The organism is Bradyrhizobium sp. WSM471, assembly GCF_000244915.1.
Classification (GTDB): Bacteria; Pseudomonadota; Alphaproteobacteria; order Rhizobiales; family Xanthobacteraceae; genus Bradyrhizobium.
The window spans coordinates 6,350,061-6,407,731 of sequence record NZ_CM001442.1 but is presented as its reverse complement, the minus strand read 5'-3'; the positions used below and the strand labels follow the sequence as shown (position 1 = coordinate 6,407,731).

Annotated in this window: 43 protein-coding genes (2 of these 43 cut by a window edge); 22 read left to right on the top strand and 21 right to left on the bottom strand. The window is 64.6% G+C overall.

Going from position 1 to position 57,671, the window contains the following annotated elements:
- Positions 1-143, top strand: the 3' portion of a protein-coding gene (locus BRA471DRAFT_RS29140; protein WP_007613873.1) for an SDR family NAD(P)-dependent oxidoreductase. It extends 640 nt beyond the left edge of the window; 143 of the gene's 783 nt are visible here — the last part of the coding sequence; the start codon falls outside the window, past its left edge; it ends in the stop codon at positions 141-143.
- Between the two features lie 156 nt (positions 144-299).
- On the opposite strand, the gene BRA471DRAFT_RS29135 is transcribed toward BRA471DRAFT_RS29140, so the two are convergent.
- From BRA471DRAFT_RS29135 to BRA471DRAFT_RS29125, 3 genes are read right to left on the bottom strand one after another with little or no spacing between them, the layout of a single operon-like run.
- The gene (locus BRA471DRAFT_RS29135) at positions 300-1,094 is read right to left on the bottom strand and encodes an IclR family transcriptional regulator (protein ID WP_007613868.1); all 795 of its coding nucleotides are present in this window, start codon (positions 1,092-1,094) and stop codon (positions 300-302) included.
- A 17-nt stretch (positions 1,095-1,111) separates the two neighbouring features.
- Positions 1,112-2,845 carry an FAD-dependent oxidoreductase gene (locus BRA471DRAFT_RS29130; protein WP_007613866.1) on the bottom strand — a complete coding sequence of 578 codons (1,734 nt, stop codon included), beginning with the start codon at positions 2,843-2,845 and terminating at the stop codon, positions 1,112-1,114.
- 7 nt (positions 2,846-2,852) lie between these two features.
- A complete protein-coding gene (locus BRA471DRAFT_RS29125) occupies positions 2,853-4,067 on the bottom strand; it encodes an ABC transporter substrate-binding protein (RefSeq protein WP_007613864.1) in 1,215 nt (404 codons plus the stop codon).
- A 347-nt stretch (positions 4,068-4,414) separates the two neighbouring features.
- Between BRA471DRAFT_RS29125 and BRA471DRAFT_RS29120 the strand changes: the two genes are divergently transcribed.
- The 9 genes from BRA471DRAFT_RS29120 to BRA471DRAFT_RS29080 all read left to right on the top strand — a co-directional run bounded on the left by BRA471DRAFT_RS29120 (position 4,415) and on the right by BRA471DRAFT_RS29080 (position 15,536).
- Positions 4,415-5,716: an MFS transporter gene (locus tag BRA471DRAFT_RS29120; protein WP_007613862.1), complete on the top strand. Its 1,302-nt coding sequence runs from the start codon at positions 4,415-4,417 to the stop codon at positions 5,714-5,716.
- Between the two features lie 263 nt (positions 5,717-5,979).
- Positions 5,980-7,329, top strand: a complete 1,350-nt coding sequence (locus BRA471DRAFT_RS29115) for a PotD/PotF family extracellular solute-binding protein (RefSeq protein ID WP_007613860.1) — start codon at positions 5,980-5,982, stop codon at positions 7,327-7,329.
- Between the two features lie 55 nt (positions 7,330-7,384).
- Positions 7,385-8,302 (top strand): ABC transporter permease, encoded by a 918-nt coding sequence (locus BRA471DRAFT_RS29110; protein WP_035974369.1) that lies wholly within the window; start codon positions 7,385-7,387, stop codon positions 8,300-8,302.
- Positions 8,299-9,204, top strand: coding sequence for an ABC transporter permease (locus tag BRA471DRAFT_RS29105; protein WP_007613856.1), 906 nt, complete (start codon positions 8,299-8,301; stop codon positions 9,202-9,204). Before BRA471DRAFT_RS29110 ends, BRA471DRAFT_RS29105 begins: the two co-directional genes overlap by 4 nt.
- Positions 9,205-9,212: 8 nt before the next feature.
- Entirely contained in the window at positions 9,213-10,319 is a 1,107-nt protein-coding gene (locus BRA471DRAFT_RS29100; RefSeq protein ID WP_007613854.1) for an ABC transporter ATP-binding protein, read from the top strand.
- Positions 10,320-10,340: 21 nt separating this feature from the next.
- Positions 10,341-10,832 carry a (2Fe-2S)-binding protein gene (locus BRA471DRAFT_RS29095; protein WP_179950098.1) on the top strand — a complete coding sequence of 164 codons (492 nt, stop codon included), beginning with the start codon at positions 10,341-10,343 and terminating at the stop codon, positions 10,830-10,832.
- Positions 10,833-10,834: 2 nt separating this feature from the next.
- On the top strand, positions 10,835-13,222 hold the full coding sequence (locus BRA471DRAFT_RS29090; protein WP_007613852.1) for a xanthine dehydrogenase family protein molybdopterin-binding subunit: 2,388 nt from the start codon (positions 10,835-10,837) through the stop codon (positions 13,220-13,222).
- An 11-nt stretch (positions 13,223-13,233) separates the two neighbouring features.
- The gene (locus tag BRA471DRAFT_RS29085; protein WP_007613851.1) at positions 13,234-14,031 is read left to right on the top strand and encodes a xanthine dehydrogenase family protein subunit M; all 798 of its coding nucleotides are present in this window, start codon (positions 13,234-13,236) and stop codon (positions 14,029-14,031) included.
- A gap of 17 nt (positions 14,032-14,048) precedes the next feature.
- A complete protein-coding gene (locus tag BRA471DRAFT_RS29080; protein WP_007613850.1) occupies positions 14,049-15,536 on the top strand; it encodes an amidase in 1,488 nt (495 codons plus the stop codon).
- Positions 15,537-15,539: 3 nt separating this feature from the next.
- Here the strand turns inward: BRA471DRAFT_RS29080 and BRA471DRAFT_RS29075 are convergent, their stop codons facing one another.
- Positions 15,540-16,439: a LysR substrate-binding domain-containing protein gene (locus BRA471DRAFT_RS29075; protein ID WP_007613849.1), complete on the bottom strand. Its 900-nt coding sequence runs from the start codon at positions 16,437-16,439 to the stop codon at positions 15,540-15,542.
- Between the two features lie 198 nt (positions 16,440-16,637).
- On the opposite strand from BRA471DRAFT_RS29075, the gene BRA471DRAFT_RS29070 reads away from it, so the two are divergent.
- Positions 16,638-17,435 carry a fumarylacetoacetate hydrolase family protein gene (locus tag BRA471DRAFT_RS29070; protein WP_007613848.1) on the top strand — a complete coding sequence of 266 codons (798 nt, stop codon included), beginning with the start codon at positions 16,638-16,640 and terminating at the stop codon, positions 17,433-17,435.
- A 103-nt stretch (positions 17,436-17,538) separates the two neighbouring features.
- Here BRA471DRAFT_RS29070 and BRA471DRAFT_RS29065 read toward each other — a convergent pair whose 3' ends face one another.
- Together BRA471DRAFT_RS29065 and BRA471DRAFT_RS29060 are read right to left on the bottom strand one after the other, a co-directional pair.
- Entirely contained in the window at positions 17,539-18,390 is an 852-nt protein-coding gene (locus tag BRA471DRAFT_RS29065) for a CoA ester lyase (protein ID WP_007613847.1), read from the bottom strand.
- Entirely contained in the window at positions 18,390-18,893 is a 504-nt protein-coding gene (locus BRA471DRAFT_RS29060; RefSeq protein ID WP_371258294.1) for a MaoC family dehydratase, read from the bottom strand. Before BRA471DRAFT_RS29060 ends, BRA471DRAFT_RS29065 begins: the two co-directional genes overlap by 1 nt.
- A gap of 179 nt (positions 18,894-19,072) precedes the next feature.
- Here BRA471DRAFT_RS29060 and BRA471DRAFT_RS29055 point away from each other — a divergent pair, with 179 nt between their 5' ends.
- Complete coding sequence (locus tag BRA471DRAFT_RS29055; protein WP_007613843.1) at positions 19,073-20,239, top strand: acyl-CoA dehydrogenase family protein; 1,167 nt, start codon at positions 19,073-19,075, stop codon at positions 20,237-20,239.
- 55 nt (positions 20,240-20,294) lie between these two features.
- Here BRA471DRAFT_RS29055 and BRA471DRAFT_RS29050 read toward each other — a convergent pair whose 3' ends face one another.
- From BRA471DRAFT_RS29050 to BRA471DRAFT_RS29040, 3 genes are all read right to left on the bottom strand, one after another.
- Positions 20,295-21,878, bottom strand: coding sequence for an AMP-binding protein (locus BRA471DRAFT_RS29050; RefSeq protein WP_007613842.1), 1,584 nt, complete (start codon positions 21,876-21,878; stop codon positions 20,295-20,297).
- A 33-nt stretch (positions 21,879-21,911) separates the two neighbouring features.
- Positions 21,912-22,547: a uracil phosphoribosyltransferase gene (gene upp / locus BRA471DRAFT_RS29045; RefSeq protein WP_007613841.1), complete on the bottom strand. Its 636-nt coding sequence runs from the start codon at positions 22,545-22,547 to the stop codon at positions 21,912-21,914.
- A 227-nt stretch (positions 22,548-22,774) separates the two neighbouring features.
- A complete protein-coding gene (locus tag BRA471DRAFT_RS29040; protein WP_007613840.1) occupies positions 22,775-23,242 on the bottom strand; it encodes a hypothetical protein in 468 nt (155 codons plus the stop codon).
- A 417-nt stretch (positions 23,243-23,659) separates the two neighbouring features.
- Between BRA471DRAFT_RS29040 and BRA471DRAFT_RS29035 the strand changes: the two genes are divergently transcribed.
- The 6 genes from BRA471DRAFT_RS29035 (at position 23,660) to BRA471DRAFT_RS29010 (ending at position 31,934) form a co-directional block, all read left to right on the top strand.
- The gene (locus tag BRA471DRAFT_RS29035) at positions 23,660-23,749 is read left to right on the top strand and encodes a K(+)-transporting ATPase subunit F (protein WP_007595755.1); all 90 of its coding nucleotides are present in this window, start codon (positions 23,660-23,662) and stop codon (positions 23,747-23,749) included.
- Between the two features lie 111 nt (positions 23,750-23,860).
- Positions 23,861-25,564: a potassium-transporting ATPase subunit KdpA gene (kdpA, locus tag BRA471DRAFT_RS29030; protein WP_007613839.1), complete on the top strand. Its 1,704-nt coding sequence runs from the start codon at positions 23,861-23,863 to the stop codon at positions 25,562-25,564.
- A gap of 97 nt (positions 25,565-25,661) precedes the next feature.
- Entirely contained in the window at positions 25,662-27,776 is a 2,115-nt protein-coding gene (gene kdpB, locus BRA471DRAFT_RS29025; protein ID WP_007613837.1) for a potassium-transporting ATPase subunit KdpB, read from the top strand.
- 108 nt (positions 27,777-27,884) lie between these two features.
- Positions 27,885-28,487, top strand: coding sequence for a K(+)-transporting ATPase subunit C (locus BRA471DRAFT_RS29020; protein WP_007613834.1), 603 nt, complete (start codon positions 27,885-27,887; stop codon positions 28,485-28,487).
- Positions 28,488-28,524: 37 nt separating this feature from the next.
- Positions 28,525-31,248 (top strand): sensor histidine kinase KdpD, encoded by a 2,724-nt coding sequence (locus BRA471DRAFT_RS29015; protein ID WP_007613827.1) that lies wholly within the window; start codon positions 28,525-28,527, stop codon positions 31,246-31,248.
- Entirely contained in the window at positions 31,245-31,934 is a 690-nt protein-coding gene (locus tag BRA471DRAFT_RS29010) for a response regulator (RefSeq protein ID WP_007613826.1), read from the top strand. The genes BRA471DRAFT_RS29015 and BRA471DRAFT_RS29010 overlap by 4 nt, the downstream gene beginning before the upstream one ends.
- A 141-nt stretch (positions 31,935-32,075) precedes the next feature.
- Here BRA471DRAFT_RS29010 and BRA471DRAFT_RS29005 read toward each other — a convergent pair whose 3' ends face one another.
- Positions 32,076-32,960: a Ku protein gene (locus tag BRA471DRAFT_RS29005; protein WP_007613825.1), complete on the bottom strand. Its 885-nt coding sequence runs from the start codon at positions 32,958-32,960 to the stop codon at positions 32,076-32,078.
- Between the two features lie 118 nt (positions 32,961-33,078).
- Here BRA471DRAFT_RS29005 and ligD point away from each other — a divergent pair, with 118 nt between their 5' ends.
- Positions 33,079-35,754 (top strand): DNA ligase D, encoded by a 2,676-nt coding sequence (gene ligD / locus BRA471DRAFT_RS29000; RefSeq protein ID WP_007613823.1) that lies wholly within the window; start codon positions 33,079-33,081, stop codon positions 35,752-35,754.
- A gap of 93 nt (positions 35,755-35,847) precedes the next feature.
- On the opposite strand, the gene BRA471DRAFT_RS37195 is transcribed toward ligD, so the two are convergent.
- Positions 35,848-36,012: a DUF3309 family protein gene (locus tag BRA471DRAFT_RS37195; protein ID WP_007595743.1), complete on the bottom strand. Its 165-nt coding sequence runs from the start codon at positions 36,010-36,012 to the stop codon at positions 35,848-35,850.
- Between the two features lie 185 nt (positions 36,013-36,197).
- On the opposite strand from BRA471DRAFT_RS37195, the gene BRA471DRAFT_RS28995 reads away from it, so the two are divergent.
- Positions 36,198-36,515 carry a polyhydroxyalkanoic acid system family protein gene (locus BRA471DRAFT_RS28995; protein ID WP_007613819.1) on the top strand — a complete coding sequence of 106 codons (318 nt, stop codon included), beginning with the start codon at positions 36,198-36,200 and terminating at the stop codon, positions 36,513-36,515.
- 3 nt (positions 36,516-36,518) lie between these two features.
- Here BRA471DRAFT_RS28995 and treY read toward each other — a convergent pair whose 3' ends face one another.
- The 6 genes from treY to BRA471DRAFT_RS28965 are packed head-to-tail and all read right to left on the bottom strand — an operon-like array spanning position 36,519 to position 50,522.
- Positions 36,519-39,305: a malto-oligosyltrehalose synthase gene (treY, locus tag BRA471DRAFT_RS28990; RefSeq protein WP_007613818.1), complete on the bottom strand. Its 2,787-nt coding sequence runs from the start codon at positions 39,303-39,305 to the stop codon at positions 36,519-36,521.
- Between the two features lies 1 nt (position 39,306).
- Positions 39,307-41,061, bottom strand: a complete 1,755-nt coding sequence (gene treZ, locus BRA471DRAFT_RS28985; protein WP_007613817.1) for a malto-oligosyltrehalose trehalohydrolase — start codon at positions 41,059-41,061, stop codon at positions 39,307-39,309.
- Positions 41,058-43,136, bottom strand: a complete 2,079-nt coding sequence (gene glgX / locus BRA471DRAFT_RS28980; RefSeq protein ID WP_007613816.1) for a glycogen debranching protein GlgX — start codon at positions 43,134-43,136, stop codon at positions 41,058-41,060. The genes treZ and glgX overlap by 4 nt, the downstream gene beginning before the upstream one ends.
- A 3-nt stretch (positions 43,137-43,139) precedes the next feature.
- Positions 43,140-45,278 (bottom strand): 1,4-alpha-glucan branching protein GlgB, encoded by a 2,139-nt coding sequence (gene glgB / locus BRA471DRAFT_RS28975; RefSeq protein ID WP_007613814.1) that lies wholly within the window; start codon positions 45,276-45,278, stop codon positions 43,140-43,142.
- On the bottom strand, positions 45,271-48,564 hold the full coding sequence (treS, locus tag BRA471DRAFT_RS28970; RefSeq protein ID WP_007613813.1) for a maltose alpha-D-glucosyltransferase: 3,294 nt from the start codon (positions 48,562-48,564) through the stop codon (positions 45,271-45,273). The genes glgB and treS overlap by 8 nt, the downstream gene beginning before the upstream one ends.
- An 11-nt stretch (positions 48,565-48,575) precedes the next feature.
- On the bottom strand, positions 48,576-50,522 hold the full coding sequence (locus BRA471DRAFT_RS28965) for a maltotransferase domain-containing protein (RefSeq protein WP_007613809.1): 1,947 nt from the start codon (positions 50,520-50,522) through the stop codon (positions 48,576-48,578).
- A gap of 204 nt (positions 50,523-50,726) precedes the next feature.
- Here BRA471DRAFT_RS28965 and malQ point away from each other — a divergent pair, with 204 nt between their 5' ends.
- Both malQ and BRA471DRAFT_RS28955 read left to right on the top strand, forming a co-directional pair.
- On the top strand, positions 50,727-52,688 hold the full coding sequence (malQ, locus tag BRA471DRAFT_RS28960; RefSeq protein WP_007613808.1) for a 4-alpha-glucanotransferase: 1,962 nt from the start codon (positions 50,727-50,729) through the stop codon (positions 52,686-52,688).
- 42 nt (positions 52,689-52,730) lie between these two features.
- A complete protein-coding gene (locus BRA471DRAFT_RS28955; RefSeq protein WP_007613806.1) occupies positions 52,731-54,533 on the top strand; it encodes a glycoside hydrolase family 15 protein in 1,803 nt (600 codons plus the stop codon).
- A 213-nt stretch (positions 54,534-54,746) separates the two neighbouring features.
- On the opposite strand, the gene BRA471DRAFT_RS28950 is transcribed toward BRA471DRAFT_RS28955, so the two are convergent.
- The 4 genes in view from BRA471DRAFT_RS28950 to zwf are tightly spaced (at most 34 nt apart) and all read right to left on the bottom strand, a layout consistent with a single transcriptional unit that may run on beyond the window.
- On the bottom strand, positions 54,747-55,559 hold the full coding sequence (locus BRA471DRAFT_RS28950; protein ID WP_007613804.1) for a Cof-type HAD-IIB family hydrolase: 813 nt from the start codon (positions 55,557-55,559) through the stop codon (positions 54,747-54,749).
- A 34-nt stretch (positions 55,560-55,593) separates the two neighbouring features.
- Positions 55,594-56,124 carry a gluconokinase gene (locus tag BRA471DRAFT_RS28945; RefSeq protein WP_007613802.1) on the bottom strand — a complete coding sequence of 177 codons (531 nt, stop codon included), beginning with the start codon at positions 56,122-56,124 and terminating at the stop codon, positions 55,594-55,596.
- Positions 56,111-56,863: a 6-phosphogluconolactonase gene (gene pgl / locus BRA471DRAFT_RS28940; RefSeq protein WP_007613801.1), complete on the bottom strand. Its 753-nt coding sequence runs from the start codon at positions 56,861-56,863 to the stop codon at positions 56,111-56,113. The genes BRA471DRAFT_RS28945 and pgl overlap by 14 nt, the downstream gene beginning before the upstream one ends.
- A protein-coding gene (gene zwf / locus BRA471DRAFT_RS28935) for a glucose-6-phosphate dehydrogenase (RefSeq protein WP_007613799.1) crosses the window boundary here: on the bottom strand, positions 56,860-57,671 show its 3' portion. Its footprint extends 700 nt past the window's final position; 812 of the gene's 1,512 nt are visible here — the last part of the coding sequence; its start codon lies off the right edge, out of view; it ends in the stop codon at positions 56,860-56,862. The genes pgl and zwf overlap by 4 nt, the downstream gene beginning before the upstream one ends.

The window sequence follows — 57,671 nt, the reverse complement described above, 5'->3', positions numbered from 1 at the left end:
GCCGCGGCGGCGAACCGAGCGAGGTTGCCTCCGTCGTGGCGTTTCTTGCGAGCGACGATGCGTCCTACATCACGGGGCAGACAATCTATCCCGACGGCGGCCGGCTGATTCTGAATTACACGGTGCCGGTGAAGGAGAAGTAGCGGACGAAAGGGCACTGCACTCTCCAGTGTCATCGCCCGCGAAGGCGGGCGATCCAGTACTCCGCGATGCCTGCGATAGAACCGAAGGGCCGCGGCGCACTGGATGCCCCGCTTTCGCGGGCATGACAGCGGAGGTCGGATGAGGCAGCCAGCCCCTCACTCCGCCGCGGCCGTCATCCCGTAACCCAGCCGTTTCGAAATGCCGCCCGCGCAGTCGCGCAGGGCATGAGCGATCGGGCCGTCCCAGCGGGCATCGAACGTGCCTTCCGGTCCCATCGCGGTGATCACCAGCGCGACATGGCCGGAATGGTCGAACACCGGTGCAGCGAATGCGTTGACGCCGGGCAGGGGGTCACCAAGCGCGCGGGCGAGGCCGTGCTTGCGGACCTCGGTGAGCATGTCCGCGACCTTCGCGCCTTTCACTGTGCGCTTCGGATTATAGCCGACGCCGTGACGATCGAGGCCGCTTTCGAGCGCGGCGTCGATGGTCTTCTCCGGCAGGAAGGCGGCAAAGGCGCGGCCGGTCGCGGTCTCCAGCAGTGCCATCACCGAGCCGGCCCGCATCACGATGTGCACGGGCTGGCCGGGTTCTTCGAGCTGCACCACGGTCGGGCCATGCGTGCCCCAGACGGCCAGCGAGACCGCGTGCCCGATCTGGCTCGCGAGCGCCGCGATCTTCGGTCCGGCGATACGCACGCCGGAGAGGCGGCGCAGGCTGATGAGGCCAAGCTCCAGCGCGAGTGCGCCGATCTCGTAGCGGCCGGTGGTCTCGTCCTGCTCGATCAGGCCGATGCGCGAGAAGCTGGCGAGATAGGGATGCGCCTTGGCCGGCGTCATGCCGGCCTCGCGTGCGAGATCGCGCAGCATCATCGGCTCGCCGCTGCGGGCGAGGGCGCGGAGCAATTCTCCACCGACCTCGATCGACTGAATGCCGCGGCTTTCTCTCTTCATGCGCCTCCTGGCGTGGCTTACGCCGCGTTGCGCTTGGCGGCGCTGTCGGCGAGATGACGGCCGGCAATGTAGCCGAAGGTCAGCGCCGGCCCAAGCGTGATGCCGGCGCCGGGATAATTGCCGCCCATGATGCTCGCCATGTCGTTGCCGGCCGCATAGAGCCCGGGAATCACCCGTCCCTCCGCATCGAGCGCCCGCGCGTTCTCGTCGGTGATGATGCCGGCATAGGTGCCGAGATCGCCGACCACCATCTTGATGGCGTAGAACGGGCCGTTCTCGATCGGCGCGACGCAGGGGTTCGGGCCGTGCAGGGCATCGCCCTGGTAGCGGTTATAGGCTTTTGATCCCTTGCCGAAGGCGGCGTCGTGTCCCTGTGGTGCGGTCGCATTGAACTGCTTGACGGTCTCGACGAACGCCATGCTGTCGATGCCCGCCTTTGCCGCGAGTGCCTCCAGCGTCTCGCCGCGCATGAGATAGCCAGTATTGAGGTGATGACCCAGCGGCATCGGAAATGGCGGTACGCAGCCGAGACCATATTTGCGCAAGGTCTGGTGATCGCAGACCAGGTAGGCCGCGATTTCCTCGCCGGGTTTCGCCGCCTTGACCATGGCCTGGACGAAGTCGTGATAGGAATTGCCCTCGTTGGCAAAGCGCTTGCCGTCGCGCATCACCGCGATTACGCCGGGTTTGGCGCGGTCGATGAAATGCGGCATCACGCCGTGTGAGCCGTCCTTGCGCTTGGTGACCGAGACCGGGACCCAGGCCGCCGCGTTCGGCAGCCGGTCCTCGACATGTCCGCCGGCGTTCTCGGCAAGCCGCAGGCCGTCGCCGGTGTTGCCGGTCGGTCCCGGCGAAAAATGCTCGTTGCCGGTCGGCGCGTGTGGGAACATCTTCTTGCGCCGTTCGACATCATGCGGGAAACCGCCGCAGGCGAGCACGACGCCTTGTTTTGCACGAATGCGGACGTCGCGTCCCTCGCGGGCGACAATGGCGCCGGTGACAGTGCCGTTCTCGACCGTCAGCTCGCGCACCGGCGCGGACAGCCACATCGGAATCTTCAGATCCTGCGCGGATTTTGCCAGGCGCCCTGCGAGCGCATTGCCGTTGGTCAGCGTCATGCCGCGGCCATAGCGCAGCACGTCCATCAGATGCCGCGACAGGCGCTTCGCGACATAGGCCGCCGAGGTCAGCGACTTCGTCGCGCGCATGAAATGGACGATGTCCTTGCCGGATCCGAGCATCATGCCGAATACGGTCAGCTCCGGCAGGGGCATGCCGAGGGCCTTGATCTGGTCGCCGAGCTCGCGGCCGTCGAACGGGCGCGCCACCATCGAACGACCACCCTGGCTGCCGCCGGGCGCCTCGGCGTGGTAATCCGGGAACACCAGCGGCATGTCGAAGCGGAGCGCGGTCTTGCTGGTGAAAAAATCGACCGCCTCGGGGCCGGCGCTCAGGAATGCATCGACCCGCGCGGCGTCAAAGTTGTTGCCGGCTTCGTGCCGCAGGTAAGTGCGCGCCTGCTCTGGAGTCTCCTCGATGCCGTATGCCTTCGCCAGCGACGTGCCGGGTATCCACAACCAGCCGCCGGAGCGGGCGGTGGTGCCGCCGAAGCGCGGCTCCTTCTCGACGATCAGGACGTCGAGGCCGCGATAGCGTGCGGTGATCGCGGCCGACATGCCGGAGCAGCCCGATCCAGCCACGAGCACATCGCACTCGTAGGTTTCGCCTGCGTTGCGCTCGTTGCCGGTCATGCAGGCCTCACTTCTTGAGCAACGGACATTTCGACTCGGAGACCGGGCGGAAGGCGTCCTCGCCCTTCACCGTCTTGATGATCTCCAAATAATCCCACGGTTCCTTGGACTGCTCGGGCGATTTCACCTTGGCGAGATACATGTCGCGAATGACGCGGCCGTCCTCGCGCAACTTGCCGCCATGGACGAATGAATCCTCGATTGGCAGCTCGCGCATCTTGGCCATCGCCTTGGCGGGATCATCGGTGCCGGCGGCCTTGATGGCCTTGAGATAATGCAGCACCGAGCCGTAGACGCCGGTCTGGATCATGGTCGGCATCACCTTGGTGCGCTCGTAGAATTTCCGCGACCATGCGCGGGTCGCTTCGTCCATATTCCAGTACGACGCCGTGGTCATGTAGGTGCCCTGCGCGGATTTGAGCCCGATCGCGTGCACGTCGGTGTCGAACATCAGGAGGCCGACCAGCTTCTGGCCGCCCTGGACCAGGCCGAACTCGCCCGACTGCTTGATCGCATTGTCGGTGTCCTGGCCGGCATTGGCGAAGGCGACGACGTCCGATTTCGAGCTTTGCGCCTGGAGTGCAAAGGACGAGAAATCGGCCGTGTTGGTCGGGTGCTTCACGCCACCCAAAACCTTCCCGCCCATCTCGTTGATGAAGCGCGTGGCGTCCTTCTCGAGCTGCTGGCCGAAGGCGTAGTCGGCGGTGATGAAGTACCAGGATTTTCCGCCTTCCTTGATCACGGCGGAAGCAGTGACTTTGGACAGCGCGTAGGTGTCGTAGGTGAAGTGCACGGTGTTCGGGCTGCAAAGCTCGTCGGTCAGCGAACTCGCGCCGGGGCCGGAGAGCAGCGCGATCTTGTTGCGCTCGCGCACCATGTTGTGGACGGCGATCGCGATGCCGGAATTGGGGATGTCGACGACGGCATCGACCTTGCCGTTGTCGAACCAGCCGCGCACGATCTGTACGCCGACGTCGGTCTTCATCTGGTGATCGGCGCTGATGATCTCGATCGGCTTGCCGAGCACGGTGGGCCCGAATTCCTCCACCGCCATTTTCGCGGCCTCCACGGAGCCCGGCCCGCTGTTGTCGCGGCCCCAGCTCGACAGATCCGTCAGCACGCCGATCCGCACGGCGTCGTCGGAGACTTGCGCGTTCGCAACATTGGTCATGGCAGCCGAAGTCATGGCCGCGAGCATGGCGCAGGCCAAAAACCCTCTCATCGTCGTTCCCTCTCGTTTATGGGCCGCTTGGCGCGGTTGGTTATGGCGGTAAGTTAGATAATGGCGAATAAGTTTGTCAATGGCGAATAGCGGTTCCACGTCGTCCCGGCGAAGGCCTGGACCCATACTGCGTGATCTTTCGATGCCGGGCGGTCGCAGTACCGGAGCACGGGTCTTCGCCAAACTCCTCCCTGTCGTTATGGGTCGCGGCCTCCGCCGGGACGACGGTGCGGAGGCAGTGGCGTGAAAATCTCGCATCGTGATCTGGGGAGAACCAACACTCCCCCAAGTTGCAACCGCCACAACGTTTGGCCATGATGCCCCCAGGAATCTTGGGGCGGATGGCAATGACGGCAGCAGCGAGGGTCGCGACGGCGGCGGAGAAATCGACGACGGCGCATGTGGTTTGGGCGAGCGCGCTCGGCACCGCGATCGAGTGGTACGACTTCCTGATCTACGGCACGGCGGCGGCGCTGGTGCTGAACAAGCTGTTCTTCCCGAGCTTCGATCCCTACGTCGGCACGCTGGCGGCGTTCTCGACCTATGCGGTCGGCTTCGTCGCGCGCCCGATCGGCGGCGCGATCATCGGGCATTATGGTGACCGGCTCGGCCGCAAGAAGATGCTGGTCGCGACCATGATCGCGATGGGACTGGGCACGTTCCTGATCGGTTGCCTGCCGACCTACAGTCAGATCGGCGTCTGGGCGCCGATCTTCCTCGTCATTTTGCGCTTCGTCCAGGGCATCGGGCTCGGTGGCGAGTGGAGCGGGGCGGTGGTCATGGTGGCCGAGCACGCCGGCAACCGCCGCGGCTTTTACGGCAGCCTGGTGCAGATCGGTTTCCCCGTCGGCGTCGCCGCGTCCACCGGCATTTTCGGTCTGATGACGCAGCTGCCCGAAGCGGACTTCCTGAGCTGGGGCTGGCGCGTGCCGTTTCTGATCAGCATCCTGCTCGTCGGCGTCGGCTTCATCGTAAGGCTGAAACTTGCGGAGACGCCGCACTTCAAGGAGGTGCTCGAGCGCAAGGAGGTGCTGGCGCAGCCGGCGCTGGAAGTCCTGCGCCGCGACTGGCGCAGCTTCCTGCTCGCGATCGGCATCACGGTGTCCGAAGTCGGGCTCGCTTATCTCCTCACTGTTTTCACCGTGGTCTATGCCACGACGCAGCTCGGCCTTCCCCGGCAGGTGATCCTGAACGCGGTGGTCTATGCCGCGCTCGTTGAGCTCGCGACGCTGCCCCTTGCAGGCTGGCTGTCCGACATCTTCGGCCGCAAAGCGCTGTATCTCGCCGGTGGCGTGTTCTCGGTGGCGCTGGCGTTTCCGTTGTTCTGGTTCCTCGACACCAGGGAGCCGGCGCTGATCACGCTCGCGCTCGTCGTGACGATGACACTGACGCATGCGCTGCTGTTCGGGCCGAAGGCGGCCTTCATGCCGGAGCTGTTCCGCACCCAGGTGCGCTACAGTGGCGCATCGCTGGGAGCCAACGTTGCCGCCGCGCTGAGCGGCGGCTTCTCGCCGCTGATTGCGACGGCACTGCTGGCATGGGCCGGTTCTTATTGGGCCGTGTCGGTTTACATCATCGCGCTGTCGGTCATCACCATCATCGCAACGCTGATGGCGCCGGAGACGGCGCGGGACCAGCTCAGGTCCTGAGGACCGCCTTCATCACGTCTGCCGCGCGAATGGGCCCGCACGTTCGAAGCCATCGTTTTGTACGCAGGCCCTGACGCCTTCTTATGCGCGCTGCCAAAAGCCGATGCAGCGGGGCGAACCATTAGCCGCGTTTATGCGGCGAATTTTTACTTCCAATTTTACTTCACAACATCCCGCCCATAGCCTCCCTCGCAATTGATCACATCCGCAGCCGGTCAATGGCGACCGGTGCGCAGCGTTCATCGTAGCCAACGAGGGTTGCCATGCTTGACAGGGACAAGGGGACATCCACTGCCAATCCGGCGGGGACGAGCGACAAGTCTGCGAAAAAGCTGAGCAGGCGCACGCTGTTGAAGGGCGCCGCGGCCGTGGCCGGCGCGGCTGCAGGATCGGACGCGATCCGCGGATTCCCGACCATCTGGGCGCAGGAGATCAAGGATATCGAGCTGCGCCATGTCGGCGTGTCCTATTCGGTGGTGAAGGCGATCGGCGACCAGGCGGCCAAGGATCTCGGCTTCAAGGTGACGATGCAGAACCTCGACACCTCTGCCGCCATCAACCGCTTCATAAGCCAGCCTAATACGGTCGACATCGCCGATCTCGAGGGCTGGCAGGCCAAGCTCGCTGCCAAGCGCGGCGTCATCCAGGGCATCGAGGTCAAGAAGGTCAAGGAGTTCGACAACATCCTGCCGATCTTTACCAAGGGCGAGATCGACGGTCACAAGATCCCGCGCCAGGGCATCTCGCCCTATGAGGCCATGTACATTTCCAAGCCTGACTCCACCGATCTGCATGACGGCGTTACCGAATGGGCGACCTTCCTGCCGCAGGTCTACAATGCCGATTCCATCGGTTACCGCCCCGACCTCGTCGGCCATGAAGTCACGGAATGGAAGGATCTGATCGATCCGAAATTCAAAGGCAAGGCCGCGATCCTCGACGTGCCCGCGATCGGCATCATGGACGCCGCGCTCTGCTTCGAAAGCGCCGGGCTGATCAAGTACGGCAACAAGGGCAACATGACCAAGGAGGAGATCGACTTCACCTGCAACAAGCTGATCGAGCTCAAGAAGCAGGGCCAGTTCCGCGCGACCTGGACCACCTTCGACCAGTCGGTGCAGCTGATGGCGGCGGGTGAAGTGGTGATCCAGTCGATGTGGTCGCCGGCGGTTGCCGCGGTGCGCGTGAAAGAAATCCCCTGTGTCTATGCGCCGGTCAATATCAAGAACGGCAAGGAAGGCTATCGCGGCTGGTGCAACGGGATGGGCCTGATGAAGCATCTCTCCGGCAAGAAGCTGGACGCAGCCTACGAATATCTCAACTGGTATCTGTCGGGCTGGCAGGGCGGCTTCGTCGCGCGCTACGGCTATTACAGCCCGGTCCCTTCGACCGCGAAGAAATTCCTCACGCCGGCCGAATGGGCGTTCTGGTACGAGGGCCAGCCCGCGCCCGAGGTCGTCAACGACCCCTATGGCGTGCCGATGGAGAAGACCGGCACCAAGCGCGACGGCGGCTCGTTCCTCGACCGCGTCAAGAACATCTCCTGCTGGAACACGCTGATGGACGAAGCCGCCTACATGAACAAGCGCTGGAACGACTTCAAGGTGGCCTGAAACCTGCTTTCCCTGACGTGAACGAAGCGCCGGCGCGGCGATGCGCCGGTGCCAAATGACCGACGTCGAGGCGTTTGCCGACATGCAGCCAAGTCTTAGTCCAGCTCAAACCTCACCACGCGCAAATCTCGCCGGCTGGCTCTACGTGTCGCCGCTCGTGCTGGTGCTCGTGCCGTTCTTCGTGGCGCCGATCCTGGTCGTGCTGGCCGCGAGCTTCTTCGCCACCGACGGCTTTGGCGGGCTGACGCCGGGCTTCACGCTCGCAAGCTATGTCGAGGTGTTGCATTCGGCCCTGACGCTGAAGCTGTATCTGGCGACGATCAAGTTCACGGTGCTGACCTGGATCTTCACGTTGATCATCGGCTTCTTCGTCGCATACTTCCTGGTTTTCCACGTCCGCAACCAACTGCTGGCGATTGGTCTGTTCCTGCTCTGCACGGTGCCGTTCTGGACCTCGAACATCATCCGGATGATTTCCTGGATTCCGCTGCTCGGCAAGGAAGGCCTGATCAACCAGGCGCTGCTGGGACTGGGCGTGATCCGCCAGCCGCTGGAAGTGCTGCTGTTCTCGGACCTGGCGGTGGTCATCGCCTATGTCCACCAGCTCACCATCTTCATGATCGTGCCGATCTTCAATTCCATGGCACGGATCGACAAGAAGCTGATCGAGGCCGCGATCGATGCAGGCGCCAGCCGTTTCGACATCATGCGCCTGATCGTGGTGCCGATGTCCAAGAGCGGCATCGCCCTCGGAACCATCTTCGTCGTCTCGATCGTGATGGGCGATTTCTTCGTGGTCAAGGTGATGTCCGGCGGCGGCTCGGCCTCGGTGGTCAGCGCGTTCTACGAGGACGTCGGCGTGCTCCAATATCCGACCGCGGCAGCGAGCGCAGTATTGCTGACGCTGGTGCTGGTCGCGATCGTCTCGCTGATCCTGCGCACCGTCGACATCAGGCAGGAGATCACGCGATGAGCGCGGTTCTCGCCGACATGCCCAAAACCGAAATGTCAAAGACGGTCGCGCCGGCGACGAGCAAAGCGATAGCGCCGAGCCGCGGGCAGCGGCCTTGGACGTTCTACGTGCTCGCAACGCTGTTTGCGTTCTACGTGATCGTGCTCTACGGCCCGATGTTCTGTATCTACGTCCTGTCCTTCCAGGACATCCGTGGTGGCCTCGTGTTCCCGATGAAGGGCACTTCGCTGCACTGGTTCGTCGATCTCTTCACCCAGGTGCGGACCGGTGACGTCAAGGGCTCGTTCGATCGTTCGATCAAGCTCGCGATCATCGTCACTGTCATCACGGTGGTGGTCTCGTTCCTCGCGGGGCTCGGCTTTCGCAAGCGCTTCCGCGGCGACACCGTCGTGTTCTACATGATGATCGGCAGCCTGGTCGCTCCGGGTCTCGTGCTCGGTCTCGGCACCGGTCTGTTGTTCCAGGCGCTCGGGCTCAATGCGAGCTGGTACACCTCGGCGCTCGGCGCGCAATTGTCCTGGACGCTGCCGTTCGGTGTGCTCGTGATGTTTGCCGTGATGTCGCGCTTCAACCACGTCTGGGAGGAGGCGGCCTACGACCTCGGCGCCAGCCGCTGGCAATCCATCCGGCTGGTGATGATCCCGGTGCTGGCGCCCGGCCTGGTCGCGGTCGCGCTGTTCGGCTTCACGCTCTCTTACGACGAGTTTGCGCGCAGCCTCCAGACCGCGGGCTCGCTCAATACGCTGCCGCTGGAGATCTGGAGCATGACGCTGAACGTCACCTCGCCTTCGCTCTATGCGCTCGGCACCGTGACCACCATCGTCTCCTTCATCGTCATCGGCGCGAGCCTGGGCAGCATCGTGCTGATCCAGAAGAAGCGCGGCAGCAGCACAAAGGGTTGAGCTCGGAAATGAAGAGCGATCGCGGCGATATCGAACTGGCGGGCGTCTGCAAGAGCTTTGACGGCGTCAGCAATGTGGTCGACGGCGTCAACCTCAAGATCGCCGACGGCGCCTATTGCTGCTTCATCGGCCCGTCCGGCTGCGGTAAGACCACGATTTTGCGCATGATCGCCGGCCACGAGGACCCGACCGCGGGTGAGATCGTCATCGGCGGCCAGAACGTCGTCGGGCTCGCGCCGGTGCAGCGGCGCACCGCGATGATGTTTCAGTCCTACGCGCTGTTCCCGCATCTCACCGTGCGTGACAACATCGCGTTCGCCTTGCGCGTACGCGGCATGTCGAAGGCCGATCGCCTGCGCGCAGCCGATGCCATGATCGAGAAGGTGCGGCTGACGCAGTTCGCCGATCGCCTGCCGGCGCAGCTCTCCGGCGGCCAGCAGCAGCGCGTGGCGCTGGCGCGCGCGGCGATCACCGAGCCGAGGGTGCTGCTGCTCGATGAGCCGCTGTCCGCCCTCGACGAGCAGCTCCGCGTGCAGATGCGCCAGGAACTCAGGCGGATGCAGCAGGAGCTCGGCATCACCTTCATCCACGTCACCCACACCCAGCTCGAGGCGATCGCGCTCGCCGATCTGGTCGTGGTGATGGAGCAGGGCAGAATCAAACAGGCGGGCGCGGCGCGCGACGTCTATGCCCATCCGCACGATCGTTACGTCGCCGAGTTCATGGGCGGGCAGAACGTGCTGTCGGGGCGGGTCGAGAAGGTCAACGGTTCGACGTTTACGCTCGCTCAGGCTGCGCCTGATGGCATCGAGGTCCCGCTTCAGGCGCGGTCCACGGTCAGCGTCGGTGACAAGATCGATATCGCCGTGCGCCGCGACGATGTCGCGCTGGTCCGGCCGGGCAGGGAACTGCCGCCGGGCTGCACCACGTCGCTGCCGAGTCGTGTGCTGGCGATCGAATACCAAGGCTATTTCGTCAAGGTCATGCTGGACACCGTGCCGGACGACGCGTTCGTTGCCTATGTGCCGGAAAAGACCTTCTTCGCGGATCCGTTCACCGTCGGCGACGTCGTGATGGCCACATGGGCCACCGGCAGCGCGCTTCCACTTGCCTAAAGACCCGTCGCCCACAGGAGTATGATCGTGCAGATATCCTTCACACTCAACGGACGGCCGACCACTGTCGATGTCGAGCCGGCGACGCTCGTCGCCGAGCTGCTGCGCGAGCGGCTCAACCTCACCGGCACCCATATCGGCTGCGACACCAGCCAGTGCGGCGCCTGCGTGGTGCATCTCGACGGCCTGCCGGTGAAGAGCTGCACGCTGCTGGCGCCTGCGCTCGACGGTGCGACGCTGCTCACTATCGAGGGGCTTCACGGAGCTCCCGGTTCGAACCAAATGCATCCGATGCAGGAAGCGTTTCGCGAGCATCACGGTCTGCAATGCGGTTTTTGCACGCCCGGCATGTTGATGACGGCGGTGGCGCTCGCGACCGAGAAGCCGGACCTGTCGGAAGCCGACGTCCGCCACGGCCTTGAAGGCAATATCTGCCGCTGCACTGGCTATCAGAACATCGTCGTCTCGGTCATGGCTGGCGCTGCCGCTATGAACGCCGCCAAGGGAGAGTGACCATGGGCAACGTGATCGGGATCGGCGCTTCACCCAAACGGAAAGAGGACCAGCGCTTCCTCACCGGCCGCGGCAATTACGTCTCCGACATCAAGCGTCCGGGCATGACGGCGGGTGTGTTCGTGCGCTCGCCGCACGGACACGCGATCCTGCGCGGTATCGACAAGAATGCGGCGCTCGCATCGCCCGGCGTCATCGCGGTCCTGACCGGCGAAGATGCCGCCGCGGACAAGCTGGGCTCGCTGCCCTGCGGCTGGGGTATCACGGACGCCAAAGGCGTGCCGATGAAGGAGCCGCCGTTCCCGATGCTGGCGCAGGGCAAGGTGCGCTTCGTCGGCGACATGGTGGCCTTCGTCGTCGCGGAAACGCCGGCGCAGGCCAGCGCGGCAGCCGAGCTGCTGACGGTCGATTACGAGGTGCTGCCCTCGGTGGTCGGCGTGCTCGAAGCCGTGCGGCCGGGCGCGCCGCAACTGTTCGACGACGTTCCGAACAACATCTGTTGCGATTGGGAGCTCGGCGACAAGGCCGCGGTCGAGACCGCGTTCCGGAAAGCGGCGCATGTCGCAAAGCTCAGCCTCGTCAACAACAGGCTGATTGGCAACCCGATGGAGCCGCGCGCGGCGATCGCCGAATATGAGCCCGGCACCGATCGCTTCACGTTGTGGACCACCAGCCAGTTCCCGCACGTCGTGCGCTTCCTGATGGGCGCGCTGGTGCTGAACATCCCGCAGCACAAACTGCGCGTGGTCGCACCCGATGTCGGCGGCGGCTTTGGCGTCAAGCAGTTTCACTACGGCGAGGAGGCCGTGATCACCTGGGCCGCCAAGCGCGTGATGCGGCCGATCAAATGGGTTGCGAGCCGGTCGGAGGGTTATGTCTCTGATCGCCACGGCCGCGATCACGTCACCGAGGCCGAGCTCGCGCTGGACGAGACCGGGAAGTTTCTGGCCTTCCGTGTCAACACGCTTGCCAATATGGGCGGCTATCTCTCGACCTTCGGACCGAACATCCCGACCAATCTCTACGGACCGCTGCTCGGCGGCGTCTACACGACGCCGGCAATCTACTGCAACGTGAAGGTGGTATTCACCAACACCGTTCCGGTCGACGCCTATCGCGGCGCCGGCCGTCCAGAGGCGACCTTCGTGCTGGAGCGCATCGTCGACGTCGCAGCCAGCGAGATGGGCATCGACCGCGTCGAGATCCGCCGACGCAACATGATCCCGAAGGAGGCCTATCCGTATCAGACGCCGGTGCTGGTGCAGTACGATTCCGGCGATCCGATGGGATGTCTCGACGGCGCTCTTGTCGCGGCCGACGTCAAGAACTTCGGTATCCGCAAGGCGGAGTCGGCGCGTAGGGGCAAATTCCGCGGGCTCGGCTACTCGACCTATGTCGAGGCCTGCGGCCTTGCGCCGTCGCGCTTCGCAGGACGGCTGGGCGCGCGCGGCGGACTCTATGAAAGTGCCACGGTGCGGGTGCATCCGACCGGCCAGGTCACGGTCATGATCGGCACGCATAATCACGGCCAGGGCCACGAGACGACGTTCGCCCAGATCGTCTCGGAAAAGCTCGGCGTCGCGTTTGACAATGTCGACATCGTGTTCGGCGATACCGATCGCGTGCAGTTCGGCATGGGCACCTATGGCTCGCGTTCGCTGGTGGTCGGCGGCGCGGCGCTGTCGAAGGCGACGGACAAGGTGGTCGCGAAAGGCAGGAAGATCGCGGCGCATCTGCTTGAAGCGGCCGAAGTGGATATCCAGTTCGAGGCCGGAAAATTCTCGGTCGCGGGGACCGACCGCATGAAGACGTTCGAGGAGATCGCGGGCGCCGCCTACGTGCCGCACGACTATCCGCTCGAAGTGCTGGAGCCGGGGCTCGAGGAGCAGGCTTACTACGATCCCGTCAACTTCACCTATCCCGGCGGCTGCCACATTGCCGAGGTCGAGATCGACCCGGAAACCGGCACGGTGACGCTGGTCAACTACACCGCGGTGGACGACGTCGGCACGGTCATCAACCCGATGATCGTGGAGGGCCAGTTGCACGGCGGCATCGTGCAGGGCGTCGGCCAGGCGCTGTACGAGAACGCAGTCTATGACGAGGGCTCGGGCCAGCTGCTGTCGGGCTCGCTGATGGACTATTGCATGCCGCGCGCCGACCACATGCCGATGATGAACATCGCGACCCATTCGACGCTGTGCACGCACACGCCGATGGGCGTGAAGGGCTGCGGCGAGGTCGGCACCATCGGTTCCCCGGCGGCGGTCATCAATGCGGTGGTCGATGCGCTGTCGCATCTCGGCGTCACCCATGTCGACATGCCGGCGACGCCGAACCGGATCTGGCGCCTGCTGCAAAACGCGTCGCTGCCGGTCGCTGCGGAATAGGGAGGATGACAATGAAGCCGTTTGCCTATCACCAGCCGAGCGAAATTCCCGACGCTGCCAAACTGCTGACCTCGATCGAGGACAGCAAGCTCGTCGCCGGCGGCATGACGCTGATCCCGACGTTGAAGCAGCGGCTCGCCAGTCCGCCTGCCCTAGTCGACCTGTCGAGGCTCGGACATCTGAAGGGCATCACCGACGACGGCGCCACCATCACCATCGGTGCAATGACGCCACATGCGGTGGTGGCCGCCTCGAAGCTGGTGCAGGCGAAGATTCCCGGACTCGCCGCGCTGGCCTCGATGATCGGCGATCCCGCCGTGCGCATCCGCGGCACCATCGGTGGCTCCGTCGCGAACAACGATCCGGCGGCCGATTATCCGGCAGGTGTGCTCGGGCTGGGCGCGACCGTCGTCACCAGCACGCGCGAGATCGCGGCCGACGGGTTCTTCCGCGGCCTGTTCGAGACCGCGCTTGAACCTGGCGAGATCATCACGGCGATCCGCTTTCCGGTGCCGCTCAAGGCGGGCTACGCCAAGTTCAAGGCGCCGGCGTCGCGCTATGCGCTGGTCGGCGTGTTCGTCGCGAAATTCGCCGATGGCGTTCGCGTGGCCGTGACCGGAGCGGGCTCCGGCGTATTCCGCGTTCCGCCGATGGAAGAAGCGCTGTCTCGAAATTTCGATCCGTCCGCGATCGCGGCGATCAGGATCGACACCGACGGCCTCACTTCCGACATCCATGCCGAAGCCGACTACCGTGCGCATCTCGTCACGGCGATGGCCAGGCGCGCCGTCGACGCGGCGCTCAGCTAGCACTTTTAGGGTTGATGATGACTGATGGTTCCGGCCGAACGGCCTTCCCGCCGGCGCCGACTGGCCTTGGCTCGCTTTCCGCAACCGAGATCCTGGCCGGCTACCGGCGCAAGGCGTTCACTCCGCGCGATGTCGTCGACGACACCATTGCCGCGCTGGAGGTGACCAATGAGGCCTGCAACGCGGTGGTGACGCCGATGTACGAGCAGGCGAGGGCGGAGGCCGATCGTCTCACCAGGGAGATGCGTTCCGGCGAGGCCAAGGGGCCGCTCGCCGGTGTACCCGTCACGATCAAGGACCTGGTCTTTGTCGCAGGCGTGCCGGCCTATGGCGGTTCGCCGATGAACAAGGCGTTCGTGCCGGATGTCGACGCGGCGGTTGTCTCGGCGCTGAAGGAGGCGGGTGCAATCGTCACCTGCAAGACCACGACCTGCGAGTCCGGTTACAAGTTGACGGCGGATAGCCCGGTCACCGGCACCACGCGCAATCCGTGGAACCCCGGTCGCACCAGTGGTGGGTCGAGCGGCGGCGCGGCGGCGGGCGTTGCCGCCGGCTGCGGCCCGATCGCGATCGGAACCGATGGCGTCGGCTCGATCCGCGTGCCCTCGTCCTTCTGCGGTGTGTTCGGCCTGAAGCCGACCTTTGGCCTGGTGCCGCGTTCGCCCGGCTTCTCGCCACCGTCCTGGGGCTCGCTCGCGCATACCGGGCCGATTACGCGCACCGTCGCGGATGCCGCGCTGACGCTGGAGATCATCGCTGCTTACGATCTGCGCGATCCCGCGAGCCTGCCGGTGGCGGCGCGGCGGTTCGATACGAAGGCCGCGTCGTTGAACGGCATTCGTATCGGCGCCAGCGTCGATCTCGGCTACGCCGCCGTCAGCCCCGATGTGCGCGCGGCGTTCGGCAAGGCGCTGGTCATTCTCGATGCCTGCGGCGCGCAGGTCACCATGGACGGTCCGGGCCTCGATCCCGGGATACTCGAGCACACGCTGAAGCCGATCGCCTTTACCGAACAGGCGGCCGCGGTCGCGACCAAGACCACGGCCGATCTCGCCGGCTCCGAAGCAGATTATCTTGATGTCATCAGTGCCGGCCGGCGCTACAGCGGCACGGACTATATCGAAGCAGGGTATCGCCGCGGCCAGGCTCGCGGCGGCTTCCTGAAGCTTTTCGAGCGCGTCGATGCGCTGGTGACGCCGACCGTCGCGGTGACCGCGTTCGAAGCCGGCCGCATCGGCGTCGACGCGATCGACGGCAGCAAGGTCGATCCGCATCTCGGCTGGTCGCCCTTCACCTGGCCGATGAATCTCGCCGGCCTTCCTGCGGCGACGCTGCCCTGCGGCTTCGATCGCGAGGGAATGCCGATCGGCTTGCAGATCGTCGCTCCCTGGCTCGACGAGCCCACGATCTTCCGCATCGCCGCTGCGTTCGAAGCGGCCCAGCCCTGGGCAAACTTCTGGCCGTCACTGGCGCTCCGCGAAAGTCCCGCGCGCGCGAAGGCATGAAGCTCAGGACAGCTCGATCGGCTCGCCGCGGCCGCTGAGCTCTTCGTCGAGGCGCAGATAGTGCGCGAGATAGTCGTGCAAGGCGGTCGCCGCCTTCGAGGTCGCGCCGCTCGACTTGTAGAGCAGCAGCTCGATCTTCGGCAGCGGCGGCAGGCCCTCGTTCGGGCCGATCTCGCGCATCGCCGGCACCAGCGCGCTGCGGCCGAGTACGGTCACGGCCATGCCGGCGAAGGCCGCCGCCTGAAGGCCGCCGACGCTTTCGCTGACGCAGGCGATGCGCCAGCGCAAATTCGCACGTTCCAGTGTGTCGATCGCGTAGTCGCGATAGATGTTGCCCGGCGGCAGCAGCGCCAGCGGAATGGGCCGCTCCTGGTGCGCGGCGGACTGCTCGCCGGTCATCCAGACCAGTTGCTCGCGTCGCACCACCTGGCCGCCCGTAAAATCGTTCATGCGGGTGACGAGCGCGATGTCGACATCGCCGCGCTTGACCAGGCCCACCAACGGCGTCGAGAGCGCGCAATTGAGCTCGACCTGGACGCGCGGGAAGGATTTTCGGAACACGCTGAGGATCTGCGGCAGCATGAAGGCGGCATAGAGGTCGGGCGTGCCGAGTACGACCTGACCCTCGATCTCCTGTGACGCCAGTTGCGAAATCAATTCGTCATGCAACCGCAGGATGGATTTGGCGTAGGTGAGAACCGTGGTGCCGTCCTCGCTCAGCGTCAGCCGGCGGCCGGCATGCTCGAACAATTGCTTGCCGGTCAGCTCCTCCAGCCGCTGCAATTGCAGGGTGATCGCGGGCTGGGTGCGGCCCAGCCGTCGCGCGGTCTCGGTGATGCTGCCGGTCTCGACCACGGAGATCAGCGACCGGAGCATGCGGATGTCGAGGCTGATGAGGTTCATGCGGCGTCCATGTCGCCCAGAATTTATGCAAGTTCCATGCTAATGGCGAAAGGGAGCCGGCTTGGAAGGCTCTGCAGGCGGCATGTTCTCATCGATTAGTAGACGTGCCGATGTAGCGTTGCTGGCATACTGAATATTGATTATCAGGCGGGTCGGCGCGCATGATGCGCCCAACGAACATAAAAGGGAGCACAAAACGTGAAAGAGACATCAGCAACCCGACGAGAGCTGCTCGCAATTGCCGCGGCGGCAAGCGCTGCCTCGATCGCGCAAGTTGCGCCGGCCGCGGCGCAAGCCGGGCCGAAGCCGATCTTTCCGGTGCCGATGGTCACGATCCCGATCGTCGGTGAAACCCAGGTGTTCCAGGTCCGCCGCATCTACTGCATCGGGCGCAATTACGCGGCGCATGCGATCGAGCGCGGCTCGGACCCGAACCGCGAGCCGCCGTTCTTCTTCCAGAAGCCGACCGACGCTATCCAGAACGTCGCCGTGGGCGAAGTCGCCGATCATCCCTATCCGTCGCTGACCAAGAACTATCATCACGAGGTCGAGCTGGTCGCCGCGCTGAAGTCCGGCGGCAGCAACATCCCGGCCGAGAAGGCGCTCGACCATGTCTATGGCTACGCGCTCGGCCTCGACATGACCCGGCGCGATCTCCAGAACGGGATGGCCGCGGAGAAGAAGCCCTGGGAGATCGGCAAGAGCTTTGACCACGCCGCGGTAATCGGGCCGATCCACCCGGCCAGCAAGACCGGTCATTTCGACAAGGGCGCCATTTCGCTGGCGATCAACGGGACGGTGAAGCAGAGCTCGGATCTCAGCAAGATGATCTGGAGCGTGGCCGAGCAGATCGCAAAATTGTCGGAAGCGTTCGAGCTGAAGGCCGGCGACATCATTTATTCCGGGACGCCCGAGAATGTCGGCCCGGTCGTGAAGGGCGACGTGCTCTTGTGCAAGCTCGACGGCTTGCCGGACATGTCGATCAAGATCGCCTGATTGTCCTCACCTCTCCCTGCTGGCGGGGAGAGGCCGGATTGCATCGAGGATGCAATCCGGGTGAGGGTAAGTCTCCGCGAGTCCAGTTTATGCTGTTCCTGATCTAGCTCTGGCCGAGGATCTTCTTCGCGGCGCGAAGATGCGGCTTGTCGATCATCTGGCCGTCGAGGCGCAGCGTGCCGGAGTTCGGATTGCTCGCGAACGCCGCGATCACCTTCTCCGCCCAATTGCGCTCGGCCTCGGTCGGCTCGAACGCCGCGTTGACCACGTCGACGTGCTTGGGATGGATCAGCGCTTTCGCCGAAAAACCGTCGCGCCGCGCCGCGCGCGTTTCCTGTTCGAGCCCCGCCAGATTGTCGATGTCGGTATAGACGGTGTCGATCGGCGCGACCTCGGCCGCGGCGGCGGCCATCAGGCAGAGATCGCGCGCCAGGCGATAAGGGCTATGGAACACGCCGCCTGATGCCTTTTCAGTCGCGCCGAGCGAGGCCGAGAGATCTTCCGCGCCCCACATCAGGCCCGCGAGGCGAGGGGAGCAGCCCTTGTAGCTGCCGAGCCCGAAGATCGATCCTGCGGTTTCGGTCGCGACGCAGACGATGCGCGTTGAGCCGATTGCGATACCAGCCGCAGCTTCCAAAGCTTCGAGCCAGGTCGCGACCTGCCGCACGTCGTCGCCGCCCTGCGATTTCGGCAGGACGATGCCGTCGGGCTTGCCTGGAATCACCGCGGCAAGGTCAGCGAGCGTCATGCCGGTGTCGAGCGCGTTGACGCGGACATAGAGCTGATGGGGCTTGTTGCGGCCCTTCAGCATCGCCAGCGTCAACCCGCGCGCCTCCGGCTTCTTGTCGGTGACGACGGAATCCTCGAGATCGATGATCAGCGCGTCGGCGTTGCCTTCGTTGGCCTTCTCGAATTTGCGCGGGGAGTCGCCCGGCACGAACAGCATCGAACGCATCAGACCGGCCTCTTGTGCATCATCGCCATGCGGCGGCATTTGCCGACAATCTCGTCGTTCTGGTTGAGAGCGTGGTGCTCGAACTCGACGATGCCCGCCTTGGGGCGCGATTTGGATTCCCGCAATGAAAGCACCTTCGTCGTCGCCCGCAAAGTGTCGCCATGGAAGACCGGTTTCGGAAACGTGACGTCGGTCATGCCGAGATTGGCAACGGTGGTGCCCATGGTCGTATCATAGACCGTCATGCCGATCATGATGCCGAGGGTGTAAAGGCTGTTGAAAATGCGCTGGCCGAATTCGGTCTGGGCCGCAAAATGTGCGTCGATGTGCAGCGGCTGCGGATTGAGCGTCAGCAGGCTGAACATCGTGTTGTCCATCTCCGTGACGGTCCGGGTCAGCGGATGCCTGAACTCCTGGCCCACGGAAAAGTCCTCGAAATAAAGTCCGGCCATCGCGGCTTCCTCCCTGCGAAATAACGGCGCGCCCGCATCCTCGCGCCGCATGACCCTATGCATGCTACACACAGTTGATAGGGAAATTCACGTATCTGTACCCTGTTTTTCAAGTTAAAGAACGCAAGCGAAGGCACGTTCGGGTGCACCAATCCACCACGGCCTTCGAGTGGGGAACGCGACGAGGGGGAGATTGCGCGGTCGCTTCTCCCAAGAAGGAGATCAAGAATATGGATTTCGCGCTCACCGCTCAGCAGGAAGCCATTCGCGACGCAGTCGCAAAGGTTTGCGAAGACTTTCCCGACGCTTATTGGCTGAAGAAGGACCACGACGGCGGCTTCCCGCACGACTTTCACAAGGCCATGGCGGACGCCGGCTGGCTCGGCATCTGCGTGCCGGAGGAATATGGCGGCTCCGGCCTCGGCATCACCGAGGCCGCGATCATGATGCGCGCCATCGCCGAATCCGGCGCCGGCATGTCCGGCGCATCCGCGGTGCACATCAACGTGTTCGGCCTCAATCCCGTGGTCGTGTTCGGCACCGAAGAGCAGCGCAAGCGCATGCTGCCGCCGATGGTGGAGGGTCGCGAGAAGGCCTGCTTCGCCGTCACCGAGCCCAACACCGGCCTCAACACCACCCAGCTCAAGACCCGCGCGGTGGCCAAGAACGACCGCTACATCGTCAACGGCCAGAAGGTGTGGATCTCGACCGCGCAGGTCGCGCACAAGATCCTGCTGCTGGCGCGCACCACGCCGCTGGAGGACGTGCGCTCGCCCACGCATGGGCTGAGCCTGTTCTATACGGATTTCGATCGTAACAGGATCAAGGTCCACGAGATCGAGAAGATGGGCCGCAAGGTCGTCGATTCCAACGAGCTGTTCTTCGAGGACTTTGAAATCCCGATGGAGGATCGCATCGGCGAAGAAGGCAAAGGCTTCCAGTACATTCTCGAAGGCATGAACCCCGAGCGCATCCTGATCGCAGCGGAAGCCGTCGGCCTCGGCAAGCTCGCGTTGTCGCGCGCCACCGAATACGCCAAGACCCGCGTGGTGTTCAACCGGCCCATCGGCAAGAATCAGGGCATTCAGCATCCGCTGGCCGTAAACTGGGTTGAACTCGAGGCGGCCTGGTTGATGGTGATGTCGGCGGCCTGGCAATACGACAAGGGCATGCCCTGCGGCGGCGCTGCCAATGCCGCGAAATACATTGCGGGTGAGGCCGGATACCATGCCTGCGAGCAGGCGGTGATGACCCATGGCGGCTTCGGCTACGCCAAGGAATTCCACGTCGAGCGTTACTTGCGCGAAGTGCTGATCCCGCGCATCGCGCCGGTCAGCCCGCAGCTTGCGCTCAGCTTCATTGCGGAAAAGGTGCTTGGACTGGCCAAGTCATACTAGCTAACGCGCGACCTTTTGGCCGAGACGAATTCGCGCGCTACCCCGGTGGCTGTGCTTATTCGGCAGCGATCCGCTCCATCGCCATGGCCCGAAGCCGGGCTCGCTGGATCTTGACGCCGTTGGCGCTGTCGGTGACGGGGAAGGCCTCCACGACATAGATCCGCGCCGGGACTTTGTAGCCGGCGAGCCGCTCGCGCAGGCGCGCGATCAACGCGTCCTGCCGCGGCGGCTCCTGGGGTTCCTGGGCGGGGATCACGAAGGCAACGCAGCGGGCGTTTCCCTTCAGATCGACCGCGACGACCTGGGCGTCGGCCACGCCAGCGCACGATTTGAGCTCGTCCTCGATCTCGCCGGGCGCAACCAGGAAGCCGCCGAGCCGCATGGCGTCGCCCGCGCGGGTTTCGTAGACGAAGGAGCCTTCGCCGCGCAGCCGCCCGATATCGCCGGTGCGGAAGAAGCCGTCCGCGGTGATGGCGTCGCGCGTCGCGTCGGGATTGTTGTAGTAGCCGAGGAAGCGTGACGGCGCATGGATCTCGATCTCGCCGGAGACGCCGCGAGCGGCGAGTTCGCCGGTCTCGGTGTCGCGCACACGGACCTTGGCCTCCGGCGACATCGGCCAGCCGCCGCCCTCGATGCGATCGGTGAAGGCGTCACTCGAGCGTGCGACCGAGAACAGCGCCTGCACCTCGCTCGAACCGTAGAGGCCGTGCAACGGCATGCCGCGCGTCTCGGCCTCCGCGGCGAGCTCGCGCCAGCCGGGCTGGAACGCGGCAAAGCCGCAGATTTCGAGGAGCGGAAACGGATGCGGCGCGTCGGTGAGGGCGAGGATGCGGCGGAACATTTCATCCGAGCCAAAGGCGTGCGTGATCCCGCACTCGCGGAGAATCTCCACTGCCGGCGCCGCCTCGAATGCGTCCAGTGCATGGACGGTCGCGCCCGCTGCGACGAAGCCGAGCAGGCTCGTCATGCCAAAAGTGCCGCAGAACGGCAGCATGGCCAGCAATGCATGGCGCTGCGGTGAGAGCTTTAGCGCCTTGGCAACGCAGGCGGCGTGCGTGGCCAACGTTCGCTGCGAATGCGCGACAAGCTTCGGTCCTTTGGTCGTGCCTGACGTCGTGTAGAGCAGAACCGGCAGATCGAAATCATCCTGAGCCGGCGGGGCAGGCGGATAGCGCTTCTCGAAGGCATCGAAGCGCACGCACGGCCAATGTGTGGGAATCGCATCCGCGCCGACCACCGCGAGCTCTCGCAGCGCAGGCACCTCGTCCTTGGCGACGTCGGCGAGAATAGCGGCAAAGTCGATCGAGCGGAACGCGGCTTCGATCACCATCAGCCTGGCGCCGGACAGCTTCAGGAGATGCGCGACCTCCGCGCTGCGGTAGCGCGTATTGACGGCGGCGACGATTGCCCCAAGCCGGGCGGCGGCGAACAGCAGCGCGATCCATTCGATCCGGTTGACCAGCCAGACCGCGACGACGTCGCCCTTGCCGACACCGCGCGCGGCAAGCCAGGCGGCGGTCTGCTCGATCTTTTCCGAGAATTCCGCGCGCGAGACCGGCGTGCCGTCGAACACGAAGGCCGGATCGGCGGCGGCCTCGGTCCGGATCAGCGATTGCAGCGAAAATTCATTGGCGCTCATGGCAACCGGACTAACCCGACCGCGCGAACCTGTCTACTTGGTGCCGAACATCCGGTCGCCGGCGTCGCCCAGCCCCGGCACGATATAGCCGTGGTCGTTGAGCCGCTCGTCGATCGCGGCGGTCCAGACCGGCACGTCGGGATGCTCGCTCTGGAACTGCGCGACGCCTTCAGGCGCCGCCAGAAGGCAGACGAAGCGGATGTCGCGGGCGCCGCGCGCCTTCAGCAGCGAGGCGCCGGCGCAGGCCGAGTTGCCGGTCGCCAGCATCGGGTCCATCAGGATCACGGTGCGGTCCGACAGGTCCTGCGGCGCCTTGAAGTAATATTCCACGGCCTGCAACGTATCAGGATCGCGGTAGAGCCCGATATGGGCAATGCGCGCCGAGGGCATCAGCGCCAGCATGCCGTCGAGGAAGCCGACGCCGGCGCGCAGGATCGGCGCCAGCGTGAGCTTCTTGCCGGCGATCTTGGGCGCCCGCATCGGCGCAATCGGCGTCTCGATCTCGACCAGCTCCAGCGGCAGGTCGCGCGTCACCTCGTAGCCGAGCAGCATCCCGATCTCGTTCAGGATCTCGCGAAAGCTCTTGGTCGAGCGGTCCTTCTCCCGCATCAGGGAGAGCTTGTGCTGGACCAGGGGATGGGCGACCACGTTGACGTTGCTGATGCTCATGAAACCGATCTACACGGTTCCGTGAAATTTCGCCAGATCGGCCGCGTTTTTTTGGCCACGCCCTCTCCGAGGGGATACGCGGCCTCAACCGGGCATCGTGACCGCGCTGCGGAGCCGGTTGCTCGCCTCCTAGGCAGCCATGATCAATTCGCGATCGACGGGCCTGAGGGCTACGCTCCGAGCCCTCGCGCCACGAGCGTAATGACGAGCGTCAGGACCGCGCTCCACTAGCCGCAGTTCTCGCAGCCGACCGGCTCATAGAGCGAGTCAGGCGCGGGACGAACAGTGGGAACGCTCGGACGCGAAGCGGCAAGGGCCAATGTCTCGACCTCGATGAAGGCCGACAGCAGCGCGAGCGCGAGATCGGCGTGGCGCGCCTCGACAGCGGCGTCGAGCCAGTCCGGCAATTCGCGCTCGCGCGACAGCGCGCAGTGCCATTCGCCCTCGTCATAGGCGATGCGCCGGACTTGCCATAGCGGCAGCTCCAGCTCTATCAGCGCCAGCGCCGCATCGGTCCATGCCTCGACATCGATCAGGCGCGTGATGCGCGTGGTGCGGTTGTTCTGGCCGAGCGTAGGGAAGCGGCGGCAGGCGTGCGCGATGATGTCCAGCATCAACGGTCGGGTCATCGCCTGAGTGTTGCGCAAGCGGTCATTGAGTGACGGCGGTTCGTGGTGTCGGCGTGCGGCGGTCATGTCAGGCCTCCTGGAATTGGCGTCGGTCAGTCGGCCGGCCTCTCCAGGATCGCGAAAATGGCATTTGAAAACGAGATGGGGACGGGGCTGGAGATATAGGGATTTCATAAGTGTGGGCACCGGGCCGCCGCCGGCCTTTTATGAGATTCCTATAACTTCGCCACAACCCTCGTCTCGAAAACCTATGCCCGCGGTGGCACTTCAGCCCGGTCAAAAGTCCCGGTAGGCGCCGTGGAAATGCATCGGCATTTCTTTCGCGCGCCGACCGGGTCTCCCGAGAAACGGTTGCGCCGAAATCAAGGGCGCAACGAGGAGCAATCCCATGATGGACATTCTGATGCTGGCGCTGGGCTTCGGCTTCTTCGCCCTTGCGATCGGTTACACCTACGCCTGCGAACGGCTCTGAGGGAACGGACCATGATCTTCGACTATTCGCTTGCCGGCGTCGTCTCGCTCGGCCTCCTGTTCTACCTCACTTACGCGCTGCTGCGGCCCGAGCGATTCTGACCGTGCTCCTGCTTCTCAAACTCCTGCTGGCGGACGCCGCGCTCGTCGCCTGCCTGCTTGCACTGCTCCTGCCGCTCCTGCGCAGGACACAAGTCCTAAAGGGTTAAATCCATGACCATGATCGGTTGGCTCCAGATCATCCTATACTGCGTCATCATCGTTGCGCTGACAAAGCCGCTCGGCTGGTACATGACGCGTGTGTTCAATGGCGAGCGGACCTTCCTCTCCCCGGTGCTGCGTCCGATCGAGACCGGCATCTACTGGTTCTCCGGCGTCGACGAGAAGCGCGAGCAGCATTGGCTGACCTATACGGTCTCCATGCTCTTGTTCCACGTCGGCGGCTTCCTCATCATCTACGGCGTGATGAGGCTGCAGGATGTACTGCCGTTCAATCCGGCCGGGCAGTCGGCGGTCGCCGCCGATTTGTCCTTTAACACCGCGATCTCCTTCATCACCAACACCAACTGGCAGAACTACGGCGGCGAAAGCACGATCTCCAATTTCGTGCAGATGCTCGGCCTGACGCACCAGAACTTCCTGTCGGCGGCAACTGGCATCGCGCTCGCGGTGGCGCTGATCCGCGGCTTCTCGCGCGCCTCGATGCGCACGGTCGGAAATTTCTGGGTCGACGTCACGCGCTGTACGCTCTACGTGCTGCTGCCCATCTGTATCGTCTACACGCTGTTCCTGGTATCGCAGGGCATGCCACAGACGCTCGGTGACTATGTCGAGGCCACCACGCTCGAGGGTGCCAAGCAGACCATCGCGGTCGGCCCGGTCGCCTCGCAGGTCGCGATCAAGATGCTCGGCACCAATGGCGGCGGCTTCTTCAATGCTAACGCCGCGCACCCCTTCGAGAACCCGACTGCGCTGTCGAACTTCGTGCAGATGCTGTCGATCTTCACGCTTGGCGCCGCGCTCACAAACGTGTTCGGTCGTATGGTCGGCAACCAGCGCCAGGGCTGGGCAATCCTGTCCGTGATGGGCGTGCTGTTCCTCGCTGGTGTCGCCATCACCTATTGGGCGGAGGCCAACGGTACTTCGACCCTGCATGCGCTCGGCCTGACCGGCGGCAACATGGAAGGCAAGGAGGTTCGCTTCGGCATCGTCGCGTCCTCCCTGTTCGCTGTGATCACGACGGCCGCCTCCTGCGGCGCCGTCAACGCCATGCATGACAGCTTCACCGCGCTCGGCGGCATGATTCCGCTGATCAACATCGAGCTCGGCGAAATCATTGTCGGCGGCGTCGGCGCCGGCATGTACGGCATGCTGCTGTTCGTCATCCTCGCGATCTTCGTGGCGGGCCTGATGGTCGGTCGCACGCCGGAATATGTCGGCAAGAAGATCGAAGCGCGCGAGGTCAAGATGGCAATGCTGGCCATCCTGGTGCTGCCGCTGATGATCCTCGGCTGGACGGCGGTCGGTGTGGTCTATCCGGCGGCGGTTGCCTCGATGGCGAATGCCGGGCCGCATGGCTTCACCGAGGTGCTCTACGCCTTCACCTCGGCGACCGGCAACAACGGCTCGGCCTTCGCGGGCCTCACGGGCAATACCTTCTTCTACAACCTTACGCTTGCAAGCGCGATGTTCGTCGGCCGCTTCTTCATGATCATCCCGGCGATGGCCATTGCGGGTTCGCTGGCCGCCAAGAAATCGATCCCGCCGTCCGCGGGCACCCTCCCGACCACCGGCGGGCTGTTTGTCGGCCTGCTCGTCGGCGTGATCCTGATCATCGGCGGCCTGACCTTCTTCCCGGCCCTCGCCCTCGGCCCCATCGTCGAGCATCTCGCGATGAACGCCGGCCAAGTGTTCTGAATAGCAAGTGTTCTGAATAGCAAGTGTTCTGAATAGCAAGTGTTCTGAACAGCAAGTGTTCTGATCGACAGCCTTCTGATTGTTTGGAGTGACCTCCATGGATACCATGAAACTGCAAAAACGCGCGTCCGTCTCGGCGATGCTCGATCCCAAGATCGTCGTGCCTGCGATCCGCGCGTCCTTCACCAAGCTCGATCCGCGCTTGATGATCAAGAATCCCGTGATGTTTGTGGTCGAGGTCGTGGCCGCGCTCACCACTGTGATCTTTCTGCGCGATCTCCTCACGGGCGGCGGGAATCTCGGCTTCACCTTCCAGATCATCGTCTGGCTCTGGTTCACGGTGCTGTTTGCCAATCTTGCCGAAGCGGTGGCCGAAGGCCGCGGCAAGGCGCAGGCGGAATCGCTGCGCAAGACCCGCACCGAGAGCCAGGCCAAGCTGCTGACCGGCGCCGGCCTGGCCTTCAATCTCGTGCCGGGCACCAGCCTCAAGGTCGGCGATATCGTGCTGGTCGAGGCCGGCGATACCATTCCCTCCGATGGCGAGGTGATCGAGGGCGTCGCGTCCGTCAACGAGGCCGCCATCACCGGCGAGTCCGCGCCCGTGATCCGTGAGTCCGGCGGTGACCGCTCAGCGGTGACCGGCGGCACCCAGGTGCTGTCCGACTGGATCCGCGTGCGGATTACGGCAGCGCAGGGCTCGACCTTCATCGACCGCATGATCAAGCTGGTCGAGGGCGCCGAGCGGGCCAAGACCCCGAACGAGATCGCGCTCAACATTCTGCTGGCCGGCCTCACCATCATCTTCGTGTTCGCCACCGTCACCATCCCAAGCTACGCGGCCTATGCCGGCGGCTCGATCTCGGTGGTCGTGCTGGTCGCGCTGTTCGTGACGTTGATCCCGACCACGATCGGCGCGCTGCTGTCGGCGATCGGCATTGCCGGCATGGACCGCCTGGTCCGCTTCAACGTGCTGGCGATGTCCGGCCGCGCCGTCGAGGCCGCTGGAGACGTCGACACGCTTCTGCTCGACAAGACCGGAACGATCACGCTCGGCAACCGCCAGGCGACCTCCTTCCGCCCGGTGCGCGGGGTCACTGAGCAGGAGCTCGCGGACGCGGCCCAGCTCGCCTCGCTCGCCGACGAGACCCCGGAGGGCCGTTCGATCGTCGTGCTGGCCAAGGAGAAATACGGCATCCGTGGCCGCGACATGGCCGAGTTGGGAGCCACCTTCATCCCGTTCACGGCGCAGACCCGCATGAGCGGCGTCGATGCCGGCGGCTCGTCGGTTCGCAAGGGCGCGGTCGATGCGATCCTCAACTATGTCGGTGGCGGTGCACCGCTGGTGGTCGCCTCTGGCAACACGGCTCGTTCCATCCAGCCCGCCGGGCTCTCGGACATCGGCCGCGAGATTCAGAACATTGCCGACGACATATCGAAGGCCGGCGGCACGCCACTGGCGGTCGCTAGGGACAGCAAGCTGCTCGGCGTCATCCAGCTCAAGGACATCGTCAAGGGCGGCATCCGCGAGCGCTTTGCCGAGCTGCGGCGCATGGGCATCCGCACCGTCATGATTACCGGCGACAATCCGATGACGGCCGCCGCGATCGCAGCGGAGGCCGGCGTCGACGACTTCCTGGCGCAGGCAACCCCCGAGGACAAGCTCAAGCTGATCCGCGACGAGCAGGCCAAGGGCAAGCTGGTAGCCATGTGCGGCGACGGGACCAACGACGCGCCAGCGCTGGCGCAGGCAGACGTCGGTGTCGCCATGAACACGGGCACACAGGCTGCCCGCGAGGCGGGCAACATGGTCGATCTCGACTCCAACCCGACCAAGCTGATCGAGGTGGTCGAGATCGGCAAGCAGCTGCTGATGACGCGCGGCGCGCTGACCACATTCTCGATCGCCAACGACGTCGCGAAGTATTTTGCGATCATCCCGGCGATGTTCCTGGCGTTCTACCCCCAGCTCAATGTGCTCAACGTCATGAACCTGTCGAGCCCGCGGAGCGCCATCCTGTCCGCGATCATCTTCAACGCGCTGATCATCATCGCGCTGATCCCGCTGGCGCTGAAGGGCGTCGCCTATCGCGCGGTCGGGGCCGGCGCACTGCTCCGGCGCAACCTGCTGATCTACGGCCTCGGCGGCATCGTCATTCCCTTCATCGGCATCAAGGCGATCGACCTCGTGGTCGTTGCCTTGCACCTGGCTTAACCCCGTCATTGCGAGCGAAGCGAAGCAATCCAGAATTCTTGCCACGGCTGAGAGACTGGATTGCTTCGTCGCTTCGCTCCTCGCAACGACGAGAAATAGGAGAAACACATGCTCAGAGAAATCCGCCCCGCCATCGTCCTGCTGCTGGTGCTCACAGCCATCACCGGACTTGCCTATCCGCTCGCGATGACCGCTATTGCCGGCGCGATCTTCCCGGCGCAGGCGCAGGGCAGCCTGATCGAGAAGGACGGCAAGGTGGTCGGCTCCGCCCTGATCGGGCAGGAGTTCAAGGACGACAAATATTTCCACGGCCGTCCCTCGGCGACGGTAGCGCCGGACCCGAACGATTCGACCAAAACGGTGCCGGCGCCCTACAACGCGGCCAATTCGGGCGGCTCCAATCTCGGTCCCACCAGCAAGGCGCTGGCCGACCGGCTGAAGGAAGATGTGGACAAGCTCAAGGGCGAGAACCCGAATGCCGCCGTGCCGGTCGACCTCGTGACGACGTCGGCCAGCGGCCTCGATCCGGACATCTCGCCGGAAGCGGCGCAATTCCAGGTGCCGCGCATAGCGAAGGCGCGAAACGTGCCGGAGGATCAAGTCAAGCAGCTGGTGGCCTCCAACATTCAGGGCCGCCTGCTTGGCCTGATCGGCGAGCCCCGGGTCAACGTGCTGGCTCTGAATCTCGCACTCGATCGTGCCACGAAGTAGTCTAGGCTAGGTCCGCGCGGATGATTATATTGATTTGATGGTCCGAGAGCGCCGCGATCCCGAACAACGTCCTTCGCCCGAGGCGCTGCTGGAAGCCGCGCGCCGGGAGGAGGGCGTGAGCGGCAAGCTGAAGATCTTCGTCGGCGCCGCTCCCGGGGTCGGCAAGACCTACGAGATGCTGCAAAGCGCCCACGCCAAGCGCAAGGCCGGCATCGACGTCGTGGTCGGCTTCGTCGAGACCCATGGCCGCGCCGAGACCGAGGCGCTGGTGCGCGGGCTGGAAGTGATCCCGCGCAAGAAGCTCGATTACCGCGGCCAGATTGTCGAGGACATGGACCTCGACGCCGTGATTGCGCGCCGGCCGAAAATCGCGCTGGTCGACGAGCTCGCCCACACCAATGCCGCCGGCAGCCGCCATCCAAAGCGCTATCTCGATGTCGAAGAACTGCTGTCCCACGGCATCGACGTCTACACCGCCGTCAATATCCAGCACATCGAGAGCCTGAACGACGTCGTCGCGCAGATCACCCATGTCCGGGTGCGAGAGACCGTGCCGGATTCGGTGTTCGACCGCGCAGACGCCATCGAGCTGATCGACCTCACGCCCGACGACCTGATCCAGCGGCTGAAAGAGGGCAAGGTCTATGTCTCCAGGCAGGCCGAGCGGGCGCTGGAGCATTATTTCTCGCCGGGCAACTTGACCGCGCTGCGCGAACTCGCCCTGCGGCGCACCGCCGAACGGGTCGACGAGCAGCTGCTCACCCACATGCAGGCGAACGCGATCGCCGGTCCCTGGGCAGCGGGCGAGCGCATCCTCGTCTGCGTCAGCGAAGATCCGCGAGCGGCCGGGCTCGTGCGCTATACCAAGCGCCTGGCCGACCGGCTGCATGCGCCGTTCACTGCGATCTCGATCGAGACGCGGCGCTCGCTCCAACTCTCAGACGAGGCGCGAGACCAGCTCGTCGACACGCTGCGGCTTGCCGAAGCGCTCGGCGGCGAGGCGCTGACCATTCCGGCTGTCGGCCGCCGCATCGCCGACGACGTCATCAACTTCGCGCAAGGCAACAATGTCACCCAGATCGTGATCGGCAAGTCGACGCGCTCGCGCTGGTTCGAGATGACGCGCGGCTCCGTCGTGCATGATCTGGTGGGCCGCGCCGGCAATATCAGCATTCACGTCATTCCGGGCTACGAGTTGTCCGGCGAGCCCGCGCCGAAGACGTCGGTGCAGACCGCTGCACGCTCGGAACCGTTCAATCCGCTGCCCTATCTGAAGGCGCTCGGCATCGTTCTGGTCGGCCTCGGCGCCGCCGAGCTGATTCAGCCGAGATTCGGCATCGAGAACGTGGACCTCGTGCTGCTGACGGCTGTGGTGGCGGTCGCTGTGCGGTATGGACTGTGGCCGTCGCTGCTCGCGACCGTCGCGGCCTCGCTCTCCTACAATTTCTTCTTCATCCCGCCGATCTACACCTTCACGATCACCGATCCGACCAACGTCGCCGCCTTCGTCCTGTTTACGGTGGTTGCGATGATCGTCTCGAATGTCGCAGCGCGGGTGCGCACCCAGGCCGACACCGCGATCGGGCGCATCAGGACCACCGAGCAGCTGTATGCGTTCAGCCGCAAGCTTGCGGGGACCGGCACGCTCGACGACGTGCTGTGGGCGACCGCTTACCAGACCGCGCTGATGCTCAAGGTCCGCGTCGTGCTCTTGCTGCCGGAAGACGGCCTGTTGACGGTGAAGTCGGGCTATCCCCCCGAGGACGATCTCGATCAGGCCGACCTTGCCGCCGCCAACTGGGCCTGGACCAATGACCGCCCTGCAGGCCGTGGCTCGGATACGCTGCCGGGCGCAAAACGGCTGTTCCTGCCGATGCGCACCGGGCGCGGCCCGATCGGCGTCATCGGCATCGACAACGACCGCACCGGTCCGCTGCTGACTCCGGACCAGCGTCGCCTGCTCGACGCGCTGGTCGACCAGGGCGCGCTGGCGATCGAGCGCGTGCTGCTGGTCGAGGACGTCGATCGCGTCAAGCGCACCGTGGAATCCGAGCGGCTGCGATCCGCATTGCTGACCTCGATTTCACACGACCTGAAGACGCCGCTCGCATCCGTGCTGGGTGCGGCCTCGACCATGCGCGATCTCGCCAGCGCGCTCTCCGACACCGAGAAGCGCGACCTGCTCGCCACCGTGATCGACGAATCCGAACGGCTCAACCGCTTCATCGCCAATCTGCTCGACATGACCAAGCTCGAATCCGGCGCCATCGTGCCCAACGCTGCGTTGCACGATCTTGGAGAAATCGTCGGCAGCGCGCTCCGCCGTGCAGCCAAGATCCTCACCGCCCACAAGGTGGAGTTGGAGTTGGCCGCAGACCTTCCTATGCTCCAGCTCGATGCGGTGCTGTTCGAGCAGGTGCTGTTCAACCTGCTCGACAACGCCGCCAAATATTCGCCGCCCCACGCGACGGTCTCGATTCGCAGCCGGCGCGACAGCGATCATGTGGTGCTCCAGATTGCGGACGAGGGCGACGGCATTCCGTCCGAGGAGCTCGAGAGCGTGTTCGACAAGTTTTATCGCGTGCAGAAGGGTGACCATGTTCGTCCCGGCACCGGGCTCGGGCTCGCCATCTCCCGCGGCTTCGTCGAGGCGATGCATGGCACGATCTCGGCCGCGAATCGCAGCGACCGGAGCGGCGCGGTTCTGACCGTCCGTCTGCCCATTCCGGCCCGGACCCACGCATTGGATACCGCCGCATGAGCGCCGCCCCGATCAAGGTTCTGGTCATCGACGACGAGCCGCCGATCCGCAAATTGCTGCGGATGGGGCTCTCGACCCAAGGCTATGAGATCCTGGAGGCGTCCAATGGCAAGACCGCGCTGGAGAAGCTCAGCGAGGATCCCGCGCTGATCATCCTCGATCTCGGCCTGCCCGACATCCAGGGCCATGAGCTGCTGCGCACCATCCGCGCTCGCAATGAAGCTGTGCCGATCGTGGTGCTGTCGAGCCGCGGCGACGAGGCTGGCAAGGTGCAGGCGCTCGATCTCGGGGCCGACGATTACCTGACAAAGCCGTTCGGCATGGACGAGCTGCTGGCGCGCCTGCGCGCCGCGCTGCGGCACCAGCTTCAGATCCAGGGCGAACGGCCGGTGTTTCGTGCCGGCGATCTCTCGGTCGATCTGGTGCGCCGGATCGTCAAGGTCGGCGAGCGCGACGTCAAACTGTCGCCGAAGGAATATGACCTCCTGCGCGTGCTGGTGCAGCACGCCGGCAAGGTGCTCACCCACCGCTTTCTACTGAGGGAGCTCTGGGACGAGTTGACCGACGCGCAATATCTGCGTGTCTATGTCCGCCAGCTCCGGCAGAAGATCGAAGCCGATCCGGAACGGCCGCAATATGTGCTGACGGAGACGGGGATCGGGTACCGGCTGAAGGCGGGGGACTAGCTCTCGATCCTCATCCTGAGGAGCGCGGAACGCGCGTCTTGAAGGATGAAGGCCCGACTGCCGCAGCGGGGGCCCATGGTTCGAGGCGGCGCTTCGTGCCTCCTCACCATGAGGGGAGAGAGTGAAGTGCACGGCGGAGAGCTAACCCGCCTTCCTCTGCCTCGCGGTCGACCGGTGCGTCTTCTTCGCGGCCCTCGTTCGCCCCGACGCCCGGCGCGCATGGGACTTCGCCGCCGTCTTCTTCCCGCCGCGTCCCTTCAAGCTCTGCTTGAGCGCATCCATCAGGCTGACGACATTGCTCGGCTTCTCCTGGAGCTCCGGCAGTTCGATTGTCTTGCCGCTGGCCTTGCGCTTCACCAGGGCCTTCAGCGCGTTCTCGTAGTCGTCCTTGAACTTGCTGGGGTCGAAATGGGAGGCCTTGGTCTGGAGGATATGGCCGGCGAGCTCAACCATGTCCTTGGTGATCTTCGGGCTCTTGATGTCGTCGAAGAACTGGTCCTCGTCGCGCAGTTCGTAGGGGAAGCGCAACGTGGTGCCGAGCAGACCCTTGCCGAGCGGCTCGATCGCGATGATGTGCTCGCGATTGGTGAGCACGATCTTGGCCAGCGCGACGCGATCCTGGTCCTTCATGGCGTCGCGGATCACGGCAAAAGCATCGACCGCGGCCTTGCCGTCGGGCGCGATGTAGTAGGGATGGTTGAGGTAGCGCTGGTCGATCTCGTCGCTCGGCACAAAGCTCTCGATGTCGATGGTGTGGTTGCTCTCGATCTGGACCGCTTCGAGCTCCTCCGGCTCGATCTCGACATACTTGCCCTTGCGCAGCTCGTAGCCGCGTCCCTTCTGGTCGCTCTCGACGATGTCGCCGGTCTCGGCGTCGATCATCTGCTGCTTCAACCGGTTGCCGGTCTCGCGGTTGATCATGTGAAACCGCGTCTTCTCGGCCGCGGTGGTCGCCGGATAAAGCACGACGGGGCAACTGACCAGCGAGAGCTTCAACGTTCCCTTCCAATAGGCGCGCGGTGCCATTCCGTTCTCCAGCGTCTGCGAGTCATTTTGGAACCCCAACCGTCCCGCGGGGTTTTGGTTCCGGGTGGGATGCGGGCCGTGATAGGCTTCCGTGCCGAAAGAGAATCCGGGACCAGTCGTGCTGCAAAAGCTCTCCAAGTATCGACAGAAACGTGATTTCGAGAAGACGCCGGAGCCGTCGGGCAAGACCGCGGTGGCGCCGTCGAAGCAGCGGCGCTTCGTGATCCAGAAACATGACGCCACGCGGCTGCACTACGATCTGCGGCTCGAGTTCGACGGCGTCTTCAAGTCCTGGGCGGTGACGAAAGGACCCTCGCTCGATCCGCACGACAAGCGGCTGGCCGTCGAGGTCGAGGACCATCCGCTCGACTATGGCGACTTCGAGGGCACGATTCCGGAAGGCCAGTACGGCGGCGGCACGGTCATGCTGTGGGATCGCGGCACCTGGGAATCCGAAGATCCCGAACGCGGTTTCAAGAAGGGCGATCTGAAGTTCACCCTGCATGGCGAGAAGCTGCACGGCAGCTGGGTCCTGGTGCGCATGCGCAACGACCGCACGGGCGGCAAACGGACCAATTGGCTCTTGATCAAGCATCGCGACGAATATGTTCGCGAGGGCGCAGACAACGACATTCTCGAGGAGGACAAATCGGTCGCCTCCGGCCGCGCGATGGATCAGATCGCCGAAGGCAAGGGGCGAGCACCAAAACCGTTCATGCTGGCGAAGGGCACCAAGGCCAAGGCCGACGCGGTCTGGCAGTCCAACCGGGCGGACGAGGCGAAAGAGCGCACGGTCAAGCCGGCACCCCGCGCGGCGTTGAAGACCGGCAAGACGGCAAAGAGGAAAGCCACGACCGCGACGACCGCGAAGAAGGCGGAGATGCCGGATTTCGTCGCGCCGCAGCTCTGCACCTCGGTCGAGCGCCCGCCTGGCGGCGATGGCTGGTGCCACGAAATCAAGTTCGACGGCTACCGCGTGCAGCTGCGGGTCGAGGGCGGCAAGGCGACGTTGAAGACGCGCAAAGGCCTCGACTGGACCGGAAAATTCGCAAGCATCGCGAAGGAAGCGGGCGCGTTGCCGGATATGATGGTCGACGGCGAGATCGTCGCGCTCGATCATAACGGGGCACCGAACTTTTCGTCGCTCCAGGCCGCGCTGTCGGACGGCAAGACCGACGAGCTCATCTTTTTCGCCTTCGACCTGTTGTTCGCCGAAGGCCTCGATTTGCGGCGGCTGCCGCTCGGGGAGCGCAAGGACCGCCTCAAGGAGCTCCTGGAGGCACGCAAGAAAAAATCAAGCCAGATCCGCTATGTCGAGCATTTCGAAAGCGGCGGCGACGCCGTGCTGCAATCGGCCTGCAAGCTCGAGCTCGAGGGCGTGGTGTCGAAGAAGCTCGATGCGCCTTATCGTTCGGGGCGGACAGAAAGCTGGACCAAGGCCAAATGCCGCGCCGGCCATGAGGTCGTGATCGGCGGCTACAAGACCACCAATGGCAAATTCCGTTCGCTGATGGCCGGCGTACACCGCGGTGATCATCTCGCCTTCGTCGGCATGGTCGGCACCGGCTTCGGCGCGGACAAGGTCAAGCGCATCATGCCGTCCTTGAAGGCCATGGAGGCCAAGCAAAGCCCATTCGGCGGCAAGAACGCGCCGAAAAAGGCGCGCGAGGTGCACTGGCTGAAGCCGGAGCTTGTGGCGGAGATCGAGTTCGCCGGCTTCACCGCCGACGGCAATATCCGCCAGGCCGCCTTCAAGGGTCTGCGGCAGGACAAGCCGGCGGAGGAGGTCGAGGCCGAGACACCGGTCGATACCGAGCTTGCCGAGCCCTCTTCGAAGCGGCGCGCGAAAGCGAAGACCGGCGCGCGAACGGCCCAGGCCGGCGGCAGTGCCGAAGTGATGGGAGTCGTCATTTCCAAGCCGGACAAGGAGCTCTGGCCGGACGACGGCAATGGCGATCCCGTCACCAAGCTGGATCTCGCGCGCTATCTCGAAGCTGTCGGCGAATGGATGATCGTCCACCTGAAGGGCCGTCCGTGCTCGCTGATCCGCGCCCCTGACGGCATCAAGGGCGAATGCTTCTTCCAGCGCCACGCCATGCAGGGCACCTCGAACCTTCTGGAGCTCGCGCGGGTCTCCGGCGACCGCAAGCCCTATTTGCAGATCGACCGCATCGAAGGGCTCGCCGCCGTGGCGCAGATTGGCGGCGTCGAGCTGCATCCCTGGAATTGCGCGCCCTACGCCTACGATACCCCGGGCCGGCTGGTGTTCGATCTCGATCCGGCGCCCGACGTCGTCTTCGCCGAGGTCGTCGAGGCCGCCAAGGAGATGCGGCAGCGGCTGACCGACATCGGCATGGAAAGCTTCTGCAAGACCACCGGCGGCAAGGGCCTGCACGTCGTGGTGCCCTTGCGTCATGGCGCTCGCGATCAGGTGAGCTGGAAGGAGGCCAAGGCCTTCGCGCAAGGCGTTTGCCAGTGGATGGCGGACGACGATCCCGAGCGCTATCTGCTCAACATGTCGAAGAAGCTGCGAACGGGAAAGATCTTCCTGGACTATCTGCGCAACGACCGCATGTCGACGGCGGTGGCCCCGCTGTCCCCCCGCGCGCGCGATGGTGCGACTGTGTCGATGCCGGTCACGTGGGCGCAGGTGAAGAGCGACCTCGATCCGAAGCGGTACACGGTGCGAACGGTGCCAGGCTTGCTGGCGCGATCGAAGGCGTGGGATGGCTACGCCGATGCAGCCGCGTCGATCAAGGCGGCGATCAAGAAGCTCGCGGCGAAAAAGAAGTAGGGTGGGTTAGCGAAGCGCAACCCACCACTTCTGTTGACGCGGAAAGAAAAGAGGAGGGTTACGCCTTGCGGCTAACCCACCTACCGAACCCGGCTAGATCCGTCCCAGCAGCAGCAGGATTAGCAGGATGACGATGACGAGCCCGAGGCCGCCGCCGCCGTAATAGCCGGTGCCGTAGAACGGGCCGCCGCCGATGCCGCTGAAGCCGCCGAGCAGCGCGATGACCAAAATGATCAGAATGATCGTACCGATAGACATGCCAAATCTCCTCCAGCCCTTCGTTGGAAGGGTCTCTTGCAACCTGTCCCGTGGTGCGAGGGCAACTTGCCGCAGGTTTTAAAGTTCCCCCAATGAAACACCGGTTGCACGCTCCACTTGCATGGAACCTTTGCGGTGTCCGGGGGCATGATTATGTGAGGTTCAATCACTAACCGGGCAGAGCCATGTCAGCACCGCTTGTCGTCTCTATTCCCCACCGCCTCGGCCGCGAGGAGGCGGTGCGTCGTCTCAAGACCGGGCTCGGCCGTGCTGCCGCCAGCATTCCCGTGATGCAGGTCGAGGAGGAGCGCTGGAACGGCGACAGCATGAATTTCCGTATCCGCGCGCTGGGGCAGATTGCGAGCGGCCAGGTCGATGTCGCCGACGACCATGTCAAGGTGCAGGTGGTGCTGCCCTGGCTATTGCAGCGCTTTGCCGAGATGGCGCAGGCCACGATCCGCAAGCGCGGCCAGTTGCTGTTGGGCAAAGACGGGAAGAGCTAGCGTTCAAGCGCGGGTGCGCTGTCGCCCCGGCTTCGCGGCACCCGCTGGGCGCGCCGGGATGACAGAAGCGGGAAAACCGCGAAGCGCCTGCGCGAGCGGCAGATCGTTGCCGGCGAAACCCGGCAAGTCGTATCCCGTGACGTCGATGGTGGCGTCGAACCCATCGAACGCTGGCCATTCGCGTCCTGCCTGCGTGAAAGGTGCGAACTGGCGCCCGACCGCGACGATCGCAGCAGTGCGGCCGTGGCGGCGGGCAAACGCCACGACATGGTCGGCATGTGCGCCCCGCACCTGAAGCGGCTGGTAGTCACCTCGCGCGAAGACGTCCGGCAGCTCGTTGCGCAGCTTGAGCAGGTGCCGCGTCCAGGCCAGCTTGAGCTGGCCGTCCGGCCAGCTCTTGATCAGATGATTCCAATCCGGATTCTCCAGCGTGCCCAGCGCCGCGTGTCGTGCGGAAAAATCCACCGGGCGGCGGTTGTCGGGATCGACCAGCGAGAGGTCCCAGAATTCGGTGCCCTGGTAGAAGTCGGGCACGCCCGGCAGTGTTGCCTTGAGCGTGAGCTGGCTCAGCGCGTTCAGCGCGCCGAGCAGCGCGACCCGGCGAGCCAGGGTTTTCAGCGCCTCCAGGAATTCGCCTGACAGCGCGGGATCGAGGATCTTCGCGATGAAGCTATGGACGCCGCTCTCGTAGACCTCGTGCGGGTTGAGCCAGCTGGTCTCCTCCTTGCCCTCGCGCGCGGCCTTGAGCGCGTAGGCCTGGATGCGCGCGACGAAACCGGCATCGGCCGGCTCCTGGAGGGACCAGGCGCCGAGCAGCGTCTGGTAGAGCATGTATTCGAACGTTGCCGAGGGAGCGCGCAGATTGCCGTCGAGCGCGAGGTGCGGCGCGTTCAGGACTTTCCAGCGCGCCACGGCGCTGGTCCATTCGCCGGGAATTTCACTCAAGGCCGCGATCCGCGCGCGGGCGTCCTCGCCACGTTTGGTGTCGTGCGTGGCGGTCGCCGTCATCCCTTGCGGCCATTCCCTGGCGCGGGCCTGCATGGTCTCATGGAAAGCGGGAATGGTGAGGCCCTTGCTCGCGGGATCGCCGCCGACTTCGTTCAGGGCGAGCAGCCGGTGGAATTGATAGAAAGCGGTGTCCTCCAGCGACTTCGCCATCATCGGCCCGGTGAATTGCTGCACCTTCAGCGCAAAGCGGCGCACGCGCGGGGCGCTGTGCGGGGGACGGCCGGGCTTGAGCAGGTCCATGGTGAGGGCGTCGCGCAGGAAGTCGAAAATGCCTTCGTCCGCGGCGAACCATTCCCGGCGAGCGGCCTCGATGGTGTCGTCGATCAGCTTGCGATCGTTCGCGGTCGGCGCGCCTGTCGTCAAATAGGTGCGGTACACCGGGAAATGAAGCACGTAGAGCTCGAGCGCCTGCCGCAGGCTGTCGGCGGAAAAGTCGCGGGTCGAGTAGTGCCCGTTGGCGATGCGCGCAAGCAGGCGCGTCAGAACCGTGAATTCGCTGGTCAGTAGTGTCTCCAGCACGCGCCTTTTGGCGTCCTTGACGTAAGGCGCGAGCCGCGGCGGCCGGTTGCTGATCTGCCGCCAGGTCTCGTCCAGCGCCTCCAGCCCCTTGGGGTCGACCAGAACGTGGGTGATGGCATTCATCCACTCATAGCCGGTGGTGCCCTGGACGCCGGCGAAATGCGGCAGGCGCTCGTGCTCGCACAGGATCTTCTCGATCACCGTATAGAACGGCCTGGTGGTGCCCTGCGCGTCGCGCACGAGCCGGCGCAGCCGCTGGCAATATTGCGCGGGATCGCGCAGGCCGTCGATATGGTCGAGCCGGATGCCTTGCAGTCTGCCGTCGGCAATGAGTTGCTTCACCAGCCGGTGCGTGGCGGCGAACGTGCCGGGATCCTCGACGCGCATGCCGGCGAGCCCGTTGACGTCGAAGAAGCGGCGATAGTTGATGTCGCTCGAGGCAAGCCGCCAGTGCCCGAGCTTGTAGTGCTGGCGCTCCAGCAGATGATGCAGCGCCAGCGTCTGCGCGGCGCGGTCCTTGGCGGCGCGATAGGCGCCAAGGCCGCGCGCGATGATATCGGCGCCGCCTGCGATCTCCTTGAGCTCCGCCTTGAAGCCGGGCGCTTCCTTGCGGTTGGGACGGCGCAGTCCCGTGTAGCGCGCCGCGAGCGACAGCAGGCGCTTGCCGGCCTCGGTCTCGGCGGCGTCGGCTTCCTTCACGATCATCCGCAGCATCTCGCCATAGCGCTCCGGCGCGATCGGCAAGCGGTGCTCGAAATACCAGGCGGAAAAACTACCTTCGTCGGGATCGTAGCGCAGCTCGATATCGCCGCTCTCGAGCGCTTCGCCATAGGATGCTCCGAGGATCGGCAGCAGCACGCCGCCACGGGCGCGGAAAGCCAGTTGATCCCAGTCGATATCGAAGGAGACGGCGTGCGGCGAGGCCTGGCCCCATTCCAGCACGTCCAGCCACCAGGGATTGTCGGCAAAGTGGACGCCGACATGGTTCGGTACGAAGTCGATGATGAGGCCGAGGTCGTGTCGCGTCAGCGCCTCGCTCAGCCGCGCAAAGCCGGCCTCGCCGCCGAGCTCCGGATTGAACTGGCTGTGATCGACGGTGTCATAGCCGTGGGTCGAGCCCTTGCGGGCCTTCATCACCGGCGAGGTGTAGAGATGCGTGATTCCCAGCGCCTTCAGATAGGGCACCACGGCGGCGGCCTTGTCGAAGTCGAAATCCGCGGTGAGCTGAAGCCGGTAGGTTGCGAGAGGAATGGCTGGAGGCATGTCAACCTCCGAGGCGCCAGACCACCGACCAGGGCGCAAGCCGGTCGCCGGTCGCGCCGCCCCAGACCAGGGTCCCCCCACCGCCGTCGGAATACGCAATGTCCTTGTCGGAGAGATTGGCCACGAGGCGCAACGTCGCGCCATCTCCCATGTGCCAATGTGCGGTGAGCAGGCCGCTATCGGCCACGGCGGAATCACCGAAGCGCGCACCTTTCAGTCGTGGCGCGATCTCCTTGTGGCGGAGTGCGAGCAGCTCCCGCACCAGCGCGAGACGCGCGTCCTGCTCCGGCGTGTGGCCGGTCCAGTCGAGCACGGCCGATTGCGGCGTTGCCGGATCGAGCGGGTCGGGCACCTCGTCGCCGTACGTCTCATAGGCCCAGGCGTATTCCTGCCTGCGCCCCTTGCGGACGGCATCAGCCAGTCCGCCCTGGAAGTCGCAGAAGAACGGGAAGGGCGCGGTGGAGCCCCACTCCTCGCCCTGGAACAGCATCGGCACCATCGGCGCGAGCAGGGTCACCGCGAGCGCGGCTTCGACCTGCTGGGGCGATGCCAGGCTTTCGAGCCGGTCGCCGAGCGGCCGGTTGCCGATCTGGTCGTGGTTTTGCAGGAAGTTGACGAAGGTTGCCGGCGGCAGCTCATCGCTTTTCTCGCCGCGCGGCTTCTTGCCCCAGAATTCCGAGATCTCGCCCTGATAGACGAAGCCGGAGGCGAGCGCGCGTGCGAGATCGAGCCGGGGCGTTTGATAGTCCGCGTAATAGCCGGCGAGCTCGCCCGTCAGCATCACGTGCCAGACGTGGTGGTAGTCGTCGTTCCACTGGCCGCGATATTTTCCGTTCGGGGGCTCCTGCGCGGCGTCAAGCAGGCTCGCGCGGTTGTCGCCGTTCTCCAGCACGAGATGGATATGCCGCCCCGTCGCCTTGGTAAGCTCGCCCGCGGCGACGCTGAGGTCTTGCAGCATCGATTGCTCGCCGGGGATTGCCATGATGTGATTGGCGGCATCGAGCCTCAGGCCGTCGAAGCAATAGTCGCTGAGCCACGACAGCGCGTTCTCGACGGCAAAAGCGCGAACCTGCGGCACGCGATAATCGATCGCACTGCCCCATGGCGTGTGCGCGTCGGTGAAAAAGGCCGGCGCGTAGCGGCCGAGGTAATTTCCCTCGGGGCCGAAATGATTGTAGACGACGTCGAGGAACACCATCAGCCCGCGCAGATGTGCTTCGTCGATCAGCGTCTTCAAATCATCGGGACGGCCATAGGCGCTGTCGGGCGCGTACCACAGCACGCCGTCATAACCCCAGCCGCGACGACCGGCGAAGTCGGCCAGCGGCATCAGCTCGACCGCGGTGATGCCGGTCGCGACGAGATGATCGAGCTTGTCGATCATGGCACGATAGGTGCCTTCCGCGGTGAAGGTGCCGACATGCGTCTCGATCAGCACCGTCTCTTCCCAGGGGCGGCCGCGCCAATCGGATGCGCGCCAGGCGAAGGCGTCATGATCGATCACCTCGCTCGGGCCGAATACGTCGTCGGGTTGGAATGCAGACGCCGGATCGGGCACGTCCATCTCGTCGTCGATCCTGAATTTGTAGGTGCTGCCGACGGGCAGATTGGCAATCTCGGCGACATACCAGCCATCCTGCCGGCGCTGCATCGCGTGTCGTCTGTCGAGCAGGAGATCGACACGGCGCGCGGCAGGCGCCCACAGCCGGAACGACACGCCGTCCTTTGTCGGCCTCGCCCCGAAGGATGGCCTCATAGCGCCCCCGCGAAAGCGAGCACGGAGCGCGGCGGCGCCTTGCTGTCGCTTCCGGGTTGGAAGTCGACCGTGTTCAGCTTGGCGTCCGTCGTGTTGAGGATTTGCTGCCAGCTCTTGTATTCGGTCAATTTTGGCAATTTGAATGCGATCTCTTCGGGGGCTGCGTTGAGTACGATAAAGATCGCGGCGCTGCCCGGTTCCATCGGCCCCATCACATAGGACAGGAACCGCCCTTCCGGGAATTTCCAGTCGCTTTCCGTCATTTCGTCGCCGGCCGGCGTCAGCCACAGCGCGCCGTAGGAGATGCCGTCCTTGGGGCGGCCGTCGAGCCAGCGATGGCTGCGAAGCTGCGAGAACCGGCGGCGGATCTCGGCGAGTTCGGCGACGAAATCGACCATGTCGTCGCCGTCCTTGCCGAGATTGTCCCAGCCGACCCAGCCAACCTCATTGTCCTGGCAATAGGCGTTGTTGTTGCCTGATTGCGAATTCCCGACCTCGTCGCCGGCGAGGATCAGCGGAATGCCCTGCGCCAGCATGAGGCAGGCCAGCACGTTCTTGCGAAGCTGCCGGCGCAAGCTGACGATTTGCGGATCGTCGGTCGGGCCCTCGACACCGCAATTGTTGCTGTGGTTGTCGTTGGAGCCGTCGCGATTGTCCTCGCCATTGGCCTCGTTGTGCTTCTCGTTGTAGCTGAAGAGATCGGCGAGGGTGAAACCATCATGCACGGTGATGTGGTTGACGCTGGCGCGCGGCCGCCGTCCGTCGTGGTTGAACAGGTCGGAGGACGCCGTCATGCGGCTGGAGATGTCGCCGATCAGGCTGCCTTCGCCGCTCCAGTAGCGGCGCATGGCACTGCGGTAACGGTCGTTCCACTCCGACCATTGCGAGGGAAATGCGCCGACCTGATAGCCGCCGAGGCCGAGGTCCCAGGGTTCGGCGACGAGCTTGACGCTCGCCAGCACCGGGTCCTGGCGGATCGCGGTCAGGAACGAGCTGCCGCGATCATAACCGTTCGGCCCGCGCGCCAGCGTGGTGGCGAGGTCGAAACGGAAGCCGTCGACGTGGCAGACCTCGACCCAATAGCGCAGTGAATCCATCACCATCTGCAGCACGCGCGGGTGGGTGAGGTTCACCGACGAGCCGCAGCCGGTGAAGTCGTCGTAATAGCGCGGGTTCTCGCGGTTCAGCCAGTAATAGGAGGCGTTGTCGATGCCGCGGTAGCACAGCGTCGGGCCGAGGTGATTGCCCTCGGCGGTGTGGTTGTAGACGACGTCGAGCATCACCTCAATGCCGGCATCGTGCAGGCGTGCGACCGTGGTGCGAAAGGAATCGAGGGCGTTGTCCTGGGAATAGCGCTGCTCGGGCGCGAAGAAGGACAAGGTGTTGTAGCCCCAGTAATTGGCGAGCTTCTTCTCCACCAGGATGCGGTCATCGACGAAACTGTGCACCGGCAGAAGCTCCACCGTCGTGACGCCGAGTTTCTTCAGGTGCTCGATCATCGCCGGCGAGGACAGGCCGCCATAGGTGCCGCGCAAATTAGGCGGCACGTCATCGCGCTTCTGTGTCAGTCCCTTGACGTGGGCCTCGTAGATGATGGTGTCTTCCCAGGGAATGTTGGGCCGGATCTCGCGGCGGCCCCAGTTGAAAGTCTCGTCGACGACGACGGCCTTGGGCATGCCGCGCGCATTGTCGCGCCGATCGAACGACAAATCCTCGCGCGGGCTTCCGGTGCGGTAGGCGAAATGCGCGTCACTCCAGACCAGCCGCCCGGAAAGCCGCTTGGCATAGGGATCGAGCAGCAGCTTGTTGGCGTTGAAGCGGTGGCCGTGCTCCGGCTCGTAGGGGCCATGCACGCGGTAGCCGTAGAGCTGGCCGGGCGAGACGTCGTTGAGATACCCGTGCCAGACATCCTCGGTGCGCTCCGGAAGCTCGACGCGCTCGAGTTCGCGGCGGCCCTGCATGTCGAACAGGCACAGCTCGACCTTCTGCGCGTTGGCTGAGAACAGCGCGAAATTGGTGCCGCGTCCGTCCCAGCTTGCGCCGAGGCGTGCGGGCGATCCAGCAGTCAGGCGCATCGTTCAGCTTTCCGGAACGAGGAAGATCGCGGCGAGCGGCGGAATGGTGAGGCGGAGTTCACCATTGACGGCGTGGACTTCGCCGATGTTGCCGACATTGCTGCCGCCGTAATGGGCGGAGTCCGAGTTGAACACTTCCTTCCACTTGCCACCGAGGGACGCGCGGACGCGGTAGTTGCGATAGACGTTGGGTGAGAAGTTGACGATCACCATGCACCGGGCGTGCTCGTCAAATCCCTTGCGCAGCCAGGCGAACACGTTGCGGTTGGCGTCGTCGGTGATCAGCCATTCGAAGCCGGCCTGCTCGCAGTCCATCTGGTGCAGGGCGGGTACCGCGCGATAGAGCCGGTTGAGATCGCGGATCAGCGCCTGGATGCCTGAATGGGGCTTGTACTCGAGCAGGTGCCAGTCGAGCGACTGGTCGTGATTCCACTCGCGGCTTTGCGCGATCTCGGCGCCCATGAACAGCAGCTTCTTGCCGGGATGGCCGAACATGAAGCTGTAATAGGCGCGCAAATTCGCAAAGCGCTGCCATTCGTCGCCGGGCATGCGCCCCAGGATCGAGCGCTTGCCGTGCACGACCTCGTCATGCGACAGCGGCAGGACGAAGTTCTCCGAGAAGGCGTAGTGCAGGCCGAACAGGATGTCGCCGTGATGATGCTTGCGGTGGATCGGGTCCTTGCTGATGTAGTTCAGCGTGTCGTGCATCCAGCCCATGTTCCACTTGTAGCCGAAGCCGAGCCCGCCGAACTCGACCGGGCGCGAGACCTGCGGCCAGGCGGTGGACTCTTCGGCGGCCGTGGTCGCCTGCGGGAAACGCGCGAACAGCTCGGTGTTGAAGCGGCGCAGGAACGCGATCGCCTCGATGTTCTCCCGGCCGCCATGCTGGTTCGGAATCCACGCGCCGGGCGGACGGCTGTAGTCGAGGTAGAGCATGGACGCGACGGCATCGACGCGCAGTCCGTCGATCGCGTAGCGCTCGAGCCAGAACAGCGCGTTCGAGACCAGGAAGTTCGTCACTTCGGTGCGGCCGTAATTGTAGATCAGCGTGCCCCAATCGAGGTGGCGGCCCTGGAGCGGATTGGCGTGCTCGTATAGCGCTGTACCGTCGAAACTACCGAGCCCGTGCGGATCGTCCGGGAAGTGGCCGGGCACCCAGTCGAGCAGCACGCCGACGCCCTCGCGGTGGCAGGCATCGACCAGCGCGGCAAAATCCTCCGGCGTCCCGAAGCGGCTGGTTGGCGCGTACAGGCCGGTCGGCTGATAGCCCCATGAGCCGTCGAAAGGATGCTCGCTGACGGGGAGGAATTCGAGATGGGTGAAGCCCATGTCGCGGGCGTAGGCCGGCAGCTGCTCGGCCAGTTCGCGATAGGTCAGCCATTCATTGCCGTTCTTGCGCCGCCACGAGCCGAGATGGACCTCGTAGATCGACATCGGCGCGGACAACGCGTTGATGCCATCGGGCGCCGGTCGCGGCCGTGGCAGATGCGCTTCGTCGAACACGATGGAAGCGGTCTTCGGCCGCACCTCGCTCGCAAACGCCATCGGATCGGACTTCAGCGGAAGCAGATGGCCATGCGGTCCAATAATTTCGAACTTGTAGTGGTCGCCGGCCTTGGCGTGCGGGATGAACAATTCCCAATAGCCCGCGCCCCGCACCCGCATCGGATGGCGCCGTCCGTCCCAGAAGTTGAAGTCGCCGACCACGGAGACACGCCGGGCGTTGGGCGCCAGCACCACGAAGCCGATGCCATCGATGCCTTCGAGCCGCATCGGATGCGCGCCGAGCTTGTCGTAAAGGCGCTGGTGGGTGCCTTCGCCGAGCAGATAGAGGTCGAAATCGGTCAGGATCGGCGGAAGGCGATAGGTGTCCTCGAATTCGATGACGTTGTCGCCGAACTTGGCGCGGAGCTGGTAGTGCTTCGCGCCGTTCGGGAGAGCGCCGATGAACAGGCCGGCATCATGGACGCGATCGAGCTTCGCCACCTCGCCGTGCTCGCCCACCGCTTCGACATTGGAGGCGTCGGGAAGAAACGCGCGCACCACGCTCTTGTCGCCCTCGGGGTGCAGCCCGAGATAGTGGAAGGGATCGGAGTGGCGACCCTCGATGATCGCATAGGCCTCGGCAGGGAGTTTAGGCATGGGCTTCGCTCTCGATACTGGACAGAATGCGAAGCAGTCCGGACAGCGGCGCATGGAGCCCCTCAGGCCGGTGGGACAGCTCGTACTCTACTTCCTCGAACGCTTGATCAAGCAGGAAAAACCTTAACAGGCCTGCCGCGGATTGCGGATCTTCCGGCCACAGCCGCCGATCGGTCATGGCTTCGCGGTAGGCGGTGAGGAACGTCGCGGTGGTGCGCTCGCGCCATTCGTCGAGCGCAGCCGTAAGCCGGCCCTGTTCGTCGGAAGCACCCGTGAGCGCGCGGTGGAGCGCCGCGTTAACCGAAAGATCAATCGAGCGGATCAGGCCGGCAACGTCGCGCGCCGCAGGCAGCTTGCGCCGCTTGTCGGCCAGCGGCGAACGCGGATCTCCGTCGAAGTCGATGATGAAGATATCGTCCTTCACGATCAGAGTTTGCCCGAGGCGGAAGTCGCCATGATGACGGATGTTCAACCCGCCGATCTCGGAAGATAATAGCGCGTTGAGCCGGCCGGACAGGGACGCCCGCTGCGCGGCGAGCTGATTGATCAGCGGCCGATCTGCCTCTCGCAGGCCGTCGCTGCTGCTGGCCAGCCGCTCGAAGACCCGCTCGGCCCGTGCCTTGAGCTCGGATGACCAGCGCTTGATTTGTGCGGAGCCAATCGGCTCCGGCACGAGATCGTTTGGCTTTGCGGCGGCCAGAGCCACATGCAGCTCGGCAAGCCGCCGGCCGATCTGCGTAATGAAGTGCAGATAGGGCGCTTGCTCCTGGGTCTCGCGGGGCATCTCGCCCGGGGGCAGCACCCGCTGCTCGTCGATATAGCGGTCGAGATAGCCCGCGGTGACGCCCCAGCCGTCGCCCTGGTTCTCGACATAGGCGTGCAGCACGCCGACTGCGCTGCGACGGTCGTCTTCGACCAGCTCGACGCTGCCGAGCAGTGCCGGCGTGTTGGCAAAGCGGGCGATTTCGGTGAGGTACGAGCCGATCTCGATCTCCGGATTGATGCCGGCTTCGAGCTGGCGATAGATCTTGGCGACATACTGGTTGTCGACCAGCGCCGTGCTGTTCGACTGCTCGATCGCGCGGATGCGTTCGGGCTCCTTGATGGTGTACTCGGCAAACCGGCTGGTCGCCTTGAACTCCAGCCGCAGATTGTTTTCTTCCACCACCAGGTTCTGCGACAGATTGCGCAGGAACAGGCCAATGAAGATCTGCTCGGTTGCGACGTCCAGCAGCGTGCCTTCGCGGGCACCCTGGCGCACGGCGGCGAGCGCCCTGGGATTGAAGCGTTCGCGGTCGAAGCGCACCCATTCGATCTGCATCGGCAGCACGTAGCGCGTGGTGACGTCGCCCTGCGCCGCCTCGAAGAACGCGATCCAGGGCCTGTTGTCGCCGATGTCGCAGAACGGCACCGCCGAGGTCAGCGTCGGCTTGATGTGCTTGGGATTGTGCTCCGGATACCAGCGCGTGCGCGACAGGAATCCCGGCAGCACCTCATGCTCGAACACGCCACGCTCGCGCGCCAGCGACACCCAGGTCGAGTTCACCGGCACCACCAGCGTCTCGAATTCCGGGACAGCGCGCGGCATCACCGGCTCGGACTTGTCGCGCTCGGTGAGCTGGAACCAGTAGAAGCCATAGGGCCCCAGCGTGACCATGTAGGGCAGTTCGCCGATCGCCGGAAAACGCGTGCGGCCGAGCATCTCCTGCGGGATGCGGTCCTTCCAGGGCGACAGATCGAGCTCGGTCGCCTGGGCCGCGCGCGACAGATTGGCGACGCAGAGGATCACCTCGTCGCGGTACTGCCGGACATACGCGAGCACGGCGCGGTTGGCCGGGCGGATGAAGGTCATGGTGCCGCGGCCGAAGGCAATCGTGGATTTGCGCACCGAGATCAGGCGCTTGGTTGCGCTGAGCAGCGAGGACAGGCTGCGCGACTGCGCCTCCACGTTCACCGATTCGTAGCCGTAGACGGGATCCATGATCAGCGGCGCATAGAGGCGGGCCGGGTCGCAGCGCGAGAAGCCGCCGTTTCGGTCCGGGCTCCACTGCATCGGCGTACGCACGCCGTTGCGGTCGCCGAGATAGATGTTGTCGCCCATCCCGATCTCGTCGCCGTAATAGATGATCGGCGTGCCGGGGAAGGACAGCAGCAGCGAGTTCATCAGCTCGATCTTGCGCCGGTCGTTGTCCATCAGTGGCGCGAGGCGCCGGCGGATGCCGACATTGATGCGGGCGCGCGGATCGTTGGCGTAGGTGGTCCACAGATAGTCGCGCTCGACGTCGGTCACCATCTCCAGCGTCAGCTCGTCATGATTGCGCAGGAACAGTGCCCATTGGCAGCTTGCGGGAATGTCCGGCGTCTGGCGCAGGATGTCGGTGATGGGAAAGCGGTCCTCCTGGGCGATCGCCATGTAGATGCGCGGCATCAGCGGGAAGTGATAGGCCATGTGGCACTCGTCGCCGCGGCCGAAATATTCCTGCACGTCCTCCGGCCATTGGTTGGCTTCCGCCAGCAGCAGCTTGCCCTTGGAGTAGGAATCCATCTCATGGCGGAGCCGCTTGATGATGGCATGCGTCTCCGGCAGGTTCTCGTTCGAGGTGCCTTCGCGCTCGCAGAGATAGGGAATGGCGTCCAGACGGAAGCCGTCGACACCGGCGTCCAGCCAGCGCTTCATCACCTGGATCAGGGCGCTGACGACGCGCGGATTGTCGAAATTGAGATCTGGCTGGTGGGAGAAGAAGCGGTGCCAGTAAAACGCGCCGGCCTCGTGATCCCAGGTCCAGTTAGACTTCTCGGTGTCGGTGAAGATGATGCGGGTGCCCTGGTATTTCTGGTCGGTGTCACTCCAGACATACCAGTTGCGGGCGCTCGAGCCCGGAGGGCTGCGGCGCGCGCGCTTGAACCAATTGTGCTGGTCCGAGGTGTGATTGACGACAAGCTCGGTGATGACGCGCAGCCCGCGCTTCTGCGCTTCCTGGATGAAGCGCTTGAAATCCTTCATCGTCCCGAAATCGGGATTGACCGCACCGTAGTCGGCGATGTCGTAGCCGTCGTCGCGGCCGGGCGAAGGATAGAACGGCAGCAGCCACAGCGCGGTGACGCCGAGCTCCTGGAGATAAGGCAGCTTCTCGGTCAGCCCTGCGAAATCGCCGATGCCGTCATGATTGCTATCCGCAAACGCCTTGACGTGAAGCTGATAGATGATGGCGTCCTTGTACCAGAGTTCATCCACGATCTCGGCAGCCTCGGCTTTCTTGGTGTCGACGGAAGACAATACGTTCATGGCGTGCGCCTTTACGCCAGGCAGCGGAACAGCAGCGCCGGATCGCGCTCGGGATCGATACGCAACCTGATCCCGCCCCATTCGATGCGGGCCTGTTCGCCGGTGAGGAGGTTTTCGAGTGCCGACACATGGTGTCGCTGCCCACCGGCGTCAACCGTGACGTCGCCGAGCGGCAACCAGAATTCGCGCACGTCGCGCGACAGTGCAATCACGATCACGATGATGTTGGCCGGATCGGTCGCTTCCTTGACGAAGGCGATCGTCTCGCCGTCTTCGATGCCGAGGAAGCGCAGGTTCGCCGTCTGCTGAAGCGCAGAATTCTCGTTGCGGATGCGATTGAGATCCGCGATGTAGGTCTTGATATGGCCGGGCTTGTTCCAGTCGCGCTGCTTGATCTGGTATTTCTCGGAGTCGAGATACTCCTCGCGGCCGGGAATTGCGTCGTGCTCCAGCAGCTCGAACCCGCTGTAGACGCCATAGTTGCTGGACAGCGTCGCGGCCAGCGCAACGCGCGATTTGGACGCCCATGTCTCGCCGCCCTGGAGATGATAGGGCAAGAGATCGGGCGTATTCACGAACAGGTTCGGCCGATAGAAATCACGTTCGGGATAGCGCGTCAGCTCGCCGAGATATTGCTCCAGCTCCCACTTCGCCGTGCGCCAGGGGAAATAGCTGAACGATTGTGCAAAGCCGAGCTTGGCGAGGCCCTTCATCAGCTTCGGGCGCGCGAACGTCTTGGAGAACAGGATCACCTCGGGATGCCGGCGGCGGATGTCACGCATCAGCCACTCCCAGAAGGCGATCGGCGCTGTGTCGTGATTGTCGATGGCGAAGATGGTGACGCCGTGGTCGATCCAGAACAGCATGGCGTCGCGAAACGCGTTCCACAGTCCAGCCCGGTCGACGGACGTGAAATCGGGGATGACGATATCGGAATAGGGCCCGTCAGCCGTCCGCACCGAGCGATCCGGGCGCCATTTGAACCATTCCGGATGCTGCGTCAGCCACGGGTGGTCCGGCGAGCATTGCACGGCGAAGTCGAGCGCGAGTTCGAGGCCGTATTCCAGGCAGGTCGCGACCAGCGCGCGAAAATCCTCGATCGTGCCGAGTTCGGGATGCAGCGCATCGTGCCCGCCCTCGATGGCGCCGATCGCATAGGGCGAGCCGGGATCGCCGTCGCCCGCTACCGGCGCATTATTGCGGCCCTTGCGCCGGGTGCGGCCAATGGGGTGAATCGGCGTGAAGTAGAGCACGTCGAAGCCCATTGCGGCGATGTCGGGCACGCGCGCGATGCAGTCGCGGAGCGTGCCGTGCTGTCCTGGCACCACGCTCTGGCTGCGCGGCATCATCTGATACCACGCGCCGAAGCGCGCCTTGTCGCGGTCGACGTGCAGCGGGAATAGCGCCGAGCGCGTGAGATCAGGCCGCGACTGGCTCTCGGCCATGGCTGCGCCGAGCTCGGTCGCCAGCAGCGGGGCAACGTCGCCGGTCTGAAGATAGTCCTCGCATTGCCTGACGATGACGGCGGCGGCGTCCTGCTGCGCGCCATGCGCCTTGGTTAGGAGGCCGGCGCCTTCGATCGCATCGAGCGTGACGTCGGCACCGGAGCGCTGCTTGCGCGCGACTGCGTGCGACCAGGTAGCGAATTCGTCGGTCCAGGCTTCGATCGCATAGACATATTTGCCGGGCTCGACCGGTGTGAACGCGCCTGACCAGCGGTCATTGCCGTGCGGGATCATCGGCTCGCTCTGCCATTCGCGGTCCTGCTCCTGTCGCCAGATCAGCGCTGCGCCGATCACGGCGTCGCCGTCGCGGTAGATGTCGGCCCAGACCTCGACCGGTTCGCGCGCGATCCGCTTCACGGGGAAGCGCCCGCCGTCGATCAGGGGATAGACGTCTTCGATGAGGAAAGTGCTGCCCGCTGCGGCACTCTCGACAGTTTGAATTGTCTTGTTCACGGTGATGCCATTGACAAGAAAGCAGGAGCCCGTTTCCCTTGCCGGGAACCTACGCTTGATACCACTATAGAAAGCCGCTTGTGTGTCATTGGTTCCGTGGGGAACGGCAGGCGCGGCTTGCGAGTTAACCCTGACTAACCTCCTCAGCGACCTCGTTAAAATCAATTCCCCCGGCCAGAAAATGGCTTGCAAGCTGCGTGCCGAATGGATCTTTTAGCTCAAGCCCGGATCAAGGGCGTTCAATCTGAATTCGTCGATGCCCTCGGAAAGCTGCGGGTCACCGATCCCGTGGCCCTCAAATCCATCCTCGACGCCCTGCCGGAGAAGCGGGTTTACCGCTTCGTCAGCGGGCCCGTGGTGGTGCGCGCCTTGGGACATCCGCGCACCGAATTGGCGACAATCGGTGCGCCGCCGCTCAAATGGAAAATGACTGGCAACGGCAATTTGATCGCGCAAGGCGAGACGCGCGAGCCCGTGATTGCCTGGCCGGCCGACCTGCCGCTCGGCTATCACCGCCTGACGCTGACCGATGCCGAAGGCGTGACCGAAGAGGTGCCGATGATCGTGGCGCCGGAGCGGGCCTTCGGCGGCGATTTCGATCGGGGCTGGCTGCTTGCCGTGCAGCTCTACAGCGTCCGGTCGGACCGCAATTGGGGCATCGGCGATTTCACCGACCTCGCCGGTCTCGTCCGGCTCGCCAAGCAGCTGGGGGCCGACGGCGTCGGGCTCAATCCCCTGCATGTGTTGTTCGACGACCATCCGGCCGATTGCAGCCCCTATTCGCCGAACAGCCGGCTGTTTCTCAATCCGCTCTATATCGACGTCGAGGCGATCCCGGAATTTTCCGCAGACCTCGTCTCCGACGCGGCTGCGACCGCCGCGCGGCTCCGCGACGGCGATCGTGTGCCCTATCCCGACATGGCGGCCTTGAAATGGTTGGCCTTGCGTGCTGCCTTCGACAGCTTCGTGAAAAGCGCGAGCGGCGTCCGCCGCAACCTGTTCGACGCCTTCCGCGCGGCTCGCGCGCCACTGTTGTCCCGTTTTGCCTGCTTCGAGGTGCTACGCCATCGTTTCGCGGCGCCGTGGTGGGAATGGCCGATGGAATGGCAAAAGCCGGATGAGACGAAATGCGCCGAGCTGCGCAATGGCCCGGACAAGCACGAGGTCGAGTTCGTCGAATTCGTGCAATGGACGGCCGATAGCCAGTTGCATGCGGCCAAGGAGCTGGCCAGTCAGCTCGGCATGCGGGTCGGACTCTATCTCGACGTTGCCGTCGGCGTGCAGTCGAACGGCTTCGATGCCTGGAACGAGCAGGGGGCGATCTCCCGCCATCTCGCCGTTGGCGCGCCGCCGGACGTGCTCAACACCATCGGCCAGGATTGGGGTCTTGCCGGCTTTAATGCCGGCGGCCTGGAGGCGCAGTCCTTCGTGCCGTTCGCCGACATGCTCGCGGCTTCGATGCGCCATTCCGGGGCCATCCGTCTCGATCACGTGCTGGGCTTGAAGCGGCTGTATCTGGTGCCGCGCGGCTTCAAGCCCGACAACGGCGCCTATGTGCAGATGCCGTTCGAGGCGCTGCTGGCGACCGTGGCGCGCGAGAGCGCGGCCCATAAGTGCATCGTGATCGGCGAAGACCTCGGCACGGTGCCCGAGGGCTTTCGCGAGACCATGCAGGATTTCGGCATCTGGTCCTACCTCGTCATGATGTTCGAGCGCGACGATGCCGGTCACTTCCGGCCCGTCGATCACTACCGGCCCAACGCGCTGGTGACGCTGAACACGCATGATTTGTCGACCTATGCCGGCTGGCGCTCCTTCAGCGATCTCAAGATGAAGCGCTCGCTCGGGCTCGATCCCGGCGAGAACGATCAGGCCCGCTGGGATGCGCTCGGCCTGCTCGACGAGATCCTGCGTGCCAACGGCATCCGTGCCAATGATGTCTATTCGGTGCTCGCCTTCCTGTCGCGCACGCCCTCGCGGCTGCTTGCGGTGTCGCTGGAGGATCTGCTCGGCGTGATCGACCAGCCCAACATTCCCGGCACGATCGACGAGCATCCGAACTGGCGCCAGCGCCTGCCTGTGACGCTCGACAAGATCGCCTCGAAGGTCGATCTCGCGGCTTTGAAGGCCGCGACGCGGGAACGCTCGTTGCCCGGCGGGCGTTGATCGGCGGGGTCACTGGACGTCGTTTTCGAGGCTCGCACGACATTGTCTCAGAAAATCGAGGACTATGCGCTGATCGGCGACTGCGAGACCGCGGCGCTGGTCGGCCGCAACGGCTCGATCGACTGGCTGTGCTGGCCGGCCTTCGATTCCGACGCCTGCTTTGCCGCGCTCCTCGGCACGCACAAGAACGGGCGCTGGCTGATCGCGCCGGGCGAGGACGTCACCGCGACGTCGCGCCGCTATCTCGGCGACACCCTCATCCTCGAAACGCGCTTCGAGACGAAGAGTGGCACCGTTGCGCTGATCGACTTCATGCCGCCGCGCGGCAAGGCCTCGGATATCGTGCGGCTGGTCCGCGGCGTCAGCGGCACGGTGAAGATGCGGATGGAGCTCGTGATCCGCTTCGGCTTCGGCGTCGACATTCCGTGGGTGCGGCGGATCGACCATTCCCTGCTGGCGGTCGCCGGGCAGGACATGACCGTGCTGCGGACGCCGGCGAAGACCCGCGGGGAGGATCTGACCACGGTTTCCGATTTCGAGGTGAAGGCCGGCGAGACCGTGCCGTTCGTGTTGACCTACGGCCCCTCGCATCTCGAGCCGCCCCCGCCGATCGACCCGGAGCTCGCGCTTCAGGAGACGGAAAAATTCTGGCAGGGCTGGTGCAGCCACTGCAATCGCGATGGCGACTATCGCGACCTGATCGTGCGCTCGCTGATCACACTCAAGGCGCTGACGTTCGGTCCGACCGGCGGCATCGTCGCGGCGCCGACCACCTCGTTGCCGGAGAAGCTCGGCGGCGCCAGGAATTGGGACTACCGCTTCTGCTGGCTGCGCGATGCCACCTTCACGCTGCTGGCGCTGATGAACTCGGGTTACACCGAGGAAGCCTCGGCCTGGCACAATTGGCTGTTGCGTGCGGCTGCAGGCTCGCCGGCGAACATGCAGATCATGTACGGCATCTGGGGCCAGCGGCGGCTGTTGGAGTGGGAGGCGACCTGGCTCGACGGCTACGAGGGCGCGCAGCCGGTGCGCGTCGGCAATGCCGCGCATGCGCAGCTCCAGCTCGACGTTTACGGCGAGCTGATCGACGCCTTCCACCAGTCGCGTATGGCCAAGCTCAAGCTCGACGACAAGACGACTTGGGCGCTGGAATGCGCCGTGCTCAAGCATCTCGCCGAAGTCTGGGACCAGCCCGATCATGGCATCTGGGAGCGGCGCGGACAGCCGAAGCACTACGTCTTCTCCAAGGTGATGACCTGGGTCGCCTTCGACCGCGGCATCAAGAGCGCCGAGACCTTCGGTTTCAAGGCCCCGCTGCTGCACTGGCGTACCTTGCGCGACGCCATTCATCGCGACGTCTGCAACAGGGGCTTTGACGCGAGCGAAAACGCCTTCGTCGAGTCCTACGGCTCGAAGCTGCTCGATGCCAGCGTGCTGCTGCTGCCGGCCGTCGGCTTCCTCGACGCGTCGGATCCCCGCATTCGCGGCACCATCGCGGCGATGGAAAAGCACATGATGCCTGACGGCTTTGTGCTCCGGCACGATCCGCGCGAAGTGTCAGAGGAGAAGCAGCCGATCGAGGGTGCCTTCCTCGCCTGCAGCCTTTGGCTGGCCGATGCCCATATGCTGGCGGGCGATCTCGACAAGGCGCAGATCTTGTTCGATCGCGTGGTCGGTATCGCGAATGACGTCGGGCTGCTGGCCGAGGAATATGATTCAGGCGCCAAGCGTCAGTCCGGCAATTTCCCGCAGGCGCTGACGCATATCGCGCTGGTCAACACGGCGCATAATCTGTCGGCGGCAAGGCAGGGCAGCGAGAAGCCGGCGATGCAGCGGTCGAAGTGAGGTTGGCGGCGCTCTCTCCGTTCCCTCCCCCCTTGTGGGGGAGGGGCAGGGAGGGGGTGTCACACGGGGATTTTATCGGTAGCGCTCCCGCCCCTGGTGCTTCACCAACAACGGCACCTTTTCCTGGGCTACCCCTCTCCCTAACCCTCCCCCACAAGGGGGGAGGGAACGCACTTCCATTGCGGCGCCAGTCGAGTCTCGTCCCGTCGGGCCTCAACCACTCCCGTTCCGCTTCAAGATCATCTCCATTGCCTCCGCAAAACCGTCCTGCTCGTTGGACGCGGTGACGTGGGTGGCCTGGTCCTTGACGTTGTCGGCCGCGTTGCCCATCGCGATCGAGGTGCCGCTGACGCGGAACATCGCGAGGTCGTTCTGCATGTCGCCGATGGTGGCGACTGCGTCCGTTGCAATGCCGAGGCGCCTGGCCATGGCTTGCACGAAGGTGCCCTTGTCAAAGCCGGGCGGGGTGATGTCGAGATAATAGGTTTGCGAACGCACTGCGGTCGCCTCGCTGCCGAGCGCCTTCTGCATCGCCTTCTCGCAAGCTTCGAGGCCAGCTGCATCGGCGCTGGCTCCGACGATCTTGCAGGCGCTCGCAAGGTAGGGGGAAAAGTCCGTGACGATGGTCGGATCGGAGCGGATCGTGTGCTGCTCATGTGCCACGTATTGGCCATCAGGCTTGTCGATCAGCCATTTGTCGGCGGTGAACAGCCAGATGTCGGCGCCGAACTCGCGGAGGATTTGCAAGCTACGTTCGGCCGCGCCTGGCGGAATCAAATGCTGTTCGACCGGATTCATCTCGGGGTCGACGATCGAGGAGCCATTGAACGGGCCGACCGGCAGCCAGAGCGCCAGCGGCTCGATCAGGAAGCGCATGCCGATCGCGGGGCGGCTCGACGTAATCGTGAAGCCGATGCCGGCCCGGTGCAGACGCTGTACCGCGGATCTCGCGCGGTCGGTCAGCGTCTTGTCCTTTGTCAGCAGCGTGCCGTCGACGTCGGAGACGACGAGCGAGATTTTTGTCATGACGGCCCCTTGGGTGTTTCTTGGGTGTTTGGCCTCAGCGTTTCGCGCCGCCCAGTTTCAACTGCCGCACCGCGCCGTCCACGATCGCTTCCACGGACTCATCGATCGAGACGGTGATCACGTGCTCGTCGGCCTCCGGCGGCTCCAGCGTGTTGAACTGGCTCGTCAGCAGGCCGGGCGGCATGAAGTGCCCCTTGCGTTGCGCGAGGCGAGCGGCGATCAGCTCCTTCGTGCCCCTCAGGAAGACGAAGCGGACGTCGTCGCGTCCGCGCAGGAGCACGTCCCGATAAGTATGCTTCAGCGCCGAGCAGGCGATGATGACGTGCTCGCCTTTGTCACAGACCCGAGCGATCTCGTCGGCGATGGCGTTGAGCCAGGGCCAGCGATCCTCGTCGGTGAGGGGATGGCCGGCCCGCATCTTCTCGACATTGCTGGCGGGATGAAAGCTGTCGCCGTCTTCGAAACGCCAGCCGAGGCGCTCGCCGAGCGCTTTTGCAACCGTGCTCTTGCCCGAGCCCGACACGCCCATCACGATCAATGCACAAGGTGCTTCAACGCCCGCCACGAATTCCCTCCGGAAGCGCGGCCTGGTCGACCAGCCAGACGGTCTCGCCATTCGAGCGCGCGCGTACAGCCGGAAGAGTCTCGCCATTGAGCAGGCGCGTCAAGATCGGCTGCTTGTCGTGCCCCGCTATCTCGAACAGCATTTCGCGGCAGGACGCCAGCGCGGGCAGGGTGAGCGAGACCCGCGGCACGAAGGGGGCAACATTGGCCTTGGGGACGCCGACCACCCAGCGTCTCGTCTCCTCGATCGCGGGGTAGCCCGGGAAGAGCGAAGCCGTGTGGCCGTCCGGGCCCGCGCCCATCAAAACCATGTCGAACAGCGGCCGTGCCGGATCGAGGCTTTCCGCGCCGTAGAAAGACTGCAGCTCGCGCGCATAGGCCTCGGCGCCCTGATCCGGGTCGTCGGCCGTCGTCGGGATCGGGTGAACATGGCCGGAGGGCGCGTTGCGATCGAGAAAGGTCGCGCGCGCGACCGCCATGTTGTTGAGGGGATCGCTTTCGGGCACGAAGCGCTCGTCACCGATGAACCAGTGCATGCGCTCCCACGGGATTTTTTCGCGCCAGGCCTCGCTGCCCAGCAGCTGGTAGAGCCTCCTCGGGCTGGAGCCGCCGGTCAGGCAGATCGCGATCCGCCCGGGATTGGCCGCGATTCGCGCCATCACCCGTTCGGCCGCAGCCCGCGCCAGAGCCTCGGCGTCGGCCTCGACGATCAGCTTCGGCTGTCCCGCCGTCGCCGTCACGAGAACTTGCGCCAGCTTCGGCCGTCGCGGCGGAGCAATTCATCGGCACAGGCGGGGCCGTCGCTGCCGGCTCGATAGGTCTCGATGCCGTTGCTGCCCGCGTTCTTCCAAGCGTCCAGGAACGGCTGCACCGCCTCCCATCCGGCTTCGATGCCGTCGGCGCGCTGGAACAGGATGTTGTCGCCGATCATGCAGTCGTAGATCAGCGTCTCGTAGCCGGTCGAGGGATCGGCCCGGAAATAGTCGCCATAGCGAAACTTCATCTCGACGCCGTCGATGGTGACGCTCGGCCCAGGGATCTTGGCGTTGAACTGGAGCTCGATCGTCTCCGTCGGTGCGATGCCGATCGTGAGGAAGTTCTGGGAGAGGCGATCGACAGCGGTGCCTGAGAACATCGACAGCGGCGCCTGCTTGAACTTGATCGCGACCTCGGTGCGCTTGTGGCCGAGCGCCTTGCCCGTGCGCAAATAGAACGGCACGCCGGCCCAGCGCCAATTGTCGATCATCAGTTTCAGCGCGACATAGGTCTCGGTGGTGCTGCCGGGTTTGACGTCCTCGGTCTTGCGATAGTCCGGGATCTCATCGTCGCCGATGCGCCCCGACAGATATTGGGCGCGCACCGAGCTCTTCAGCGCTTCCTCTTCGCTCGGGCGCTGAATCGAGGTCAGAATCTCGGCCTTCTCGGAGCGCACGGAATGGGCGTCGAAACGCGCCGGCGGCTCCATCGCGACCAGCGACATCAGCTGGAACAAATGGTTCGGCACCATGTCGCGCAACGCGCCGGTGGCATCGTAGAAGCCGCCGCGAT

Bases quoted from the DNA above. Each gene is read 5' to 3' on its own strand.
- BRA471DRAFT_RS29135 (WP_007613868.1), bottom strand. From the start codon at position 1,094: ATGAAGAGAGAAAGCCGCGGCATTCAGTCGATCGAGGTCGGTGGAGAA.
- BRA471DRAFT_RS29130 (WP_007613866.1), bottom strand. From the start codon at position 2,845: ATGACCGGCAACGAGCGCAACGCAGGCGAAACCTACGAGTGCGATGTG.
- BRA471DRAFT_RS29125 (WP_007613864.1), bottom strand. From the start codon at position 4,067: ATGAGAGGGTTTTTGGCCTGCGCCATGCTCGCGGCCATGACTTCGGCT.
- BRA471DRAFT_RS29120 (WP_007613862.1), top strand. From the start codon at position 4,415: ATGACGGCAGCAGCGAGGGTCGCGACGGCGGCGGAGAAATCGACGACG.
- BRA471DRAFT_RS29115 (WP_007613860.1), top strand. From the start codon at position 5,980: ATGCTTGACAGGGACAAGGGGACATCCACTGCCAATCCGGCGGGGACG.
- BRA471DRAFT_RS29110 (WP_035974369.1), top strand. From the start codon at position 7,385: ATGACCGACGTCGAGGCGTTTGCCGACATGCAGCCAAGTCTTAGTCCA.
- BRA471DRAFT_RS29105 (WP_007613856.1), top strand. From the start codon at position 8,299: ATGAGCGCGGTTCTCGCCGACATGCCCAAAACCGAAATGTCAAAGACG.
- BRA471DRAFT_RS29100 (WP_007613854.1), top strand. From the start codon at position 9,213: ATGAAGAGCGATCGCGGCGATATCGAACTGGCGGGCGTCTGCAAGAGC.
- BRA471DRAFT_RS29095 (WP_179950098.1), top strand. From the start codon at position 10,341: ATGATCGTGCAGATATCCTTCACACTCAACGGACGGCCGACCACTGTC.
- BRA471DRAFT_RS29090 (WP_007613852.1), top strand. From the start codon at position 10,835: ATGGGCAACGTGATCGGGATCGGCGCTTCACCCAAACGGAAAGAGGAC.
- BRA471DRAFT_RS29085 (WP_007613851.1), top strand. From the start codon at position 13,234: ATGAAGCCGTTTGCCTATCACCAGCCGAGCGAAATTCCCGACGCTGCC.
- BRA471DRAFT_RS29080 (WP_007613850.1), top strand. From the start codon at position 14,049: ATGACTGATGGTTCCGGCCGAACGGCCTTCCCGCCGGCGCCGACTGGC.
- BRA471DRAFT_RS29075 (WP_007613849.1), bottom strand. From the start codon at position 16,439: ATGAACCTCATCAGCCTCGACATCCGCATGCTCCGGTCGCTGATCTCC.
- BRA471DRAFT_RS29065 (WP_007613847.1), bottom strand. From the start codon at position 18,390: ATGCGTTCGATGCTGTTCGTGCCGGGCGACTCCCCGCGCAAATTCGAG.
- BRA471DRAFT_RS29060 (WP_371258294.1), bottom strand. From the start codon at position 18,893: ATGCGGCGCGAGGATGCGGGCGCGCCGTTATTTCGCAGGGAGGAAGCC.
- BRA471DRAFT_RS29055 (WP_007613843.1), top strand. From the start codon at position 19,073: ATGGATTTCGCGCTCACCGCTCAGCAGGAAGCCATTCGCGACGCAGTC.
- BRA471DRAFT_RS29050 (WP_007613842.1), bottom strand. From the start codon at position 21,878: ATGAGCGCCAATGAATTTTCGCTGCAATCGCTGATCCGGACCGAGGCC.
- upp (WP_007613841.1), bottom strand. From the start codon at position 22,547: ATGAGCATCAGCAACGTCAACGTGGTCGCCCATCCCCTGGTCCAGCAC.
- BRA471DRAFT_RS29040 (WP_007613840.1), bottom strand. From the start codon at position 23,242: ATGACCGCCGCACGCCGACACCACGAACCGCCGTCACTCAATGACCGC.
- BRA471DRAFT_RS29035 (WP_007595755.1), top strand. From the start codon at position 23,660: ATGATCTTCGACTATTCGCTTGCCGGCGTCGTCTCGCTCGGCCTCCTG.
- kdpA (WP_007613839.1), top strand. From the start codon at position 23,861: ATGACCATGATCGGTTGGCTCCAGATCATCCTATACTGCGTCATCATC.
- kdpB (WP_007613837.1), top strand. From the start codon at position 25,662: ATGGATACCATGAAACTGCAAAAACGCGCGTCCGTCTCGGCGATGCTC.
- BRA471DRAFT_RS29020 (WP_007613834.1), top strand. From the start codon at position 27,885: ATGCTCAGAGAAATCCGCCCCGCCATCGTCCTGCTGCTGGTGCTCACA.
- BRA471DRAFT_RS29015 (WP_007613827.1), top strand. From the start codon at position 28,525: ATGGTCCGAGAGCGCCGCGATCCCGAACAACGTCCTTCGCCCGAGGCG.
- BRA471DRAFT_RS29010 (WP_007613826.1), top strand. From the start codon at position 31,245: ATGAGCGCCGCCCCGATCAAGGTTCTGGTCATCGACGACGAGCCGCCG.
- BRA471DRAFT_RS29005 (WP_007613825.1), bottom strand. From the start codon at position 32,960: ATGGCACCGCGCGCCTATTGGAAGGGAACGTTGAAGCTCTCGCTGGTC.
- BRA471DRAFT_RS37195 (WP_007595743.1), bottom strand. From the start codon at position 36,012: ATGTCTATCGGTACGATCATTCTGATCATTTTGGTCATCGCGCTGCTC.
- BRA471DRAFT_RS28995 (WP_007613819.1), top strand. From the start codon at position 36,198: ATGTCAGCACCGCTTGTCGTCTCTATTCCCCACCGCCTCGGCCGCGAG.
- treY (WP_007613818.1), bottom strand. From the start codon at position 39,305: ATGCCTCCAGCCATTCCTCTCGCAACCTACCGGCTTCAGCTCACCGCG.
- treZ (WP_007613817.1), bottom strand. From the start codon at position 41,061: ATGAGGCCATCCTTCGGGGCGAGGCCGACAAAGGACGGCGTGTCGTTC.
- glgX (WP_007613816.1), bottom strand. From the start codon at position 43,136: ATGCGCCTGACTGCTGGATCGCCCGCACGCCTCGGCGCAAGCTGGGAC.
- glgB (WP_007613814.1), bottom strand. From the start codon at position 45,278: ATGCCTAAACTCCCTGCCGAGGCCTATGCGATCATCGAGGGTCGCCAC.
- treS (WP_007613813.1), bottom strand. From the start codon at position 48,564: ATGAACGTATTGTCTTCCGTCGACACCAAGAAAGCCGAGGCTGCCGAG.
- malQ (WP_007613808.1), top strand. From the start codon at position 50,727: ATGGATCTTTTAGCTCAAGCCCGGATCAAGGGCGTTCAATCTGAATTC.
- BRA471DRAFT_RS28950 (WP_007613804.1), bottom strand. From the start codon at position 55,559: ATGACAAAAATCTCGCTCGTCGTCTCCGACGTCGACGGCACGCTGCTG.